At 62.1% G+C, this 57,501-nt stretch carries 49 protein-coding genes and 1 tRNA gene (2 of these 50 running past the window's edge); 31 read left to right on the top strand and 19 right to left on the bottom strand.

The window, feature by feature from the left end; all coding sequences use genetic code 11:
* Positions 1-598, top strand: the 3' end of a protein-coding gene (gene lpdA, locus HB375_RS01280; RefSeq protein ID WP_167671141.1) for a dihydrolipoyl dehydrogenase. The gene continues 803 nt to the left of window position 1, outside the view; only the last 598 of its 1,401 coding nucleotides appear in the window; its start codon lies beyond the left edge, outside the window; the stop codon is at positions 596-598.
* Positions 599-688: 90 nt separating this feature from the next.
* On the opposite strand, the gene HB375_RS01275 is transcribed toward lpdA, so the two are convergent.
* Positions 689-1,663: a tyrosine recombinase XerC gene (locus HB375_RS01275; RefSeq protein WP_167671140.1), complete on the bottom strand. Its 975-nt coding sequence runs from the start codon at positions 1,661-1,663 to the stop codon at positions 689-691.
* A gap of 82 nt (positions 1,664-1,745) precedes the next feature.
* On the opposite strand from HB375_RS01275, the gene HB375_RS01270 reads away from it, so the two are divergent.
* The 8 genes from HB375_RS01270 to HB375_RS01235 all read left to right on the top strand — a co-directional run bounded on the left by HB375_RS01270 (position 1,746) and on the right by HB375_RS01235 (position 10,390).
* Positions 1,746-2,366 carry a class I SAM-dependent methyltransferase gene (locus HB375_RS01270; protein ID WP_167671139.1) on the top strand — a complete coding sequence of 207 codons (621 nt, stop codon included), beginning with the start codon at positions 1,746-1,748 and terminating at the stop codon, positions 2,364-2,366.
* A 45-nt stretch (positions 2,367-2,411) separates the two neighbouring features.
* The gene (locus HB375_RS01265) at positions 2,412-4,574 is read left to right on the top strand and encodes a primosomal protein N' (protein ID WP_167671138.1); all 2,163 of its coding nucleotides are present in this window, start codon (positions 2,412-2,414) and stop codon (positions 4,572-4,574) included.
* 26 nt (positions 4,575-4,600) lie between these two features.
* A complete protein-coding gene (locus tag HB375_RS01260) occupies positions 4,601-5,176 on the top strand; it encodes a histidine phosphatase family protein (RefSeq protein ID WP_167671137.1) in 576 nt (191 codons plus the stop codon).
* 220 nt (positions 5,177-5,396) lie between these two features.
* Positions 5,397-5,969: a F0F1 ATP synthase subunit delta gene (locus HB375_RS01255; protein WP_167671136.1), complete on the top strand. Its 573-nt coding sequence runs from the start codon at positions 5,397-5,399 to the stop codon at positions 5,967-5,969.
* The gene (gene atpA, locus HB375_RS01250) at positions 5,969-7,498 is read left to right on the top strand and encodes a F0F1 ATP synthase subunit alpha (protein WP_167671135.1); all 1,530 of its coding nucleotides are present in this window, start codon (positions 5,969-5,971) and stop codon (positions 7,496-7,498) included. Before HB375_RS01255 ends, atpA begins: the two co-directional genes overlap by 1 nt.
* Before the next feature lie 37 nt (positions 7,499-7,535).
* Complete coding sequence (locus tag HB375_RS01245) at positions 7,536-8,408, top strand: F0F1 ATP synthase subunit gamma (RefSeq protein ID WP_167671134.1); 873 nt, start codon at positions 7,536-7,538, stop codon at positions 8,406-8,408.
* Positions 8,409-8,430: 22 nt separating this feature from the next.
* Positions 8,431-9,882 (top strand): F0F1 ATP synthase subunit beta, encoded by a 1,452-nt coding sequence (gene atpD, locus HB375_RS01240; RefSeq protein WP_167671133.1) that lies wholly within the window; start codon positions 8,431-8,433, stop codon positions 9,880-9,882.
* 106 nt (positions 9,883-9,988) lie between these two features.
* Positions 9,989-10,390 (top strand): F0F1 ATP synthase subunit epsilon, encoded by a 402-nt coding sequence (locus tag HB375_RS01235; protein ID WP_167671132.1) that lies wholly within the window; start codon positions 9,989-9,991, stop codon positions 10,388-10,390.
* Between the two features lie 169 nt (positions 10,391-10,559).
* On the opposite strand, the gene HB375_RS01230 is transcribed toward HB375_RS01235, so the two are convergent.
* Both HB375_RS01230 and putA read right to left on the bottom strand, forming a co-directional pair.
* Positions 10,560-10,964 (bottom strand): ACT domain-containing protein, encoded by a 405-nt coding sequence (locus tag HB375_RS01230; protein ID WP_167671131.1) that lies wholly within the window; start codon positions 10,962-10,964, stop codon positions 10,560-10,562.
* Between the two features lies 1 nt (position 10,965).
* The gene (gene putA / locus HB375_RS01225; RefSeq protein ID WP_167671130.1) at positions 10,966-14,064 is read right to left on the bottom strand and encodes a bifunctional proline dehydrogenase/L-glutamate gamma-semialdehyde dehydrogenase PutA; all 3,099 of its coding nucleotides are present in this window, start codon (positions 14,062-14,064) and stop codon (positions 10,966-10,968) included.
* Positions 14,065-14,174: 110 nt separating this feature from the next.
* Here putA and HB375_RS01220 point away from each other — a divergent pair, with 110 nt between their 5' ends.
* The gene (locus HB375_RS01220; RefSeq protein WP_167671129.1) at positions 14,175-14,636 is read left to right on the top strand and encodes an Lrp/AsnC ligand binding domain-containing protein; all 462 of its coding nucleotides are present in this window, start codon (positions 14,175-14,177) and stop codon (positions 14,634-14,636) included.
* A 45-nt stretch (positions 14,637-14,681) separates the two neighbouring features.
* On the opposite strand, the gene HB375_RS01215 is transcribed toward HB375_RS01220, so the two are convergent.
* Positions 14,682-15,677, bottom strand: coding sequence for a TerC family protein (locus HB375_RS01215; RefSeq protein WP_167671128.1), 996 nt, complete (start codon positions 15,675-15,677; stop codon positions 14,682-14,684).
* A gap of 289 nt (positions 15,678-15,966) precedes the next feature.
* On the opposite strand from HB375_RS01215, the gene HB375_RS01210 reads away from it, so the two are divergent.
* The 3 genes from HB375_RS01210 to HB375_RS01200 all read left to right on the top strand — a co-directional run bounded on the left by HB375_RS01210 (position 15,967) and on the right by HB375_RS01200 (position 21,945).
* Positions 15,967-17,007: an ABC transporter substrate-binding protein gene (locus HB375_RS01210; protein ID WP_167671127.1), complete on the top strand. Its 1,041-nt coding sequence runs from the start codon at positions 15,967-15,969 to the stop codon at positions 17,005-17,007.
* A gap of 133 nt (positions 17,008-17,140) precedes the next feature.
* Positions 17,141-17,944, top strand: coding sequence for a 4'-phosphopantetheinyl transferase superfamily protein (locus tag HB375_RS18005; protein ID WP_167671126.1), 804 nt, complete (start codon positions 17,141-17,143; stop codon positions 17,942-17,944).
* Entirely contained in the window at positions 17,920-21,945 is a 4,026-nt protein-coding gene (locus tag HB375_RS01200) for a Pls/PosA family non-ribosomal peptide synthetase (protein WP_167671125.1), read from the top strand. Before HB375_RS18005 ends, HB375_RS01200 begins: the two co-directional genes overlap by 25 nt.
* A 67-nt stretch (positions 21,946-22,012) precedes the next feature.
* Here the strand turns inward: HB375_RS01200 and HB375_RS01195 are convergent, their stop codons facing one another.
* The 3 genes from HB375_RS01195 to HB375_RS01185 all read right to left on the bottom strand — a co-directional run bounded on the left by HB375_RS01195 (position 22,013) and on the right by HB375_RS01185 (position 25,449).
* Positions 22,013-23,167 (bottom strand): CobW family GTP-binding protein, encoded by a 1,155-nt coding sequence (locus HB375_RS01195; protein WP_205800006.1) that lies wholly within the window; start codon positions 23,165-23,167, stop codon positions 22,013-22,015.
* Between the two features lie 3 nt (positions 23,168-23,170).
* Positions 23,171-24,079 (bottom strand): EamA family transporter, encoded by a 909-nt coding sequence (locus HB375_RS01190; protein WP_167671124.1) that lies wholly within the window; start codon positions 24,077-24,079, stop codon positions 23,171-23,173.
* 101 nt (positions 24,080-24,180) lie between these two features.
* Positions 24,181-25,449: a D-alanyl-D-alanine carboxypeptidase family protein gene (locus HB375_RS01185; protein WP_167671123.1), complete on the bottom strand. Its 1,269-nt coding sequence runs from the start codon at positions 25,447-25,449 to the stop codon at positions 24,181-24,183.
* 189 nt (positions 25,450-25,638) lie between these two features.
* On the opposite strand from HB375_RS01185, the gene HB375_RS01180 reads away from it, so the two are divergent.
* Entirely contained in the window at positions 25,639-26,541 is a 903-nt protein-coding gene (locus HB375_RS01180) for a DMT family transporter (protein ID WP_167671122.1), read from the top strand.
* Positions 26,542-26,601: 60 nt separating this feature from the next.
* Positions 26,602-27,741: a 2OG-Fe(II) oxygenase gene (locus tag HB375_RS01175; RefSeq protein ID WP_167671121.1), complete on the top strand. Its 1,140-nt coding sequence runs from the start codon at positions 26,602-26,604 to the stop codon at positions 27,739-27,741.
* Between the two features lie 15 nt (positions 27,742-27,756).
* On the opposite strand, the gene HB375_RS01170 is transcribed toward HB375_RS01175, so the two are convergent.
* Positions 27,757-28,335 (bottom strand): LOG family protein, encoded by a 579-nt coding sequence (locus HB375_RS01170; protein WP_167671120.1) that lies wholly within the window; start codon positions 28,333-28,335, stop codon positions 27,757-27,759.
* Between the two features lie 152 nt (positions 28,336-28,487).
* Here HB375_RS01170 and HB375_RS01165 point away from each other — a divergent pair, with 152 nt between their 5' ends.
* Complete coding sequence (locus HB375_RS01165; RefSeq protein ID WP_167671119.1) at positions 28,488-29,654, top strand: acetyl-CoA acetyltransferase; 1,167 nt, start codon at positions 28,488-28,490, stop codon at positions 29,652-29,654.
* A gap of 6 nt (positions 29,655-29,660) precedes the next feature.
* Here the strand turns inward: HB375_RS01165 and HB375_RS01160 are convergent, their stop codons facing one another.
* Positions 29,661-29,954 (bottom strand): BolA family protein, encoded by a 294-nt coding sequence (locus tag HB375_RS01160; RefSeq protein ID WP_167671118.1) that lies wholly within the window; start codon positions 29,952-29,954, stop codon positions 29,661-29,663.
* A gap of 89 nt (positions 29,955-30,043) precedes the next feature.
* Between HB375_RS01160 and HB375_RS01155 the strand changes: the two genes are divergently transcribed.
* From HB375_RS01155 to HB375_RS01140, 4 genes are all read left to right on the top strand, one after another.
* Complete coding sequence (locus tag HB375_RS01155) at positions 30,044-30,667, top strand: J domain-containing protein (protein ID WP_167671117.1); 624 nt, start codon at positions 30,044-30,046, stop codon at positions 30,665-30,667.
* A gap of 127 nt (positions 30,668-30,794) precedes the next feature.
* Entirely contained in the window at positions 30,795-31,784 is a 990-nt protein-coding gene (gene cobS / locus HB375_RS01150) for a cobaltochelatase subunit CobS (protein ID WP_167671116.1), read from the top strand.
* Between the two features lie 110 nt (positions 31,785-31,894).
* Positions 31,895-33,784, top strand: a complete 1,890-nt coding sequence (gene cobT / locus HB375_RS01145) for a cobaltochelatase subunit CobT (protein WP_167671115.1) — start codon at positions 31,895-31,897, stop codon at positions 33,782-33,784.
* 69 nt (positions 33,785-33,853) lie between these two features.
* Positions 33,854-34,888 carry an esterase-like activity of phytase family protein gene (locus HB375_RS01140; protein ID WP_167671114.1) on the top strand — a complete coding sequence of 345 codons (1,035 nt, stop codon included), beginning with the start codon at positions 33,854-33,856 and terminating at the stop codon, positions 34,886-34,888.
* Positions 34,889-34,896: 8 nt separating this feature from the next.
* On the opposite strand, the gene HB375_RS01135 is transcribed toward HB375_RS01140, so the two are convergent.
* Positions 34,897-35,535, bottom strand: a complete 639-nt coding sequence (locus HB375_RS01135) for a queuosine precursor transporter (RefSeq protein WP_205800004.1) — start codon at positions 35,533-35,535, stop codon at positions 34,897-34,899.
* Positions 35,536-35,608: 73 nt separating this feature from the next.
* Positions 35,609-35,899 carry a 50S ribosomal protein L28 gene (gene rpmB / locus HB375_RS01130; protein WP_167671112.1) on the bottom strand — a complete coding sequence of 97 codons (291 nt, stop codon included), beginning with the start codon at positions 35,897-35,899 and terminating at the stop codon, positions 35,609-35,611.
* A gap of 232 nt (positions 35,900-36,131) precedes the next feature.
* Here rpmB and HB375_RS01125 point away from each other — a divergent pair, with 232 nt between their 5' ends.
* The 6 genes from HB375_RS01125 (at position 36,132) to HB375_RS01100 (ending at position 43,063) form a co-directional block, all read left to right on the top strand.
* Positions 36,132-36,977 carry a DUF3108 domain-containing protein gene (locus tag HB375_RS01125; RefSeq protein WP_167671111.1) on the top strand — a complete coding sequence of 282 codons (846 nt, stop codon included), beginning with the start codon at positions 36,132-36,134 and terminating at the stop codon, positions 36,975-36,977.
* 172 nt (positions 36,978-37,149) lie between these two features.
* A complete protein-coding gene (locus HB375_RS01120; protein ID WP_167671110.1) occupies positions 37,150-40,215 on the top strand; it encodes a helicase-related protein in 3,066 nt (1,021 codons plus the stop codon).
* Positions 40,216-40,229: 14 nt separating this feature from the next.
* Entirely contained in the window at positions 40,230-40,532 is a 303-nt protein-coding gene (locus HB375_RS01115; RefSeq protein ID WP_167671109.1) for an RNA-binding S4 domain-containing protein, read from the top strand.
* 117 nt (positions 40,533-40,649) lie between these two features.
* Positions 40,650-40,988 (top strand): ferredoxin FdxA, encoded by a 339-nt coding sequence (gene fdxA, locus HB375_RS01110; protein ID WP_167671108.1) that lies wholly within the window; start codon positions 40,650-40,652, stop codon positions 40,986-40,988.
* Positions 40,989-41,433: 445 nt separating this feature from the next.
* On the top strand, positions 41,434-42,021 hold the full coding sequence (locus tag HB375_RS01105) for a CarD family transcriptional regulator (protein ID WP_167671107.1): 588 nt from the start codon (positions 41,434-41,436) through the stop codon (positions 42,019-42,021).
* A gap of 169 nt (positions 42,022-42,190) precedes the next feature.
* Entirely contained in the window at positions 42,191-43,063 is an 873-nt protein-coding gene (locus HB375_RS01100; protein WP_167671106.1) for an RNA polymerase factor sigma-32, read from the top strand.
* Positions 43,064-43,065: 2 nt separating this feature from the next.
* Here the strand turns inward: HB375_RS01100 and HB375_RS01095 are convergent, their stop codons facing one another.
* Entirely contained in the window at positions 43,066-44,475 is a 1,410-nt protein-coding gene (locus HB375_RS01095) for a M48 family metalloprotease (protein WP_343232332.1), read from the bottom strand.
* 29 nt (positions 44,476-44,504) lie between these two features.
* Positions 44,505-45,299, bottom strand: a complete 795-nt coding sequence (locus HB375_RS01090) for a thermonuclease family protein (RefSeq protein ID WP_167671104.1) — start codon at positions 45,297-45,299, stop codon at positions 44,505-44,507.
* Positions 45,300-45,422: 123 nt separating this feature from the next.
* Here HB375_RS01090 and HB375_RS01085 point away from each other — a divergent pair.
* Positions 45,423-45,499: transfer RNA gene (locus HB375_RS01085), tRNA-Arg, on the top strand.
* 91 nt (positions 45,500-45,590) lie between these two features.
* On the opposite strand, the gene HB375_RS01080 is transcribed toward HB375_RS01085, so the two are convergent.
* The 4 genes from HB375_RS01080 to HB375_RS01065 all read right to left on the bottom strand — a co-directional run bounded on the left by HB375_RS01080 (position 45,591) and on the right by HB375_RS01065 (position 48,232).
* A complete protein-coding gene (locus HB375_RS01080) occupies positions 45,591-46,634 on the bottom strand; it encodes a site-specific integrase (protein ID WP_167671103.1) in 1,044 nt (347 codons plus the stop codon).
* 5 nt (positions 46,635-46,639) lie between these two features.
* Positions 46,640-46,894: a helix-turn-helix transcriptional regulator gene (locus HB375_RS01075; protein ID WP_167671102.1), complete on the bottom strand. Its 255-nt coding sequence runs from the start codon at positions 46,892-46,894 to the stop codon at positions 46,640-46,642.
* Between the two features lie 438 nt (positions 46,895-47,332).
* Complete coding sequence (locus HB375_RS01070) at positions 47,333-47,707, bottom strand: YbhB/YbcL family Raf kinase inhibitor-like protein (protein ID WP_246728285.1); 375 nt, start codon at positions 47,705-47,707, stop codon at positions 47,333-47,335.
* Between the two features lie 36 nt (positions 47,708-47,743).
* Positions 47,744-48,232: a hypothetical protein gene (locus HB375_RS01065; RefSeq protein WP_167671101.1), complete on the bottom strand. Its 489-nt coding sequence runs from the start codon at positions 48,230-48,232 to the stop codon at positions 47,744-47,746.
* 181 nt (positions 48,233-48,413) lie between these two features.
* Between HB375_RS01065 and HB375_RS01060 the strand changes: the two genes are divergently transcribed.
* Complete coding sequence (locus tag HB375_RS01060) at positions 48,414-48,764, top strand: helix-turn-helix domain-containing protein (protein WP_167671100.1); 351 nt, start codon at positions 48,414-48,416, stop codon at positions 48,762-48,764.
* A 1,036-nt stretch (positions 48,765-49,800) separates the two neighbouring features.
* Here the strand turns inward: HB375_RS01060 and HB375_RS01055 are convergent.
* Positions 49,801-50,349: a recombinase family protein gene (locus tag HB375_RS01055; protein WP_167671099.1), complete on the bottom strand. Its 549-nt coding sequence runs from the start codon at positions 50,347-50,349 to the stop codon at positions 49,801-49,803.
* 272 nt (positions 50,350-50,621) lie between these two features.
* Here HB375_RS01055 and HB375_RS01050 point away from each other — a divergent pair, with 272 nt between their 5' ends.
* Together HB375_RS01050 and HB375_RS01045 are read left to right on the top strand one after the other, a co-directional pair.
* Complete coding sequence (locus HB375_RS01050; protein WP_167671098.1) at positions 50,622-51,764, top strand: hypothetical protein; 1,143 nt, start codon at positions 50,622-50,624, stop codon at positions 51,762-51,764.
* On the top strand, positions 51,746-52,351 hold the full coding sequence (locus tag HB375_RS01045; RefSeq protein ID WP_167671097.1) for a hypothetical protein: 606 nt from the start codon (positions 51,746-51,748) through the stop codon (positions 52,349-52,351). The genes HB375_RS01050 and HB375_RS01045 overlap by 19 nt, the downstream gene beginning before the upstream one ends.
* Before the next feature lie 499 nt (positions 52,352-52,850).
* Here HB375_RS01045 and HB375_RS01040 read toward each other — a convergent pair whose 3' ends face one another.
* On the bottom strand, positions 52,851-55,808 hold the full coding sequence (locus HB375_RS01040) for an autotransporter domain-containing protein (RefSeq protein ID WP_167671096.1): 2,958 nt from the start codon (positions 55,806-55,808) through the stop codon (positions 52,851-52,853).
* Positions 55,809-56,335: 527 nt separating this feature from the next.
* Between HB375_RS01040 and HB375_RS01035 the strand changes: the two genes are divergently transcribed.
* Positions 56,336-57,501, top strand: partial view of a fumarylacetoacetate hydrolase family protein gene (locus HB375_RS01035; protein ID WP_167671095.1) — the 5' portion only. It continues 34 nt past the right edge of the window; only the first 1,166 of its 1,200 coding nucleotides appear in the window; it begins with the start codon at positions 56,336-56,338; its stop codon lies beyond the right edge, outside the window.

Raw genomic sequence — 57,501 nt, 5'->3', positions numbered from 1 at the left:
CGTCGCCATCGGCCGCGTGCCCTACACGCAGGGCCTCGGCCTCGACGAGATCGGCGTTCAGAAGGATGCGAAGGGCCGCATTCTCACCGACGCGCATTTCTCGACCAACGTCACCGGCATCTACGCCATCGGCGATGTGATCGCCGGACCGATGCTCGCGCACAAGGCTGAGGATGAGGGTGTCGCGGTGGCGGAAATTCTCGCCGGCAAGGCGGGCCACGTGAACTATGACGTGATTCCGGGCGTCGTTTACACCGCGCCGGAAGTTGCCTCCGTCGGCAAGACGGAAGAGGAGCTGAAAGCTGCGGGCATCGCCTACAATGTCGGCAAGTTCCCCTTCATGGCCAATGGTCGCGCCAAGTCCATCGGCCTGACCGAGGGCTTTGTGAAGATTCTGGCCGATGCGGCGACCGACAAGGTGCTGGGTGTTCACATTGTCGGCGCGAATGCGGGCGAGCTGATCCACGAAGCGGTGATCGCGATGGAATTCGGCGGCTCGTCGGAAGACATCGCCCGCTCCTGCCACGCACACCCGACGCTGGCTGAGGCGGTGAAGGAAGCCGCGATGGCGGTGGAGAAGCGCTCGATCCATATGTGACCTGCGCCGCTTCGCAACATGTCTGAAATGGCCGGGTTTGCCCGGCCATTTTTCTTTTGTGCGCTGTCTCTCACGAGAGGGGAGGGGCAATCACCGCCGCGCTCTCGGATGGGCTGCATCGAACGCATCCATCAATCGCGTCGCATCGACCTTCGTGTAGAGCTGTGTTGTCGAGAGCGAGGCGTGGCCCAACAGTTCCTGGATGCCGCGCAGGTCGCCGCCGCGCGCCAGAAGATGCGTCGCGAAGGAGTGGCGGAGCGCATGGGGCGTGGCGCTGTCCGGCAGGCCGAGCGCGCCGCGCAGTTCCTCTACCGCGAGCTGGATGATGCGCGGCGAAAGCGGCCCGCCGCGCGCGCCGACGAAGAGCGGGCCTTCCGGCGGGATCGTGTAGGGGCAGAGATGCAGATACTCCTCCACCGCGCGCTGAATCGCCGGAATCACTGGCACGCTGCGCTGCTTCCCGCCCTTGCCCATCACCGTAATCGAATCGGTGCCATGGATCGGCGCGTCGCGACGCTGGAGGCCGAGAGCCTCTGAGATGCGCAGGCCCGCACCGTAGAGCAGCGATAGAACGGCAGCATCGCGCGCCAGAATCCAGGGTTTACGGTTCTCGCCCGCGCGCACCTCCGTATCCGTGACCGCGACGGCGGATGAGGCGGAGAGGGGGCGCGGCAGGTTCTTGTCCACCTTCGGCGTGCGAATCGCCGCAAACGCCGAGGCCGTACCAAAGCCCTCCCGCTCCAGATGCCGCGCGAAGGAACGAAGCGCCGCAAGCTGGCGCATGAGGGAGCGGCTTCCCACCGCCTCCATGCGCCGCGCCGCGAGGAAGGAGCGGATGTCGAGGGGCTTGAGGCTTAAGACCGCTTTCACGGTGGGCGCTTCGCCGAGATGGCCGGTGAGAAAGGTCAGGAACTGCCGCAAGTCCCGCGCGTAAGCCTCGACGGTTTTTGCGGACAGCCGCCGCTCCTTGGCGAGCGAGGTCAGCCACTGCATCGTCTCCCGACGGGTATCCTCCGCGCCGGGCAGGGCGAGATCGAGGGGCGAGGCGGGCTTTGGTGAACTCATGGCGTGGAGTATCGGAGCCCTGCTGTTTCAAAAGCGTGAACTCCACGGAATACTCGGGGGCCATGAAACGAAGGGATGATCGATGACCGATTCGGCCCAAAGCCTTCCGAGCAATGCGGGTTATGCGGAAAACGCTGACTCTTTGGTCGTGCGCTACGAGAGCGTGACGTTCGATAGTGTTTATGGGCCGCTCACCGCCTTCGTGTCGCAGGGCGGGCAGGCCATCGATATCGGCGCGGGGACGGGGCGCGATGCGGCGGCGCTCGCCGCGCGGGGCTTTTCCGTCATCGCCGTCGAGCCGACCGCTGAAATGCGGGCGCATGGCCAGCGCCTCCATCCTGACCCGGCCATCATTTGGTGCGACGATCTGTTGCCGGATCTGTCGCGTGCGCGCGCTCTCGGCATCGAGGCGGATTTCGTCCTGATGACGGCTGTTTGGATGCATCTCACCGAAGAAGAGCGGCAGCGCGCGCTGCCGAACGTGCTGTCTCTTCTCAAGTCGGGTGGCCGCCTGCTCATGAGCATCCGCAAGGGCCCGGTGCCGGCAGGCGCGCGGATGTTCGAGGTGCCGATTGCGCCGTTCGTCGAGGCGGCGAAGACTGCGGGCCTTGAGCTTCTCCAGATGATCCAGTCCGAAGACATGCACAAACGTCCCGGCGTGAGCTGGACGAAGCTCGCTTTTGAAAAGACAAAGCAGGCATAACTCGTCTATCAATCGCCCCCGACCAATCCTCACGCGCGCTTTTTGATGACCTCAAAGATCGCCGATGTCCTCATCCCGCTCGCCCTGGACACGGCCTACAGCTATGCGGTGCCCCAAGACCTCGCCCTGAAGGAGGGCGACGTGGTCCAGGTGCCGCTCGCCAACCGGGAAGTGGTGGGAGTCGTCTGGGGCCAGCGAGACGGGCAGGGCGGCAACCTCAAGAAAATCACCGACCGCATCGAGGTCCCCGGCCTATCGCCCAAGATGCGGAAGTTCCTGGAATGGATCGCGTGGTACACCCTCGCGCCCAAGGGCTCGGTCCTCGCCATGGGCCTCAAGCTGCCGGACGGCGAGCGGGCGGAGGTGGTTCGTGTCGGGGTGCGTCTGGCCGGCCCCCTGCCGAAGCGCATGACGCCCGCGCGCCAGCAGGTCGTCGAGATCGCGCAGGATGGGTTGGTGCGGCTCAAGCGTGAACTGGCGCAGGAGGCAGGCGTCAGCACGGGCGTCATCGATGGGCTGATCGACGAGGGCACCTTCGAGACCGTCGCGCTCCTGCCCGAGCCCGCCGCCGAACCGCCGGATCCCGATTTCGGCCAAGCCGACCTCTCCGATGACCAGCGCGCCGCGGCGGCGGCCCTTGTCGAATCAATGGCCGAACAGCCGGCTCCCGTCACCCTGCTTGAAGGCGTGACCGGCTCCGGCAAGACCGAGGTTTATTTCGAGGCGGTGGCCGAAGCGGTGCGGCAGGGGCGTCAGGCCCTGATCCTCATGCCCGAAATTGCGCTGACGGCGCAGTTCCTCGACCGATTCGCCGCCCGGTTCGGCGTGAAGCCCGCGACCTGGCATTCCGGCGTCTCGGGCCGCAAGCGCGAACGGCTCTATGCGGGCATCGCCTCGGGCGAGGTGAAGGTGGTGGCGGGCGCGCGCTCAGCGCTCTTCCTGCCTTATGCCGATCTCGGCCTGATCGTGATCGATGAGGAGCACGAGACCGCCTACAAGCAGGATGACGGGGTGCATTACCACGCCCGCGACATGGCGGTGGTGCGGGGGCGAATCGAAAATGCGCCGGTGATTCTGGCCTCCGCTACGCCCTCTATCGAGAGCCGGGTCAATGTGGAGCGCGGGCGCTACCGTCATGTGGAGTTGCCGGAGCGCTTCGGCGGGCGGCAGATGCCGCAGATCCGCTCCGTCGACATGCGCCGCGAAAAGGTCGAGCGCGGGCGCTGGCTCTCACCGAGTCTGGTCGGGGCCATGAGGGACACGCTGGAGCGGGGCGAGCAGGCGCTGCTTTTCTTGAACCGGCGCGGCTATGCCCCGCTGACCCTCTGCGGCTCTTGCGGCCACCGTTATGAATGCCCCAATTGCTCGGCCTGGCTGGTGGAACACCGCTTCCGCCGCTCGCTGGTCTGCCACCATTGCGGCCATGTAGAGCGCACGCCCCATGCCTGCATTTCCTGCGGTAGCGTCGATTCGCTCGTCTCCTGCGGCCCAGGGGTGGAGCGAATCGCGGAAGAGGCGGCGGAGCTGTTTCCGGACAAGCGCCGCATCGTGCTTTCCAGCGACTTTCCCGGCGGCACCGAGCGCCTGCGGGCGGAACTCGCCGCCATCGCGGCGGGTGAGTTCGATATCGTCATCGGCACGCAGCTGGTGGCCAAGGGTCACAATTTCCCGCTTCTGACGCTGGTCGGGGTGCTTGACGCCGATATCGGCCTGACCTCGGGCGACCCCCGCGCCGCCGAGCGGACTTTCCAGCTTCTGCAGCAGGTCACGGGCCGCGCCGGGCGTGGCGAAAAGCCCGGCCGGGCGCTGGTGCAGACCTGGCAGCCGGATCATCCTGTGATCGCTGCGCTGGTCTCAGGGAATGCCGAGCGATTCTATCGGGAAGAGACCCGCGTGCGGGAATTGGCGGGCCTGCCGCCTTTCGGACGGCTCGCGGCCCTCATCGTCTCCGCGACCGAGCGCGAGGCGGCGGAGGGGCACGCCCGCGCCATGGCGAAATGCGCCGAGCCGCCCCCCGGCGTCACCGTGCTCGGCCCCGCCGAGGCCCCGCTGGCGCTGATCCGGGGACGCTATCGCTACCGGCTTCTGGTGAAAACCGAGCGCGAGGTCGATCTCCAGGGGTACTTGCGCGGCTGGATTGGCCGCTGCCCGAAGATTCGGGGCAACATCAGGGTTTCCATCGACGTGGACCCGCAAAGCTTTTTGTAATTCAACCGCGAGGACAAGGAATCGGCATGGCCAAGATCGTTCACTGCATCCGGCACGGGCAATCGACCTTCAATGCCCACTATGCGGCCCGGGAGCCGGACGGCGTCTGGAGCGATCCGCTTCATTTCGACGCGACTTTGTCGGAGTTGGGCCACCAGCAGGTGGCGGAAGCGGCGGCGACGGTGCGGGATCATACCTACGATCTGATCGTGACCACGCCGCTCACCCGCGCCATCCAGACGACCCTAGGCCTGTTCAAAGACCATCCCGCCGCGTCCCGAATCCAGGTCGAGAGCCTGCACCGGGAACGGCTGGAGAACAGCTGCGACGTCGGCCGCGCCCCGGCGCTCCTGCGGCGGGATTTCCCGCATCTCGCCTTCGACCACCTGGAAGAGGTGTGGTGGCACAAGGACGGGGAGCCGGATCCCCGCGGTTTCGTAGTCGAGCCGACGGAAACCATGGCCGGCCGGGTCGCGCTGTTCCGGGAATGGCTCGCCGCCCGGCCCGAGCGTCTCATCGCCGTCGTCGGCCACGGTACCTTCTTCCACGGCCTGACCGGGGAACGCCTTCAGAATTGCGGGATCGCAGTGCTGGAGCTGTAAGCCTTTGGGGCGTTTTGGCGCGTCTCCCAAATCTTGGCGAAAACTTGGCGGGGCTCGCCTTGCACATGCGAAATTCCCATGCTAGTCCACCCCCGCCTGACGGGCGGAGAAGGTTCCCGCCTGATGGCTCATTTCCACCGACCTGACGGGGTTCCCGCAAGCCTTGTATCCCGAGGCTTCAGCCGGTTCGAACCTCGTGAGACTTGAGAGAGACGTTGACGTGGCGCAAAGCGGTTCGCAAGAAGGACCCCTCCTGTCGGGTGTAGCCCTCCGTTACGCTTCGGCGCTGTTCGAACTCGCTCAGGAAGCGAAGTCGGTCGACGCCGTCGCCGGCGACCTCGACCGCTTCGGCAAGCTCATCGATGGCAGCGCCGACCTGCAGCGCCTGATCCGCAACCCCGTCTTCACGGCGGAAGAGCAGGCGGCAGCCGTGGGCGCCCTTCTCGACAAGGCCGGCATTTCCGGTCTTGCTGGCAATTTCATTCGCCTGGTCGCTTCCAAGCGCCGTCTCTTCGCGCTGCCGGACATGATCCGCGCCTATGGCGACCTCGTCGCCGACGCGAAGGGCATCGTGAAGGCCCAGGTGGTTCTGGCGGAGGCTCCTTCCGACCAGGTCATGACCGAAATCAAGGCGACTTTGCGCGAGGTCGCCAAGGCTGACGTCGCACTCGACGTCAAGATCGACCCGAGCCTCATCGGCGGTCTCATCGTGAAGATGGGCTCCCGCATGGTGGACGCTTCGGTGCGCACCAAACTCAATTCCATTCGTCTAGCGATGAAAGAGGTCCGCTGATGGACATTCGAGCCGCTGAGATCTCCGCGATCCTCAAAGAGCAGATCAAGAACTTCGGCACCGAGGCTGAAGTCACCGAAGTCGGTCAGGTCCTGTCCGTCGGTGACGGTATTGCCCGTTGCTATGGCCTCGACAATGTCCAGGCCGGTGAGATGGTCGAGTTCGAGAGCGGCGTGCGCGGCATGGCCCTCAACCTCGAAACCGACAACGTCGGCGTCGTGATCTTCGGTTCCGACCGTGAGATCGCCGAAGGCCAGACCGTGAAGCGCACGGGCGCCATCGTGGACGTGCCGGTCGGCAAGGGCCTGCTCGGCCGCGTCGTCGACGCGCTTGGCAATCCGATCGACGGCAAGGGTCCGATCCAGGCTACCGAGCGTCGCCGCGTCGACGTGAAGGCCCCGGGCATCATTCCGCGCAAGTCGGTGCATGAGCCGATGGCGACGGGCCTCAAGTCCATCGACGCCCTCATCCCGGTCGGCCGCGGCCAGCGCGAGCTGATCATCGGTGACCGCCAGACCGGCAAGACCGCGATTGCGCTCGACACCATCCTGAACCAGAAGCCGCTGAACCAGGGCAACGACGAGAGCCAGAAGCTCTACTGCGTCTACGTCGCCATCGGTCAGAAGCGCTCGACGGTCGCCCAGTTCGTGAAGGTTCTCGAAGAGAACGGCGCGCTGGAATACTCGATCATCGTCGCGGCGACCGCGTCCGATGCGGCCCCGATGCAGTTCCTGGCGCCGTTCGCCGGCTGCGCCATGGGCGAGTTCTTCCGTGACAACGGCATGCACGCCGTGATCACCTATGACGACCTGTCCAAGCAGGCCGTCGCGTACCGCCAGATGTCGCTGCTGCTCCGCCGTCCGCCGGGCCGCGAGGCTTATCCGGGCGACGTGTTCTATCTCCATTCGCGTCTGCTCGAGCGCGCCGCGAAGCTCAATGACAGCCAAGGCGCGGGCTCGCTCACCGCTCTGCCGGTCATCGAGACGCAGGCCAACGACGTGTCGGCCTACATCCCGACCAACGTGATCTCGATCACCGACGGCCAGATCTTCCTTGAGACGGACCTGTTCTACCAGGGCATTCGCCCGGCGGTGAACGTCGGTCTCTCGGTGTCGCGCGTGGGCTCCTCGGCCCAGACGAAGGCGATGAAGAAGGTCGCGGGCAAGATCAAGGGTGAGCTGGCGCAGTACCGCGAAATGGCGGCCTTCGCGCAGTTCGGCTCGGACCTCGACGCCACGACGCAGCGCCTGCTCAACCGCGGCTCACGCCTGACCGAACTCCTGAAGCAGCCGCAGTTCTCGCCGCTGAAGATGGAAGAGCAGGTTGCGGTGATCTACGCCGGCGTGAACGGCTATCTCGATGCGCTGCCGCTGAACCGCGTGCGCGCTTTCGAGGACGGCCTGCTCAGCCTGCTGCGGTCGAAGCACGCCGATCTCCTCGAGGCGATCCGTTCCTCGAAGGATCTGTCGAGCGACTCGGAAGCGAAGCTCAAGGACGCCGTCCAGTCCTTCGCCAAGTCTTTCTCGTAAGATCCAGCCGGAATTCCGGAGAGGGTAGGGCCGCTCGATGCCGAGCTTAAAAGACCTTCGCAACCGCATCGCCTCGGTCAAGGCGACGCAGAAGATCACAAAGGCCATGCAGATGGTGGCCGCCGCGAAACTGCGCCGCGCGCAGACCGCGGCGGAAGCCGCGCGTCCTTATGCGGAACGCATGTCCGCCGTGCTCGGCAATCTCGCATCCGGCATCACCGTCGGGCCGGATACGCCGCGTCTTCTCGCCGGCACGGGCTCCGACAAGGTTCAGCTGCTGGTCGTCTGCACCGCCGAGCGTGGCCTTTGCGGTGCTTTCAACTCCTCGATCGCGCGTCTTGCGCGCGATCACGCCAACCGGCTCCTGGCCGAGGGTAAGACGGTCAAGATCATCTGCGTCGGCAAGAAGGGCTACGACATCCTGCGCCGCCAGTTCGCCGAGCAGATCATCGAGTTCGTCGATCTTCGCGCGGCGCGCCAGATCGGCTTCGAACATGGCGACATGATTGCCCAGAAGGTGCTCGCGCTGTTCGAGCAGGGCGCATTCGACGTGGCGACGCTGTTCTACTCGCGCTTCCAGTCGGTGATCTCGCAGATCCCGACGGCGCAGCAGATCGTGCCTGCGCAGATCGAATCGGCCGGCGCGGCCTCGCAGGCGGTCTATGAATACGAGCCCGACGAGGGCGAGATTCTTACGACGCTTCTCCCGCGCAACCTGACCGTTCAGGTTTTCCGCGCGCTTCTGGAGAACGCCGCATCCGAACAGGGCGCGCGCATGAGCGCCATGGACAGTGCGACCCGCAATGCGGGTGAAATGATCAAGAAGCAGACGATGACCTACAACCGGTCGCGTCAGGCGATGATCACCAAGGAATTGATCGAAATCATCTCGGGCGCGGAAGCGCTCTGACGATATCCGAGAGGAACCCAACATGGCCAAGACAGCCAACACCGCCGGCAAGACCGGTCGCATCACGCAGGTCATCGGCGCCGTCGTCGACGTGCAGTTCGAGGGACACCTCCCGGAGATCCTGAACGCACTCGAGACGACCAACCAGGGCAACCGCCTGGTGCTCGAAGTGGCGCAGCAGCTCGGTGAGAACACCGTGCGCTGCATCGCGATGGACACCTCGGAAGGTCTGGTTCGCGGTCAGTCCGTGTCCGACACCGGGTCGCCGATCTCGGTGCCCGTTGGTGCCGCCACGCTCGGCCGCATCATGAACGTCATCGGCGAGCCGGTCGACGAAGCCGGCCCCATCGTCGGCGAGACCACCCGCGCCATTCACCAGCCGGCTCCGTCCTACGCCGAGCAGGCCACCGAGGCGCAGATCCTCGTCACTGGCATCAAGGTCGTGGACCTTCTCGCGCCTTACGCCAAGGGCGGTAAGATCGGCCTCTTCGGCGGCGCGGGCGTCGGCAAGACCGTGCTCATCATGGAGCTCATCAACAACGTCGCGAAGGCGCACGGCGGTTACTCCGTGTTCGCCGGCGTCGGCGAGCGTACCCGCGAGGGCAACGACCTCTATCACGAAATGATCGAGTCGAAGGTGAACGTGGATCCGCGCGAGGCAGGCTCTGCCGCCGGTTCCAAGTGCGCTCTCGTCTACGGTCAGATGAACGAGCCTCCGGGCGCCCGCGCCCGCGTCGCGCTCACCGGTCTGACGGTCGCCGAAAACTTCCGCGACCAGGGCCAGGACGTGCTGTTCTTCGTCGACAACATCTTCCGCTTCACGCAGGCAGGTTCGGAAGTGTCGGCGCTTCTCGGCCGTATTCCTTCGGCGGTGGGCTATCAGCCGACGCTCGCGACCGACATGGGCGCGCTGCAGGAGCGCATCACCACCACCACCAAGGGCTCGATCACCTCGGTGCAGGCCATTTACGTGCCGGCCGACGACCTGACCGACCCGGCTCCGGCCACCTCCTTCGCCCACCTCGACGCCACGACCGTGTTGTCGCGTTCGATCGCGGAAAAGGGCATCTACCCGGCGGTGGACCCGCTCGACTCGACCTCGCGCATGCTCTCGGCCGCCGTCCTCGGCGAGGAGCACTACAACACCGCCCGTCAGGTCCAGCAGGTGCTGCAGCGCTACAAGGCGCTCCAGGACATCATCGCGATCCTGGGCATGGACGAGCTCTCGGAAGAGGACAAGCTCACCGTCGCTCGCGCCCGCAAGATCGAGCGCTTCCTTTCGCAGCCGTTCCACGTGGCGGAAGTCTTCACCGGTTCGCCCGGCAAGCTCGTCGCGCTTGAAGACACCATCAAGGGCTTCAAGGGTCTGGTCGAAGGCAAGTACGACCACCTTCCCGAAGCGGCCTTCTACATGGTCGGCACCATCGAGGAAGCGGTCGAGAAGGCCCAGCGCCTCGCGGCTGAAGCGGCGTAATTCAAAAGTGCTTTTCCGGGCCGCGGGTCGCCGCGGTCCGGCATCGTGCGCCTCCCCAAACGTCCCGCGTCGTCGTTCCCGGCGGATAGGGTGACGAGGAGCTCAAATGGCTACCTTCAATTTCGAACTCGTCTCGCCCGAGCGCGTACTGTTCTCAGGGCAAGTCGATGCGGTGGTTCTGCCCGCAGCCGATGGTGATGTGACGGTTCTTTCAGGGCACGCGCCGCTGATGGCGACCCTGAAGACCGGGTTTTTGGTCATCACGGACAAGCCCGGCAACGGCAAGCGCGTCCTGGTTCGCGGCGGTTTCGCCGATATCGGCCAGAACAGCCTGACCGTACTGGCCCAGCGCGCCCTTCCGGCCGAGGAACTGACCCAGGAAATCCTGGACAAGGAAATCCTCCAGGCTGAAATGGCCTACGACGCCACCAACGACCTCGCCGCGAAACACGCGGCCGAATCAGCGATCGCGCAATTGCGCGAAGCCAAGGCGGCGCTGAACTACTGAGTTTGAAAAAACCCGGCTTCGAGCCGGGTTTTTTGTTTTGGGCCTGAATCTCGAACGGATCTCCCGCACCCCGTTGTCATGGCCGGGCCTGTCTCGGCCATCTCGATGAGAAAAGTGCTCCACGGATCGGGATCACCGGGGCAAGCCCGTGATGACAAGGGCGGATCGGTTAAGGGCGCGCCTGCGCCGACAACGCCCGCAGAATCACCATCGCCTCCTCAGCCCGATCATCCGCAATGAACAGGTGATCGTGAAAGAAGGCGGAGACAGGGTTCACGCCAATCCCCGCCTTCGCCAGTGCGGCCGTCACGGCCGCCAGAAAGCCGACGGCTTCCAGAGACGAGTGAATCGACAGCGTGATGCAGCGGCAGGGATAGATCACCTTGAGGCCGTGCGCCTCGGCGAGGGCCTGCGGAACGATCAGTGTCACGCCCTCATCCTCGCGAAAGAGCATGAGGGCGGATGCGACAAGCTCCAGCGACGGAGCATCGAGAGTGGCGAAAACATAAGTGCCGGGCGTGAGGACAGGCGTCATCGAGGCGATGAGCCTTTGAAGATCCGTCTCGCCCGTCACCTTATTCTCCCATCGCGATCAGGTTGGCGTTTCCGCCCGCCGCCGCCGTGTTGATCGTCACGGTCTGCTCGGTGGCGAACCGCAGCAGATAGTGCGGTCCGCCAGCCTTCGGTCCCGTGCCCGACAGGCCATGTCCGCCGAAGGGCTGCACACCGACCACGGCGCCGATCATGTTGCGGTTCACATAAACATTGCCGACCGCCAGACGATCCACGATGTGGTTCACAGTGGCGTCGATGCGCGAGTGCACGCCAAGCGTCAAGCCATAGCCCGTCGCATCGATGGCCTCCAGCACGTCATCGAGCTGGCCGGACTTGTAGCGCACCACGTGCAGAATGGGGCCGAACACCTCTTCCTTGAGCGCCTTCGGGCTCTCGAGCTCGAAGATGTGCGGCGCGACATAGGTGCCGGTCGCGGGCGCATCGCCCGCATAGTGCACCTTCGCACCGGACTTCATGGTGCGCACATGTGCGTCGAGCCTGTCCTTCGCTTCCCCGTCGATCACCGGGCCCACGTGAGTCGAAATCTCGCGCGGGTCGCCGAGCTTCAATTCGCGCGCATTTCCGGAAATCATCTCGATCATGCGGTCGGCCACATCGTCCTGCACGCAGAGCAGGCGAAGCGCCGAGCAGCGCTGACCGGCCGAACGGAACGCGGAGGTCACGACATCGTCGGCTACCTGCTCGGGCAAGGCGGTCGCATCCACGATCATCGCATTGATGCCGCCGGTTTCCGCGATCAGCGGAACGATGGGGCCGTTCTTTGCCGCAAGCGTGCGGTTGATGATGCGTGCGACCTCCGTCGAGCCGGTGAAGACGACGCCCGCCACGTGCTTGTTCTCGACAAGTTGCGCGCCGATGCGTCCGTCGCCGGGCACGAAGTGCAGCGCGGATGTGGGCACGCCAGCCTCGTGCAGAAGGCGCACGGCGAGCGCTGCAATCAGCGGCGTCTGCTCGGCAGGTTTTGCCACGACGGCATTGCCGGCCATCAGCGCGGCCGACACTTGACCGAGGAAGATCGCGAGCGGGAAATTCCAGGGCGAGATCGCGACGAACACACCGCGTCCGCGCATGCGCAGCGCATTGCTCTCGCCGGTGGGGCCCGGCATCGGCTCATCCGCACCGAAGAGCTTTTGTCCTTGCGCGGCGTAGTAGCGGCAGAAATCGACCGCCTCGCGCACTTCGGACATCGCATCGTCGAGCGTCTTGCCTGCTTCGATCTGCAAAAGATGCAGGAACGCGCCGCGCTCTGCTTCGAGCAGATCCGCCGCGCGCTCCAAAGCGGCTGCGCGCGTCTTGGCGTCCGTGTCACTCCACGGGGCAAAGCCCGCGCGGGCGGCGGCGATGGCACGGTCGGCGACATCGGCGGACGCTTCTAAAACCTCACCGGCAACTGTCGCTCCGTCGATGGGGCTGATGACGGGGCGGGCCTCTCCCGGTGCGGACTTTCCGTCGATCAACGGTTCGGCCTTGTAGGATTGGCGCGCGCCTTGCGTTATTTCGCCGAGAAGCGCTTCGAGCGCGTCGCGGTTGCCGAACTCCACGCCGTCGGAATTCGCGCGTTCCTTGCCGAAAAGATCGCGGGGCAGGGGCAACTTGGGGTGTCGTGCGTGATCGGGCGACATGATGATATCGGCGGGCCTTTTCAAAAGTGTTTCGACCGGAACGTCAGGATCGGCGGCGACGGAGACGAAGGAGGAGTTCGCGCCGTTCTCCAACAGCCGCCGCACGAGATAGGCCAACAGATCGCGATGGCCGCCGACCGGCGCATAGGCGCGGCAGGCGAGCGTCGGTTCATCTTCGAGCAGGCGCGCATAGAGCGCTTCGCCCATGCCGTGCAGGCGCTGGAATTCGTAACCCTCCGTGCCGCCCGCGCGCTCGATGATCGAGGCGACGGTGAGCGCGTTGTGGGTGGCGAACTGCGGATAGATGCGCGGGCGAAGCGCCAGAAGTTTTTCGGCGCAAGCGACGTAATTCAGGTCCGTCATCGCCTTGCGGGTGAAGACCGGATAATCGTCAAGCCCGCGCTCCTGCGCACGCTTCACTTCCGTGTCCCAGTAAGCGCCCTTCACGAGGCGCACCATCATGCGCTGATCATGGCGCTCGGCCATGGCGGCAATCGCATCGATTACCGCGCCGGCGCGTTTCTGATAGCCCTGAATGGCGAGGCCGAAACCGCTCCAACCCGCCAGAGACGGGTCGGCAAGCACGGCGTCGATCACCTCCAGCGACAGTTCGAGGCGATCTGCCTCTTCTGCGTCGATGGTGAAGTTGAGGTCGTAGCCTTTAGCTTTTTGCGCCAGTTCGATCACGGCCGGAACCAGTTCGCGCATCACGCGCTCGCGGCTCGTCGCCTCGTAACGCGGGTGAAGGGCGGAAAGCTTCACCGAGATACCGGGGCGGTTCGGCAGAGGCTCGTTGCCCGCCGATTGGCCGATGGCGTCGATGGCCGACGCGTAAGAATCGAAATAGCGGCGCGCATCGTCCGCCGTGCGGGCTCCTTCGCCCAACATGTCGAAGGAATAACGATAGAGCCGGCCCTTGCTGGAGCTTGCGCGCTTCAATGCTTCTTCAATGGTCTGGCCGAGCACGAAGTGGTCGCCCATCACGCGCATGGCCTGACGCGTCGCCGTGCGCACGACCGGCAGGCCGAGGCGCTTGGTGAGTTGGCGCAAAATGCCTTCCGGCGTTTCGCCCGGCTGAATGATACGCGCGGTGATGCCGAGCGCCCAGGCGGAGGCCGACACGAGGAAGGCGTCGGATTTCGGCTCGTGTCCTGCAAAGTCGGCCTGGCCGAGCTTGTCCTCGATCAGCCGGTCGGCGGTGGCGGCATCCGGCACGCGCAGCAAGGCTTCGGCCAGAACCATGAGGGCGAGGCCCTCCTTGGTGGAGAGTGCGTATTCCCGCAGCATCTCCTCGACACCGCCAAGGCCGCCACCCTTCTCGCGGATCGCCTCGATCAGTCGCCGCGCCCGCTTATCGACCTGCCGCTCCCGTTCCGGTGAAAGCCGAGATTGTTCGAGAAGGCGCGCGGCGATGATGGCGTCGTCTTCCGCATAGGGCGGGTTGAAGGGCAGGGGAGCGGTTGCAGTTTGGGCCATGAATTCCTCCGGTGTTTTGGGGAATATAAGAGGCGCATTACCGTGTTTCGATGGCAATCTTTCCCGTTGCACCTTATAAACGAGGGTCAAAGAGCCAATGAGCCGGGATAATGACGGAAATTGACCGGATTGATCGTAAGATCCTAAAGTTCCTCCAGAACGATGGCCGCATCGCCACCGTGGACCTGGCCGAAAAAGTCGGCCTGTCGCCGACCTCGACCGGCGAGCGCGTCAAGCGTCTGCAGCGGGAGGGGTATATCGCGGGCTTCGGCGCCCGGCTCGATCCGCACCGGCTCGGGCTGGAGCTTTTGGTCTTTGTGGAGGTCTCCCTCGACAAGACCACGCCCGACGTCTTCGAAAAATTCGCGGAAGCTGTGCGGCGCGCGCCGGAGGTGTTGGAGTGCCACATGGTGGCAGGCGGGTTTGACTACCTCGTCAAAACCCGCGTCGCCGACATGGCCGCCTATCGCCGTTTCCTAGGCGAAATCCTCCTCGCCTTGCCGGGCGTGAAGGAAACCCGCACCTACGCGGTGATGGAGGAGGTGAAGAGCGACGGCTTGCTGCCGGTTTAACCCATCAGAGCGTCATGGCCGGATGTGATCCGGCCATCCACGTCTTTATCCGGTCACCCGCTTCGTTTCAGGCTCCTCGCCCTTCGTCTTCCACAGGCTCCACAGCACGCCTGCTGCGAGGATGCCGAAGGTGACGCTAAGCGAGATGACGGCGGGGATCTTCGCCAGGCCAAAGGCATCGGCGACGAAGATTTTGGCGCCAATGAAGATCAGCACCACCGCGAGCGCGTATTTGAGATAGTCGAAGCGGTGCACCATCGCCGCGAGCGCGAAGTAGAGCGCGCGCAGGCCCAAAATCGCGAAAATGTTTGACGTGTAGACGATGAACGGATCGGTCGTGATGGCGAAGATCGCCGGCACGGAGTCGACCGCAAAGATCACGTCCGCGATCTCGATGAGCACGAGCGCCAGAAGCAGGGGCGTCATGAACCAGGCAGGCTTGCCGCTCGTCGCATGCGGCAGCTTGGTGAAGAAGCTGTGGCCGTGCATCTGGTCCGTCATGTTGAAGTGGCGGCGCATGAAACGCAGCACCGGGTTCTGCGCGATGTCGTGCGTCTTATCCGCGAAGACGAGCATCTTGACGCCCGTCGCGATCAGGAAGAGCGCGAAAACATAAAGAATCCAGGAGAATTGGGCGATGGCCGCCGCGCCGAAACCGATCATCAACGCGCGCAGCACGATGACGCCAAAAATGCCCCAGAACAGCACCCGATGTTGATAGGCGCGCGGCACGGCGAAGAAGCCGAAGATCATCGCGATGACGAACACGTTGTCCATCGCGAGCGCTTTTTCCAGCGCGAAGCCGGTGAGGTAGTTGATGCCGGCATCGGCACCCAAGCTCCACCAGAGCCAGCCGCCGAAGAGCAGACCGAGCGCGATGTAGAACGCGCTCATGACAAGGCTCTCGCGCACGCCGATTTCATGGTCCTTGCGATTGAGGACGCCGAGATCGAGGGCGAGAAGGGAGATGACGATAAAGATAAAAGCAAGCCACATCCAAAGAGGCTTGCCGAGCCAGCTGAGCAGCAGGACTTCGAGCATTGACCGAACCCGTTGACGTTGAACCTTGTCGGTTCCGACATCGCGAGGCTTTTGAAGCACTCGCCAGAGGGGCCCGGTCACCGACGGCGCTGACATGGGAACCTGGACTGCCGGCGTCAAGGGCGCGACGGCACCTTTTGCGGCCAAGGCCCGTTAAAGCTGAAAGGAGGGACTTGACGCAATCCGCCCTTCTGCTTGCATGAACAAGGTTTCGGGACGATGGCGCGAAATTGCCGAGAGGCCTGCAGGGTCCCCGAGTGCCAGCGGCCGGAGACGAAGAGGTGACGAGATGATCGGCGATCGTGCGATGCGAGCCCGAGGGTGGATCAGGGGCGTGGTTGCGGGCACGGTTTTTCTTGCCGGCTTGGGGGCTGCGCAGGCGCAAACACCGGTGCGCTTCAGTCTGGACTGGCGCTGGGAGGGACCGGCAGCTCCCTTCGCAGTTGCGCTCGACAAGGGCTATTTCGCGGCCGAGGGCCTCGATGTGACCATCGAACCGGCGGCCGGATCGCGCGAGCCGATCACGCGAGTTGCGTCGGGTGCTTACGATGCCGGCTTCGGCGACGTGAACACCCTCGTCCGCTTCCGCGATGAGAATCCGGGAACTGACATCAAAGCCGTTATGATGATGTACGACCGGCCGCCCTTCGCGATCATCGGCCGGAAAAGCCGCGGCATCACGAAGGATCTGGCGAGCTTGCAGGGCAAGAGGTTTGGCGCACCAGCCGCTGATGCCGCCTATGCGCAGTGGCCGATCCTCAAGGCCGTCAACAAGATCGACGATGCCAGCATGAAGTTCGAGAACGTGGGCTTTCCCGTGCGTGAGCCGATGCTGGCGCAGGGCGAGGTCGATGCGGTCTTCGGCTTCGCTATGTCGTCTTACGTCAATCTCAAGTCACGCGGCGTTCCGGGGGAGGACATCGTGGTTCTCCTCATGAGCGATTACGGCGTCGATCTCTATGGCAACGCGGTCATCGTCTCGGACAAGTTCGCCAAGGAAAATCCGGAGGCCGTGAAGGGCCTGCTGCGCGCCATCATGAAAGGCGTTCGCGACACCGTGAAGGATCCGGCGGGCGCGGTCGATTCCGTCCTCAAGCGCAATGACGTCGCCAAGAAGGATGTGGAGCTGGAGCGCCTCAAGATGGTGCTCAGCGAGAACATGCTCACCCCTTGGGTCAAGGCAAACGGCTTCGGCGGCATTGATAAGGATCGGTTCGCCCGGTCCCTCGACCAGATCGGCCTGACTGTTGCCTACAAGCACAAGCCGAAGATCGAGGATGTTTTCAACGATGAGTTCATCCCCGCGCCCGACCAGCGGAGAGTGAACTGAGCCCGGCGCCTCGGCCAGGCTTCATGAAGATAGGGAAAAGTTGACACTGACCGCTGTCGCGGCGTTCATAGCTGCTTCATGTCGGCTACCTTAGGTTCAGCTGAACAGGTCTCATGGGAGCGGAGTTCTGCGCGTGATCTCGCTCTACACAATCGATCGTCGTCGATCGGCCGACAGCTTGATCTCTGCCTGCCTCGATGCCTTTGACCGCACCGCCAGCGAGGCGGAGCGGGAGCGTGCTGCGCGTCTGCGTCTCCAGCCGGAGCGTCTTTCCTACTGCCTCGGCCGTGGCGGGCTGCGCCTTGCTCTCGCGCAGGAGACGGGCTTGAGCCCGGATGACCTCCGCTTTGAAACGGCACCTTCGGGAAAGCCCTTTCTTTCCGACGGCCCCTTTTTCAACCTGAGCCATTCGGGCGACCGGATTCTCATCGCCATTTCGCAGCGGTTCGATCTCGGCCTGGATATCGAGCACCTTACTGATGCGCCTGACGCTCTTTCGGCGGCCTTGGCGGAGGAAGACCAAAAGCTCCTGCCAAGCCTTTCCGACAGCCGAGGCCATGCGGAAACGATCCTCTGGTCCATCAAGGAGGCGGCGCTCAAGCTGACGGGGGAGGTGATGGTCGATCCGCGTCATCTGTCCGTGGAGCGGCGGCGCGGCGGCGGATTTCGCATTGTTCCGGCGCGTGCGGCAAAAGCGCCGCTTCCGGAAATTTTCGTTCATCTGATCGTGATGGATGATGGCTATGTCGCGGCTTTGGCGACATATGAGCCAACCGTGACCGCAAAGGCCGCTCTCGCCTGGAAGAGCTGGCCCGGGTTGTCATCGTGTGCTTCCCCCGCCGGGCAGGGTTTAAATCCTGCGCGGCAAACCGTATTACGCGATTCGTCGCCCTTCGCCGAAATGTGGCCGTTATGTCCAATCCCCTCCGCGGCCTGAACCGCTCAGAGTTCCTTCGCGACGAAACGCTGTCGGAGATTTTCGAGGCGACGGTGCGGAGCAATCCGCACAAGCTCGCCATCGTCGATGCGGACATTCGCCTGACCTATCTCGAGGTCGACCGCCGCGCGGCCGCAATGGCCGAGGGCCTCGTCGCGCAGGGCGTAGGACCGGGGGACGTTGTGGGCCTCTGGCTGCCGCGCGGCTCGGATCTTTTGATCGCGCAGATTGCGATCGCGAAGTCCGGCGCTGCTTGGCTCCCGTTCGATTCCGAGGCCCCCATCGACCGCATCGCCATTTGCCTGAGCGATGCGAAGGCCAAAGGCATTCTTGTCGCCGACGGATGGGATAACAGCGCCACGGGCGCGGGCGTGCCTGTCCATACACCCGTTTCCCTGTCGCAGATCAGTGCGGGCGGGTTCAGCGATGCGCGCAGCCGCGGCCTCACCCCGGACCACCCGGCCTATGTAATCTACACCTCCGGCTCCACGGGCACGCCGAAGGGCATCCTCATCACGCACCGCAACATCTGCCACTATCTGCGGTCCTCGAACGATCTCTACGGCGTTCACGCCGACGACATCGTGCTGCAGGGCTGCTCCGCCGCCTTCGACCTGTCGATGGAAGAGATCTGGGTGCCGTATCTCGCCGGTGCGAGCCTCTGGGTTGCCCGGCAGGAATTGCTCGCGGACACCGAGGCGCTGGCGCGCGGAATGCGCGAAGCGGGTGTGACCGTCATCGACACGGTGCCGACGCTGCTCGCCATGATCGGCGACGAGGTGCCCTCGCTTCGCCTGGTCATCCTTGGCGGTGAGGCCTGCCCGCCGGCGCTCGCCGAGCGCTTCGTCGGCAATGGCCGGCGCGTCTTCAACAGCTACGGCCCCACGGAAGCGACCGTGGTCGCCTGCGCGGCCGAACTTGCGACCGATGATGCGATCACCATCGGCAAGCCGATTGCGAACTACACCTGCTATGTCGTCGACGAGTCGATAAACCTCGTTTCGCCCGGCCAGCAGGGTGAGCTTCTGATCGGCGGCCCCGGCATCGCCGCCGGTTATCTCGGGCGTCCCGAGCTGACGGCGGAAAAATTCATCGCCAATCCCTTCGCCTCGGATGGGTCCGATCCGGTGCTCTATCGCTCCGGCGATGCGGTCAGCGTTGATGTGCTGGGCCGCATCGTGTTCCAGGGCCGCATCGACGATCAGGTGAAGATCCGCGGCTTCCGGGTCGAGCCGGGCGAGATCGAAGCGGTGCTTGTGAGCCTTGCCGGCATCGAGCAGGTGGCGGTCGTGCTGCGCAAGGACGATGGGTTGGATCGCCTCGTCGCGTTCCTTCTGCCGCGCGAAGGCGTCGAGCCCGATCTCATCCAGCTTCGCCTTCTGCTGCGCGAGCGGCTTCCGCCTTACATGGTGCCGGGACACTTTGAGATCGTCGCCGAATTTCCGCGTCTCGCCGCCTCCGGCAAGATCGACCGCAAGGCGCTGAAACTTCTGCCGCTGACGACACCAGGCCTCGCCCTCGAACAGGATGAGCCGGAAACGGCGACCGAAGCTGCGTTGCTGGCGGCGGCCAAGCGCATTTTCCCCGATCAGGTCGTGCCATTCACCGCCGATTTCTTCCTCGACCTCGGCGGCCATTCTTTGCTGGCGGCGCGGTTCGTCTCGGTGGTGCGCGAAAACCCGCGCTTTGCGAGCATCACGCTTCAGGACATCTATTCCGGCCGGTCGTTGCGCGCCATCGCCGCCCGGCTCGACGAGCGCATGCGGCCTGATGCCGGCGCGACGAATGAGCTCGGTTTCACGCCGCCGCCGCTCCTGCGCCGTGCGCTGTGTGGCCTCGCGCAAGCCGCCGCCATGCCGCTCATCCTGACGCTGATGTCGGCGCCGTGGCTCTGCATCTTCATCGGCTATACGCTGATCACCGGTGATGATGCCTCCATCGCGCGGGATATGACGGTCATCTTCGGCGCCTACCTCGCGGTCAATGTCGCGACGACCTTCATCGCGATTGCCGCGAAATGGCTGATCATCGGACGCATCAAACCAGGCCGCTATCCGCTTTGGGGCGTCTATTACTATCGCCTGTGGCTGGTGCAGCGTTTCTTGAGCCTCGTCCACATGAAGTGGTTCCAGGGCTCGCCCGCCATCCGCATCTATCTGCGCGCTCTCGGCGCGAAGATTGGTAAGGATGCGCTGATTTCCGAGATCGATGCGAGCGCTGTCGATCTCGTCGAGATCGGCGATCATGCGAGCATCGGCGGTAAGGTGACGATTTCCAATGCCCGCGTCGTCGACAACGAGTTGATCATCGGCCCGGTGACCATTGGACGCGATGTGTCCATCGGCTCGTCCTGCGTCATGGAGAACGATGTCGTCATCGGTGAGGGAGCCGAGCTTGCGGATCTGACGGCCGTCTCGGCGGGTGAAACCATCGGCGCGTGGGAAGCGTGGCGCGGTTCGCCTGCCGTCAAGGTCGCCGATCTCGACCCGACGCATCTGCCCGCGGCACCTGAAGCGAGCGCCGCGCGGCGCGGCTGGATGACCGCATTCTACATCACCATGCTGGTCTTCGCGCCGCCGATTGCGCTGATCCCGATCGTGCCTGCTTTCCACCTGATGGAGCAGATCGATCTTGTCATCCACATCGCGCTCAAACCCTACATTCACCTCAACTATCTCTACTACATGCCGATCATCGCGCTGCCTGCGGCCGCCACGATGATTTTTGCAACCGTGCTGCTGATCGCGGCGATCCGCTGGATCGTGCTGCCGCGCCTGCGGCCGGGGGTCTATTCGGTCCATAGCGGTCTTTACGCGCGCAAGTGGCTTGTCGGCCTTTCGACCGAGGTGATGCTCGAAGTGCTCTCATCGCTCTTCGCGACGGTCTATATGCGCGCCTGGTATCGCCTGATGGGTGCGAAGATCGGCAAGGGCTCGGAGATTTCGACCAATCTCGCGGGCCGTTTCGACCTCATCGATCTCGGCGATCAGAATTTCATCGCAGACGACGTGGTGCTCGGCGACGAGGAAATGCGCCGCGGCTGGATGACGCTCGGCACCGTCACGACGGGCTCACGCGTGTTCATCGGCAACGATGCCGTCGTGCCTCCGGGCTACGACATCGCAAGCGGCGCGCTCATCGGCGTGAAGTCGAAACCGCCGGAGGGCGGACAGGTTGGAGCGGACGAGACCTGGTTCGGCTCGCCGCCGATCCAGCTTCCCGTGCGCCAGCGCTTCAACACCGCTGTGACGGATACCTACGAGCCGCCCAAGCGGTTGAAATGGGGGCGTGCGCTTTTCGAGGGCTTCAACATCACGCTCCCGACCGCGCTCTTCATCACCTTTGCCACCATGGCGATGGAGGTTCTGACCGCTCCGGTCACGGAAGGGCGCTGGGGAACGGCGCTTGCGTTGTGCGTCGTCGCCAGCGTGGTGATTGCGGTCGTCCAGTTGCTCGTCTCGGCAGCTTACAAGTGGCTTCTCATGGGCGTGTACAAACCGACCATGCACCCCATGTGGTCGTGGTGGGCGCTGCGCACGGAAGCGGTGGCGGTCATGTATTGGGGCATGGCGGGCAAGGCCATTCTCGATCATTTCCGCGGCACGCCGTTCCTGCCCTGGGCGCTGCGCTTGTTCGGCACCAAGACCGGCAAGGGCATCTACATGGATACCACCGACATCACCGAGTTCGATTGCGTGACCATCGGCGACTATGCGGCGATTAACGCCAATGCCTGCTTGCAGACTCACCTCTATGAAGACCGCCTGATGAAGGTGGGGCGCATCCACGTCGGAACGGGTGTGTCGGTGGGCTCGGGCTCGACGGTTCTTTACGATACCGAGCTCGGCCATTTCTCGACGCTCGGCCCGCTGACGCTGGTGATGAAGGGCGAATCCATTCCCGCGCACAGTGATTGGTATGGCTCGCCGGCTCAGGAGCGCAGGCGAGTTGCTACGGTCTCTACAGCTCCAGCAGAGCCGAAGGCTTTGGTGCCCGCTTAAAATGGCACGCTTCGGCTTAACAGCGAAAAATGGCGGGGTCGAAGCTCCGCCATTTTTCGTTTGAGTTTTATCGCCGCAACGAAAGCGGATTGTCTGACAAAGCCGCCGCGTCCGGCTGGTCGATGGCGGGTTTGCCCAAGAAGGCGTTCCAGAGATTTTCAACGACGCTGCGGTCGAGATCGTCGACGATGAAGACGAGGCGGCTGCGCCGGTCTTCGCTCGGCCATTTCGGCAGCACGGCGGGCACATGAATGACATGCTGCACACCGTGGATCACCACCGGATGCTCCGGGTCTTCGGCCAGTGCGACGAGCCCTTTCACGCGTAGCAGCTTCGCGCCTTGCGACGAGCGCAAGAGATCGAGGAACATGTCGAGCGTGCCTTGGCGGATGGGCCGGTCGCTTGTCAGGCAGAAGGCGCGGATGCGCTCGTCGTGCCGGTTCACGTCGTGATGGTGATGATGGCCGTGGTCGTTGTGGCCGTGGTGATGATGGCCGTGCTGATGCGCATGGCTCTCGCGCTCGGCCTTTTCCACTGCCTCGGCCTTCAGCCACTCGCGCACGTCGGCGATCTTGCCTTCGAGATCGAAGAGGCCGCCCGCCACAACGGCATCAGCTGCGGCGTCGGCGGGCAGGATCGACGCGCCGGGATTGAGGTCGTGTAGACGCTTTCGCAAATTCGCGAGGTTAGTCTGGTCCCGCACGAGATCGGTTTTCGTCAACACGATCCGCTCGGCGACCGCCGCCTGCTTCACCGCTTCGCGATGCGCGTCGAGGGTTGCCGCGCCGTTGACCGCATCGATCACCGTCACGACGCCTTCGACCGCGTAGCGCATCGAGAGATAGGGATGATAGAGCACTGCGTGGAGGATCGGCGCGGGATCGGCGAGACCCGTCGTCTCGATGATCACACGACGGAACGGCGTGATGCGCCCGTTGTCGCGCTTGCGCAGCAGGTCTTCGAGCGTGGCGATGAGGTCGCCGCGCACCGTACAGCAGAGACAGCCTGCCGAGAGCAGCACCATGTCCTCGTCGACCTTCTCGACGAGCAGGTGATCGAGGCCGATCTCGCCGAACTCGTTGATGATGACGACCGTGTCCTTGAGCGCTGGGTCCTGCAGCAGCCGGTTGAGCAGCGTCGTTTTCCCCGCGCCCAGAAACCCGGTGAGGATCGTCAGCGGAATGGGTGAAGGCGGAAGCATGGTGGGGCGGGTCTCAGACATGATTCAATCCGCGATTGCGACCATCGGCGCGTCCTTGTGACGGCGCTGTTCCAACAAGACATTGGTGACGATGGCCGCCAACACCAGAAGGCCGCCTGCGATTTGCAGCGCATTGACGGTTTCGCCAAGAATCAGCACCGACGACAGGGCAGCGACCACAGGCTCCGTGCAATAGATGATCCCGGCGGCGACGGCAGTAATGCGACCAAGCGCCAGAAACTGCATGACGAAGCCCACGATGTAGCCGCCGATGGTCATGGCGACGGCAAAGGGCGCGACCGCCAGGGTCGAGGGAGGCGCAAGCTGCCCCGTCACGAGGCCGATCAGAGTGGCGGTGGGCAGAACCAGGAGATGGATCCAGAAAACCTTGGCAACGACGCCTGTCTTGCGGCAACGCGCTCCGGCAAAGAATTGCACCGCGGTGGCGACGCTTGCTGCGAAGGCGAGGGCGAGCCCCCGCCAGTCGAGGCCACTGAAAGCGGGCCCTACCACCATCACGACGCCGAGCGTGGCTAGGGCGGCGACCCCGATCAGGGTCGGCGTGAGCCGGGTACCCTCGACGAAGGGGCTCGCGAGCACGATGAGGATCGGGAAGGTGTAGAAAACAACCGCCGCGACCGTGACCGGAATGAAGGCCACCGCCGAAAGGTAGCAGATGCCGAGGAGCGCGGTGGAGATTCCGAGGATAAGCATGGTGCTCAGCTCCTCGCGCGCCATGGCAAGCGTGCGCCGGGTGACCGCCGCCGCAATCGCGACGAGCGCAAGCATCAGTAGCACCCTGTAGACCACGATGGCCGTTCCGCTTGCCCCGGCAAAGGACGCCATGCGGGCATACACGATGTTGAGGCCGTAAAGAGATGCGGAGGCCAGCGCGAAAAGCATTCCGTTGGCGGGGGAGGTGGTCTGGTTCATGTCGGCGTTCGCGTAAGGACCAGCACCGTTCGCGCGGATTGGATGCGATTGCAAGGGCCGTCCGCGTTAACGGCCCCCAGGGTCAGAACCGAGCAGCCCGCTCAGTTCTTGGCGGATTTCGCCGTCTTGCCCGCCTTAGGCGCCCCCTTGCTGACAGGCGTCAGGGTCAGGCTGGTGCGGCCGCCCTCATGCTTCGAGGCCTTTGCGGGGCCGGTGTGAGCGATCTTCTTCTTGTGGGTTTTGGCCTTGCGCGCGCGGTCGGCGGCATCTTCCTCCGCCGCCTGACGGGCAAGGTCCGCCACTGACGGCGGGTTCAGGCCGACCCAGACACGCTCCGGCTCTACATCTGCGCGCGAGGCGAGCGCCGTGCGCAGGGGCTGGGTGCCGTCGCCCGTATAGGCCATCACGCCCGAGGCGAAGAGATTTGGTGATCCCGGATCGTCGCCGGTTGCCACGGTCGAGCCGTCCTCCTCCTTCGGCATCGGGCCACGCCGGTCGCAGATGACGGAGCGCATATCCGGCGGCGTGCGAGTGGCCGACATGGGCAGGGCCGTCAGCATCGGATTGGTGAAGTTCAGGGTGGTGCTGAAGCCCCGGTCGAAAAGCTCGGCGGCCTTCATGGTACGCTCGTTCGCGGAAGGGGCACCGAGCACGACGGTGATGAGGTGGCGGCCGTTACGGCTGGCACTGGCGACCACGTTGAACCCCGCGGAGCAGATGAAGCCGGTCTTCATGCCGTCCGCGCCCGGATAACGGCCAATCAGCCCGTTGGTGTTGCGCATGATGCGGCGGCCGAACTGGATCGCGCCGATATGAAACAGGTCCTGGTCCTCGGGAAACTCGGTGAGGAGCGCACGCGCCAGGATCGCCATGTCGCGGGCGGTGGTCTGGTTGCGCTCGTCGGGCAGCCCGTGCGGATTGGCGAAGTAACTGTCGATCATGCCGAGACGGCGGGCCTCGGCATTCATCATCTGGGAAAAGCCCTCGATGGAGCCGCCGATGTTGTCGGCGATGGTGGCGGCAACATCATTGGCCGACTTCACCATCAGAATCTTCAGTGCATTGTCCAAGCGGATCTGGGTGCCCGGCTTGAAGCCCATCTTGGACGGGGGCAGGGCGGCGGCGTCCTCCGAGACGGTGAGCAGCGAATCCATCTTCAGCTGACCTGCGCGGACCTTCTGGAGCGCCACGTAGGTCGTCATGAGCTTGGTGATAGAGGCGGGGAACCACGGATCCGTCGCCCGCTCCGCATGCAGGACGCGACCGGTTTCGACGTCGACCACGAGGGCCGGGCTGCCGGCGAGCGCCGAACCGCTCATCAGGGCGGCCAGGGCGAAAGCGGTCGCGCGGAGGGTGCGGCTTGCGTTCATGCGGATCGCATCCATAGACGGAATGAAAGAAACATCGAGGCGGGCCCCACTCAAGCCAGCCGGGTCATTTTAAGCCTCGATCCAGGGGTTTGACTAGGTCGAGGCGGATTTGTCGCCGGTAGCGGTACCCCTTCTAAGACATTCCGTGGCAAGAGAGTGGCAGGAGCGAAGCAGTTTGAAGGTCGAAGCATGGATCTCTCCCTTTTCTGGGTGCCGGTGACCCTTGTCGCTGCGGCGGCGCAAACGGGCCGGAACGCCACGCAGCGCCGGTTGACCGAGAAGATCGGCACCGTCGGCGCGACGCAGGTGCGGTTTCTCTATGGCTTTCCTTTCGCCCTGATTGCGCTCGCCGTCCTGCGGCTCGTGACGGCCGAGACTGTGCCGGTGCCGAACGGTCCTTTCCTGCTTTATGTGCTGGGCGGCGCAACGGCGCAGATTTTGGCGACCGCCCTCATGCTCTCGGCCATGCGGGAGCGCGCCTTTTCTGTGGTCACTGCCTATACGAAAACCGAGCCGGTACAGGTCGCGCTCTTCGGCCTCATCATCCTCGGCGATCATTTGACCCCTCTCGTCGCGCTGGCGATTCTCATCGCCACGCTCGGCGTGATCGGGATGTCGATGAAGCCGGGAGCGAGCCTGACCTCGTCCGGCCTGCGGCCGGTTGTGGCGGGGGTCGTCTCGGGCGCGTTCTTCGCTTTGGCGGCCATCGGCTTTCGCGGCGCGATTCTCTCGCTTGGCGAGGGCTCGTCCCTCATGCGGGCTACGACGACCCTGGTGTGGGGGCTCGGGGCGCAGACAGTGATCCTCCTCGTCTGGCTCGGCCTTTTCGACCGCAAGGCCCTGTTTGCCAGCTTTTCCGCCTGGAAGCCCTCGCTCGGCGCCGGCTTTTTGGGAGCGCTCGCTTCCCAGTTCTGGTTTTTAGGGTTTGCCCTGACGACGGCTGCGAATGTCCGCACCCTGGCGCTCGTCGAGGTTCTGATGGCACAGGCCGTATCGCACCGGTTCCTGTCCCAGGCCACGACGCGGCGGGAGATTATGGGCATGGTCCTGATCGTCGGCGGGGTCGCGCTTCTGCTCCTCGGGCAAAGCTGACTTGCAGGATGCGATTCTGGTCGCTAGGAAAAACATAATAACCTAACGTCAATGGGGGAAATGGTGACCGAGGGTACAGAGCCAAAGTACAAGGTGCGCCAGGTGGGCGATTCCGCGCCGTGGTTCACGCAAGCCTGCGCCGGGAATCCGACCTATCAGTTCGACACGGTGGCTGGCCGGTACATCGTCCTCTGTTTCTATGGCACGGCCTCCGACGATCCCGGCCGCAGCGTGCAAACAGCGGTGCAGACGACGCATCGCAGCCTCTTCGATGACGACAAGATCGCGTTCTTCGGGGTCAGCATCGATCCGGGCGACAGCGTGGAGGGGCGGGTTCAGGACAGCTTTCCCGGTATTCGGCAGGTGCAGGATTACGATGGCAAGGTCAGCCGCCTCTATGGAGCCATGCCTGAGAATGTCGAGATGCGGCCGGGAGAGCCTGTGGCCCTTCGCCGTTTCTGGATGGTGCTGAACCCGACCTTGCGCGTCCGCGCGATCTTTCCGTTCAAGGACGACACCCATGAAGAGATCATGGCCTATCTGCGGAACCTTCCGCCGGTCGACCGCTTCGCTGGGTTCGAAATTCCGGCGCCCGTTCTTGTCATTCCCGATGTGTTCGAGCCTGGGTTCTGCCAGCACCTCATCAATCTCTATGAGCAGCATGGCGGCCAGGAATCCGGCTACATGCGCGAGATCGACGGCAAGACCGTTCCGGTTCACAATCCAGACCACAAGCGCCGGAAAGATTTCACGATCACGGATGATACCCTGATCCGCCAGGCTCAGGCGCGGGTGATCCGCCGCATCAATCCTGAGATCGAGAAGGTTCACTTCTTCACGCCGACCCGCATGGAGCGCTACATCGTCTCCTGCTACGCGGCGGAGGATGGCGGCCATTTCCGTGCGCACCGCGACAACACCACCAAAGGCACCGCACATCGGCGGTTTGCGGTGTCGATCAATCTCAATGCTGAGTTCGAGGGCGGCGAGGTCAGCTTTCCGGAATACGGATCGCGCGGCTACAAGGCGCCGCCCGGCGGCGCGGTGGTGTTCTCGTGCCCGCTGTTGCACGCGGTGTCGAAAGTCACAGCGGGTCGCCGCTACGCGTTCCTGCCCTTCCTCTACGATGATGAGGCCGCGCGCATCCGCGAGGCCAACAACGCGCATCTGGGCGCGGGGGTCGAGGCCTACAAGGCCTGAAGGATCATTGAAGGATCATTCTTGGCCGGTCTTGATCCATTTGATCACGACGGGCGGTTCGTAATCCTGAACCGCCCGGATCATGGCCTCTGGCTCTTTCTCGACGATCAGCATGGCGCGGTGGGGCGCCTTGACGAACCCCTCTGATGTCACGTCGTCGAGGAAGCCGATCAGCTTGTCGTAAAAGCCACCTGCGTTGAACAACGCGCAGGGCTTCCTGTGATAGCCGAGCTGCGCCCAGGTCCAGACCTCGAAAATCTCCTCAAAAGTGCCGATCCCGCCGGGCAGCGCGATAAAGCCGTCAGACAGTTCGGCAATCAGCGCCTTGCGCTCATGCATTGAGCCGACGATCCGCAAATCGCTCAAGCCTCGATGGCCGATCTCCTTGTCGAGGAGCGCCTGCGGCATGACGCCGATCACGTGGCCGCCGGCCGCGAGCGCGGCATCGGCCACAGCGCCCATCAGTCCGACGGATGCGCCGCCATAAACAAGATCGATTCCCGCTTTCGCCATCGCGGTCCCGAGGTCTCGTGCGGCGTCGAGATAGATCGGGTCATTGCCAGGATTCGATCCGCAGAAGACGGCGAGGCGCATCAGATATTCCTTTCATTTGCCTCCCATGGATCACGAGCACGAGAGACAGACAAGGTGTCCGATGAGCTTTGCACATCGCGCTTCCGGGGCGGCTTGCCGCGTTCCGGGTTTGGGACCATCTTTCATGTCACATCATGGATGGGAGAACGCCGATGACGGCCTGTATCGTGGGCTGGGCCCACACGCCCTTCGGGAAGCTCGACGGCGAGACCGTCGAGAGCCTGATCGTCCGCGTCACGAAGGAGGCACTCGATCACGCGGGGCTGGGGCCTGAGGACATCGACGAAGTAGTGCTTGGCCATTTCAACGGCGGCTTCTCGCCCCAGGAATTCACGGCCTCGCTGGTGTTTCAGACGAGCGATAAATTCCGCTTCAAGCCCGCGACGCGGGTCGAGAATGCCTGCGCGACCGGGTCGGCGGCGGTGCATCAGGCCATCAAGACCATCGAGGCGCGCCGCGCCAAGACGGTGCTGGTGGTCGGCGTCGAGCAGATGACGACGACGCCGGGCCCGGAGATCGGCAACATCTTGCTCAAGGCCTCCTACCTGCCGGAGGATGGCGACACGAAGGGCGGTTTCGCCGGCGTGTTCGGCCAGATCGCGGGTCTCTATTTCCAGCGCTACGGCGATCAGTCGGACGCGCTGGCGCTGATTGCGGCCAAGAATCACAAGAACGGTGTCGACAATCCTTTCGCGCAGATGCGCAAGGATCTCGGCTACGAGTTCTGCCGCGCGGAAAGCGAGAAGAATCCCTTCGTCGCGGGGCCCTTGAAGCGCACCGACTGTTCGCTCGTCTCGGATGGCGCGGCAGCGCTGGTCATTGCGGACACGGAAACGGCCTTGCGTATGAAGCGCGCGGTCGCCTTCCGCGCGACTGCCCATGCGCAGGATTTCCTGCCGATGTCGAAACGCGACATCGTGAAATTCGAAGGCTGCGCCGAAGCGTGGCGACGGGCGCTCGATCAGGCGGGCATTCAGCTCACCAACCTCTCCTTCGTCGAGACCCATGATTGCTTCACCATCGCCGAACTCATCGAATACGAGGCGATGGGGCTCACCCCGGCAGGGCAGGGCGCTATCGCGGTCAAGGAAGGCTGGACTAGCCGCGACGGCAGGCTGCCGGTCAATCCCTCCGGCGGCTTGAAGGCCAAGGGTCATCCCATCGGCGCGACGGGCGTCTCCATGCACGCGCTCTCCGCCATGCAGCTCTGCGAGGAGGCCGGCGGTATCCAGGTCAAGAACCCGGTGCTCGGCGGCATCTTCAACATGGGTGGCGCGGCGGTGGCGAACTACGTCAGTGTGCTCGAGCGAATCAAGTAGGCCCTTTTAGCCTCGGCGGCTTCCGCGCGGATCGGGCTCGCCCGTCGCGCGGGCCTCAATGGCGAGCGCGTGAAGGCCCTTCGCGAAGGCGCCCTTCAGCGTCTCATTCACGAGGCGGTGACGTTCGACGCGGCTCTTGCCTGCGAAGGCGTCCGACACGATATGAATCCGGAAATGGGTTTCGCCGCCCTCACGCCAGCCGACATGGCCGTGATGCTGCTCCGATTCGTCCGTAACGACGAGTTCGACCGGATGCAGGCGCTCCTGAAGTTCATCTCTGATCCACGCGGCGAGGGTCATGCTGATTCGTAAGCCTTTTTGAACATATCTGCGGCGAAAAGCGCTGAGCCCTTGGCTCCGGCCTTCAAGCCACTCATAATCGCATCGTTATGGATCTCAATTCGCCTCTTTTCGACCGCATCCGCATCAAGCCGTCCGCCGAGGAGCCGCGCGAGACGAAGGGACCGGTCTGCGAGCACCCCTCCTGCCGGGCGGAGGGGCTTTATCGCGCGCCGAAGGGGCGGGATGCCGAGGGGCAGTATTGGCGCTTCTGCCTCACCCATGTGCGGGAATACAACGCCTCGTACAATTATTTCGCCGGCATGTCGGATAATGCGGTCGCCGCGTATCAGAAGGACGCCATCATCGGCCACCGCCCGACCTGGGCCATGGGCGTGAATTCCGCGGCCAAGGCCGAAGGCGGGGCCAACGGCGAGCGGGATTGGGCTTATGTCGACCCGCTCGGCGTTTTGAACGGCGAGGATTTCCGGCAGGCCCGCCAGCGCCGGGCGCCCGCCGAGCCCAAAAAGCCGCGCTATACCGGCCAGCTCCGGCGCGCCCTCGATATTCTGGGGCTCGACGAGACGGCCGATGGGCCGGCGATCAAGGCCCAATACAAGACGCTGGTGAAGCGCTTTCACCCGGACGCCAATGGCGGCGACCGCTCCTTCGAGGAGCGGCTGCGAGACATCATCAAGGCGCATGATGCCCTCAAAGCAGCCGGTTTGTGCTGAGACAGGGCATTCCGATGCAACCCTGCCAAGCACATAGGAAATTGCGCCCTGCCGCCTTGAGCGGTAAGAAGCCGACAATCCATCACCCGCAAACGAAGCGTTTTTACAATCCGATCGAGAGGCCCCTATGACGGCACAAACCGACACCACGACCCAAATGCCCGACATGAAAGTGTCGGTGCGACAGGTCTTCGGCATCGATTCGGATCTTGAAGTTCCTGCCTTCTCGCAAGCCGAGGAGCATGTGCCGGATCTCGACCCCGATTATCTGTTTGACCGGGAGACGACGCTCGCCATTCTCGCAGGCTTCGCCCGCAACCGCCGCGTCATGATCACCGGCTATCACGGCACGGGTAAGTCGACCCATATCGAGCAGGTCGCTGCGCGCCTCAACTGGCCGTGCGTGCGCGTGAACCTCGACAGCCACGTCTCGCGTATCGACCTCGTCGGCAAGGACGCCATCGTGCTCCAGGAAGGCAAGCAGGTCACCGCGTTCCAGGACGGCATTCTCCCCTGGGCGCTGCAGCACAATGTGGCGCTCGTGTTTGATGAGTACGATGCGGGCCGTCCGGACGTGATGTTCGTGATCCAGCGCGTGCTGGAGCAGTCGGGCAAGCTCACGCTTCTCGACCAGAAGCGGGTTATTCGCCCTCACCCCGCATTCCGCCTGTTCGCGACCGCCAACACGGTCGGTCTCGGTGACACCTCGGGCCTTTATCACGGTACGCAGCAGATCAACCAGGGCCAGATGGACCGCTGGTCCATCGTGACGACGCTCAACTATCTGCCGCACGACAAGGAAGTGGACATCGTCCTCTCCAAGGCGAAGCATTATCAGGACAGCACGGAAGGGCGCGATATCGTCAACAAGATGGTGCGCGTGGCGGATCTTACCCGCAGCGCCTTCATGAACGGCGATCTCTCGACCGTCATGAGCCCGCGCACGGTGATCACCTGGGCTGAGAACGCCGAGATCTTCGGCGACACGGGCTTTTCATTCCGCGTCACCTTCCTCAACAAGTGCGACGAGTTGGAGCGGGCGCTGGTCGCTGAGTTCTATCAGCGCTCCTTCGGCAAGGAGTTGCCGGAGAGCGCCGTGAATATCGCGCTGTCGTAATTCTCGTCATCCCGGACGCATCGTCGATGTGATCCGGGATCGGTACTGGTGTAAGCGATCCCGGCTCTGCGCTTCGCCTCGGCCGGGATGACGGATGAAAAAAGGTCGCCATGTCCATCTCGAACCGCAAGCCAGGTGAGAAGAAGGAAGCGCCGGCGGAGCCGCTGAAGCGCTCCATCGCCGGCTGCATGAAGGCGATTGCGCGCAAGCAGGACCTGGAAGTCACCTTCGCCTCCGACCGCCCGGCGCTCATGGGCGACAAGGCCCGTTTGCCGGAACCACCGCGGCGGCTGACGCCGCAGGATGTGGCGATCCTGCGCGGCAATGCGGATTCCATGGCTTTGCGTTTGGCCTGCCATGACACGGCGCTTCATCGCCGCCTCGCACCGGAAGGTCAGGCCGCGCGCGCGGTTTTCGATGCAGTCGAGCAGGCGCGCGTCGAATCCATCGGCTCGCGCCGCATGAGCGGCGTCGCCACCAACATCTCCGCGATGCTGGAAGACCGCTATCATCGTGGCGGCCGCTACGAACAGGTTACCGACCGCGCTGACGCGCCGCTCGAGGATGCGGTGGCGTTGATGGTGCGCGAGCGTCTGACTGGCCAGAAGCCGCCGGCGGCGGCGACCAAAATCGTCGATCTCTGGCGCGATTTCATTGAAGACCGCGCGGGACACGATCTCGACAGCCTTTTGAAGAACATCGAAAGCCAGCGCGATTTCGCTCGTGGTATCCGCGACATTCTCTCTTCTCTCGACATGGCGGACGAAGCCGCCTTCAGCGAGGAGGAAGAGGAGAACGAGGAAGAAAACGAATCCCAGCAGGATCAGCAGCAGGCTGAAGGCGAAACAGGCCAGGAAGCGGAAGGCGACCAGGCTCAGGTCGAGGCCGGCGAGGATTCGACCGACGAGATGGAAGAGGGCATGTCCGAGGAGGCCGATGGCCCCTCCGGCGAAATGCCCGACGAGGCTGACGAGGCTAATGCGGACGAAGCCGGCGAAGCTTGGCGTCCGCCGTCGCGCTCCAACGAAGCGCGTGGGCCCGACTACAAGGCCTTCACGCACAAGTTCGACGAGGTCGTCCACGCGGAAGATCTCTGCGATGCGGATGAGTTGGGCCGCCTGCGCGCCTATCTCGACAAGCAGCTCGCGCATTTGCAGGGCGTCGTCGGCCGCTTAGCGAACCGCTTGCAGCGTCGTCTGCTGGCGCAGCAGAACCGCGCATGGGAGTTCGACCTGGAAGAGGGCACCCTCGACCCGGCGCGCCTGCCGCGCGTCGTCATGGACCCGTTCCAGCCGCTCACGTTCAAGCACGAACAGGACACCAATTTCCGCGACACGGTGGTGACGCTGCTTCTCGACAATTCGGGCTCCATGCGCGGCCGTCCGATTACGGTTGCCGCCACCTGCGCCGACATTCTCGCGCGCACGCTGGAGCGCTGCGGCGTGAAGGTCGAAATTCTCGGCTTCACCACGCGGGCCTGGAAAGGCGGACAATCGCGCGAGCTGTGGCTCCAGAGCGGCAAGCCCGCCAATCCCGGCCGCCTCAACGATCTGCGCCACATCGTCTACAAGTCGGCGGACGCTCCGTGGCGGCGTGCGCGCAAAAACCTCGGGCTGATGATGCGCGAGGGGCTGCTGAAGGAAAACATCGACGGCGAGGCGTTGGATTGGGCGCACAAGCGCCTTCTCGGGCGTCCTGAGCAGCGGCGCATCCTCATGGTGATTTCCGATGGCGCGCCGGTCGATGATTCGACGCTCTCGGTCAATCCGGGCAACTATCTCGAACGGCATCTGCGCTTCATCATCGACGAGATCGAAACCCGCTCACCGGTCGAACTCATCGCCATCGGCATCGGTCACGACGTGACGCGCTACTATCGCCGCGCGGTCACCATCGTCGATGCGGAAGAGCTCGGCGGCGTGATGACGGAAAAGCTCGCGGAGCTTTTCGAGGAGAACCCGCCGCTGCCCTCGCGCGCCCCGCGCCGTCGCGTTGCTTGATCGCGCTTGCGGGCGCCCTATCACCGCAGCAACCTGTTTTGATGTGAGACAGGTCGGCGGGATCGGTGCATGAGACCCAATCGGCGTTTGTTTCTGATCGGCGGCGGGGCGACCGCCGCCGCGGCGGTCTTTGCCGAACGCACATTCGCGCGCCCTCGCGCGGCTGCTGCGACTACGTCGATCGAAGTGACGGCAAAGCCAATTGACCATCTGTCCTCGACCGATCCGGGCCGCAGTCGGTTCGGCAATCTTCTCTTTCGCGGCGGACTCGACCTGCGCTCGCCCGATAGCCGCTTCGGCGGCTTCTCCGCCCTGTGGCGCTCACCCGATGGCGCGCGGATCGTTTCCGTCGCCGACAACGCCCAATGGCTGACCGCACGCGTGAAGACGTCCGATGGCCGCCTCTCGGGGCTCACGGAAGCGAAGCTCGCGCCCCTGCTGCATGAAGATGGGCGACCACTCGGCAGAACGGGCTATTACGATACGGAGAGCCTCGCCATCGACAATGGCGTTGCCTATGTGGGCATCGAGCGCAAGCACGCGATCATGCGCTTTGGCTGGGGTACCTCCGGCATGGCGGCGAGGGGCAGCCTCGTGACGCTGCCTGAGACGATCCGGGGAGAGATCAAGAATCTTCCAAATAACCGGAGTCTGGAGGCCATCGGCGTCGCCCCGTCGCGCTCGCCGCTCGCCGGCGCAGTGGTGACGATAGCCGAGCGCTCAGGCGGGCTCGAGGAACCGACGCGCGGCTTCATCGTCACCGGTCCGCGCACGGGAGCCTTCTCCGTCCGGCGCTCGTACGGATACGACATCAGCGATCTTGCTTTTCTGCCGAGCGGCGAGATGCTTTTGCTGGAGCGGCAGTTCTCGATCTTCGAAGGTTTTCGAATTCGCATCCGGCGCGTTGCGGCGGATGCCATCAAGCCGGATGCGATAGTGGACGGTGCCGTCATCTTCGAGAGCGATTCATCCCATCAGATCGACAACATGGAAGGGCTCGCGGTCCATCAGGAGGCGGGCGAGACGGTGCTGACGCTGATCTCGGATGACAATTTCAGCCGGTTTCAGCGCACGCTGCTGCTGGAATTCGCGCTCGTTGCTTGAAGGTGGCCTTAGGCCGCCCGACGCTGGACCAGGACCGGGTTGATGACCCGCAGCATCGCGCCATAGGGCAGGATCGAGAAGGCGGAGAGGGTCAGCTTCACGCCGTAATCGGCAATCGCCAGCGTGACCCACGGCAGCGCCAGGCATTCCTCCACGATTCCGACGCGGCCGAGCAGGCCATCGATGGTGTGCTCGGTGCCCGGAATGAGGCCGCAATAGAAGGCGAAGGAGAAAAAGATCATGGTGTCGACGGCCGCCGAGATCGTCGAGGAGGCAAACGGCGGCAGCCACCACGCCTTTTCGCGCAGGCGCGAGAAGATGGCGATGTCGAGCAACTGAGCGGTCAGGAAGGCGCTGCCCGAGGCAATGGCGATGCGCGGCGTTGCCAGAATGACGGACAGGACGACGGCCAGGATGAAGCCGACATAGACGACCCGGCGGGCCCCTTGAGGGCCGAAGCGCCGGTTGGCGAGTTCCGTCACCAGGAACGCGAATGGATAGGTGAAAGCGCCCCAGGTGAAATAATCCTGCAGGCCCCAGGCATGAAACGGATACTGGACCAGGATATTCGACGACAGCACCACCACCGTCATGGCGGCAAGTGCGATGGCGAAATCACGACGGTCCAGAGCGGTCATGGGGTGCATTCCCTAAGGTCAAACGCGAAACGGGCGGCTGTTAAGGCCGCCCGCTGCGTAACGTCTTGCAGGGAGAGAGGAATTAGCTCGCGGCGGCGAGCTTCTTCTCGATCTCGCGCTTGATCGTGCGGGCGTTCGACGACAGCTCGGTGTCGCTCGCCTTGGCGAGGAAGGCATCGAGGCCGCCGCGGTGCTCGACCGAGCGGAGCGCATTGGCGGAGACACGCAGGCGCACGGAGCGCTGGAGCGTGTCGGATTGCAGCGTGACGTTGCAGAGGTTCGGCAGGAACTTCCGCTTCGTCTTGCGGTTCGAGTGGCTCACGAGGTGGCCACTCAGCACGGCCTTGCCGGTCAGTTCGCAACGGCGCGACATGGGTTCAATCCTATAATCTACAAGGCGTCGGCTCGAACTCGTGGGTTTGCTTTAAACGCAGATCCCACGCCGCCGGACACCAGAAGTCCTTGGAAGGTGCGAGGCTATAGGCCGAAACCGGACCCCGCGTCAAGAATAGCTCGCGGCTTGAGCCTGACTTTTTGCAGCCCAGCGGTCACGATTTATTCGGATTCGCATGTGATGTAATGAGATAGACTTCCGGAATCCTCTCATGCGCCTCATCGCCTCAGCCCTCATGACTCTGGCCCTTGTCGGCGTCGGCTTGCCCGCCCATGCGCAGACGCTCAAGGCCGATTACGACATCAGCCTCGCGGGCTTGCCACTGGGCAAGGCCGACCTGTCCTCGACCTTCGACGGGCCGAAATACAAGATGCAGGCGGGGGTGAAGCTCTCAGGCCTTGCCAAGATGCTGACCGGCGGCAAGGGCGCGGCAACCGCCTCCGGCGCGATCCTCGGGCCGCAGCCGCAGCCGGCGACCTTCGCCGTGACCTCCCGCTCCTCCAGCGACCAGCGCACCGTGCGGATGGGCCTGGACAACGGCAACGTGGCCGCCGTCGAGATCGTGCCTCCCATCGACGAGAAGCCTGACCGCGTGCCGGTGAAGGAGGATCACAAGAAAGGCGTCGTCGATCCCGTCAGCGCCCTTCTGATGCCCGCGCTCGCCACCGGCAGCCTCACCGATGCGGCCAATTGCAACCGCACCATCCCTGTTTTTGACGGTGCGGCCCGCTTCGACGTGGTTTTGAGCTACGCCGAGACCAAGAAGGCCGACCTGCCGGGCTACAAGGGGCCGGTCATCGTCTGCAACGCCCGCTATGTCGCCATTTCCGGCCACCGGGCGCTGCGGCCCTCCACGAAATTCATGGAGGAGAACAAGGACATGTCGGTCTGGCTCGCGCCGGTCGAGGGGGCGAAGGTGCTCGTTCCGGTGCGGATCGCGGTGCGCACCATGATCGGCATGAGCCTGGTCGTCGCCTCGAACTGGGCGATTGACGGCGCGGCCAAAGGCGGGCCTCTCGCCCCTGGCGATGTCGTGAAGGCCGGTGCGGCGCAATAAGCGAGGCACCCCGTCACGCGGCTGTAGCGCAGCGCCACTAAACCCCCATATAAGGGGCTAGCCGATAGTCGGTTGCCTGATGCGCCGCCTGTCATGTGAGAAACGCCGCTTGCGCCCGAACCGGGCCAAAGGGCCTCTCGAAGTTTTCACCGGGATATCCGCTACCTCCGATATGGCCCGTCGTTCTCTTCTCCCGCAAATGCGCGCGCGCGGCGTGACGGCCGTGCTCGGCCCCACCAATACCGGCAAGACGCATCTCGCCATCGAGCGCATGCTCGGCCACGAGAGCGGCATGATCGGCCTGCCGCTGCGGCTGCTCGCCCGCGAGGTCTATCAACGGGTCGTCGAGAAGGCGGGCGTCCACAACGTCGCGCTCGTGACCGGCGAGGAAAAGATCAAGCCGGATCGGCCGCGTTATTGGATCTCCACCGTCGAGGCGATGCCGCGCGATCTCGACCTAGCCTTTGTGGCTGTGGACGAGATCCAGCTCGCGAGCGACCTCGACCGAGGGCATGTCTTCACCGATCGCCTGCTGAACCAGCGTGGCCGGGAGGAGACGTTGCTCATCGGCTCCAGCACCATGCGCCCGCTGATCGAGACGCTGATCCCGCATGTGCACGTGATTACGCGGCCGCGCCTGTCGAAGCTCACCTTCGCGGGCGAAAAGAAGGTCTCGCGCCTGCCCCGGCGCACGGCCATCGTCGCCTTCTCGGCGGAGGAGGTCTATGCCATCGCGGAGCTGATCCGCCGTCAGAGCGGCGGCGCGGCGGTGGTCTTAGGCGCGCTCTCGCCCCGCACGCGCAACGCGCAGGTGGAGCTCTACCAGTCGGGCGATGTGGATTATCTCGTCGCCACCGATGCGGTCGGCATGGGGCTCAATCTCGATGTCGATCACGTGGCCTTCGCCTCGGACAAGAAGTTCGACGGTTTCCGCTTCCGCAAGCTTTACCCTGCGGAACTCGCGCAGATCGCCGGCCGCGCGGGCCGCCATATGCGCGACGGAACCTTCGGCACGACGGGGCGCTGCCCCTCCTTCGATGCCGAGACGGTCGAGGCGCTGGAGAACCACACTTTCGATCCGTTGCGGATTCTGCAGTGGCGCAACCCCGATCTCGACTTCTCGAGCCTGAGCCGCCTGCGCGATTCGCTGGCCGAGCAGCCGCGCGAGCACGGTCTGGTGCGTGCACCCATGGGCGAGGACGTCGCCGCGCTCGAATTGCTGGCGCGGGAGGACGACATTCAGGCGCTGAGCCGGTCGCAAGTCGCCGTCGAGCGCCTCTGGCAAGTTTGCCAGGTGCCGGATTACCGCAAGGTTTCCCCGCAAACCCATGCGGATCTGGTAGGCCAGCTCTATCGATTCCTCATGACGGACCGGGCAATTCCGGCCGATTGGTTCTCCCGGCATCTCCTGGCTATGGACCGGACCGACGGGGATATCGACACCCTCTCCAATCGGATAGCACAGGTCCGTACCTGGTCCTTTGTTGCTAACCGTCCTGACTGGTTGAAGGATCCTGAGCATTGGCAGGGTGTTGCGCGTCAGGTAGAGGACAAGTTATCGGACGCGCTCCATGAACGTCTCGCCCAGCGCTTTATTGACAGGCGCACGAGCGTTCTCATGCGGCGCTTGAGAGAGAACACGATGCTCGAAGCGGAAATTACGACCTCCGGCGATGTCACTGTCGAGGGTCAGCACATCGGCCACCTGCACGGATTCCAGTTCGTGCCCGATCCCCAGGCCGATGCCACGGAAGCCAAGACCCTGCGCAACGCCGCCAGCAAGGCGCTGGCCGGAGAAATCGAGGCGCGGGCGGATCGGTTTGCCGAAACCCCGGACGCGATGCTCGTGCTCTCCAACGACGGCACCATCCGCTGGATGGGCGATCCCGTCGGGAAGCTCGAGCCGGGCGACAAGCTTTTCGAGCCGCGCCTGCGCATCCTCTCGGACGAGCAATTGACTGGCCCGGCCCAGGAGAAGGTGGAAACCCGCCTCCGCGCCTGGCTCAAGGCCTATGTCGTGCGCCTGCTGGGGCCCGTCATGCAGCTCGAGACCAATGCCGAGCTGACCGGCCTTGCCCGCGGCATCGCCTTCCAGATCGGCGAGTCCCTCGGCGTGCTGGAGCGCGCCAAGGTGCTCAACGACGTGCGCAGCCTCGACCAGGAGGCCCGTGCCGCCCTGCGCAAGGCGGGCGTGCGTTTCGGCGCCTATCACCTCTATCTGCCGGCTCTTCTGAAGCCCGCGCCCCGTACGCTGGCGGCGCAGCTCTGGGCGCTTCAGAACAGCGGCCTCGATCAGAAGGGCATCGATGAGATCGCCCATCTCGCCCAATCGGGCCGGACCTCGATCCCGGTCGACACCAATATCGCGGCGGGCCTCTACCGTGCAGCGGGCTTCCGCGTCTGCGGCGGCCGAGCCGTGCGCGTCGATATTCTGGAGCGTCTGGCGGACCTTATCCGCCCGGCCATCGCCTATCGCCCCGGCGTCACTCCCGGCGAGCCGCCGGCTGGTGCCGCCGATGGCGAAGGCTTCGTCGCTACCGTCGCCATGACGTCGCTCGTCGGCTGCGCGGGCGAGGACTTCGCGACCATTCTGAAATCGCTCGGCTATGTCATGGACCGCCGCAGCGGTCCGGCCATCACCGTGCCGCTCGTTGCCGCGCCGCAAGCGGTCGAAGCTCCGGCCCCCGTTGTGGACGGCGAGGCTGCACAGGATGCCGAGTCTGTCGAAGAGACTGCGGAAGCCCCCGTCGAAGCTGCTCCCGCCGAGACCGAAGCGCCTGCGGCCGAGCCCGCGCCTGCTGCCGAGGCTTCTCCTGAGCAGGCCGCCGAGGCTGCACCTGAATCGCTGGTGATCGAGGTGTGGCGTCAGCATCGCCGCCATCACGAAGGCGGCCAGCCTCGTCAGAGCCGTGGTGGACGTCCCGAGCGGGGCGATCGTCGTCCGCGTCACGGTGACGGCCAGGCCGAACGCCAGCCGCGCCAAGAGGGTCGCGAGGAGGGTCGCCAGGGGGACCGCCCTGGGCGCCGTCCCGACCGTCGGGAAGGGCAGGGCGAGGGCGGCAGGCCGGACAACCGTCCGCCGCGCCGTCCGGACGACCGTCGCGGCCCGCGTCCCGACAAGCGCATCGAGGCGCGCCGTGATGGCGGGCACGAGCGCCGGGAGAAACAGCCGGACCCGAATTCGCCCTTCGCCAAGCTCATGGCCCTCAAGGCGCAGCTTGAGGACGGCAAGAAGTGACGCCGTGATCCGCGATGCGTGAGGACCGTCAGCGACTGGACAAGTGGCTGTGGTTCGCGCGCTTCGCGAAAAGTCGGACGCTCGCGGCAAAGCTCGTTGCGAGCGGCGATGTCAGGGTCAATGGCCAGCGGACCGACAGTGCGGCGAAAGCCATCGCGGTGGGCGATGTGGTGACCATCGCCCTGGCGCGGGCGACCGTTCTGGTGCGGGTGGCAGACCTTGGCGTGCGCCGCGGCCCTGCGCCGGAAGCAAGGCAGCTCTACGTCGAGATTGGGCCTGACGACGGGACGCTTGTCAGCGACAACGGCAACAGTTAGAGCGACGCCAACGAAGCGCCTATATATCTCGGATCTCGTTCTCGATTTCGTATTGCCGCATGATCCGAGCGAACAACCGGTTGCCACTTGTTCTGATCATGCTCCAAGGGACCCTTCATGACCTACGTCGTCACGGATAATTGCATCAAGTGCAAATACATGGACTGCGTGGAGGTGTGTCCGGTCGACTGCTTCTATGAGGGCGAGAACATGCTCGTCATCCACCCGGACGAGTGCATCGATTGCGGCGTCTGCGAGCCGGAATGCCCGGCCGAGGCCATCAAGCCCGATGCCGAGCCCGGCCTGGAGCAATGGCTCAAACTGAACGCCGACATGGCCAAGAGCTGGCCCAACATCACCCAGAAGAAGGACGCTCCCGCCGACGCCAAGGAGTTCGACGGCGTGCCGGACAAGTTCGAGAAGTACTTCACGCCCAATCCCGGCGAGGGCGACTAAGCCTCCGGGATGGGAAACGAAGCCGCAGATCGGAAAAAACTTAAAGACTGAAATGGGATAGCGCGAGCGGAAGAATCGCCCGCGGCTCGTCCTCTTCCCCAGCGGAACAAGCGCCCTAACCGCGAGTTCTTAACATTGTTCCGGAATTATTTTTGATTTTTCGGCCGGACTGTGATAGGGTCCGCTAATGCCGTCGCTTGCGCCGAATACGCGCGCCGATACCGCAGGTAGGCGGTCGATAAAAGGAAGTAATCAACGACCCATGACGCGATTGCTTGACCTTTGAGGTCTTGAGTCTCGCGCCTCTCTATCTGCTGGCTTAATCAGGGATAACTGCGGAGCCGTCAAGTTCCGCAACCAGTTTTTTTGTTCCTCGGGACCCTGCCCGATGGAGTTACAGCGCCCTCGCCGAAAGACGAGGACCATGCAAGGAGGCCTCTCTCGCATGACGACCGCCAAGAAGTCCGCCCAGCGCCTTGGTTTCAAGACCGGCGAAGCGATTGTGTATCCCGCTCACGGCGTTGGCCGCGTCACGGCCGTTGAAGAGCAGGAAATCGCGGGTTTCAAGCTGGAGCTGTTCGTGGTCTCGTTCGACAAGGACAAGATGGTCCTGCGTGTCCCGACCGCGAAGGCTACCAGCGTCGGCATGCGCAAGCTCGCCGAGCCGGCTCTCGTGCAGAAGGCGTTGGACGTTCTGACCGGTCGCGCGCGCGTCAAGCGCACCATGTGGTCGCGCCGGGCGCAGGAGTACGAAGCCAAGATCAACTCCGGCGACCTGATTGCCGTGACCGAGGTCGTGCGCGACCTGTATCGGTCCGAGGCCCAGCCCGAGCAGTCCTACAGCGAGCGCCAGCTCTATGAATCGGCCCTCGACCGCGTCGTGCGGGAGATCGCCGCGGTCAACAAGATCACCGACACGGAAGCTTTGAAGCTGATCGAGCAGAGCCTCGCCAAGTCGCCGCGCCGCGCCGCGAAAGGTGCCGAGGCGGAAGCCGATGCCGATACGGATGATCTGCAGGAAGAGGCTGCCTGATCGCAGGTACCCCTTCGACGAGTTCAAGAAAGCCCGGTTCGCACCGGGCTTTTTTATTGGCCATCGCCTTGTATCGAGGGGGCCGGAACTCCGATTTTTCGAACTTAGCTTTTTTGCTCTGAACTTTTTCCCTTTCTGCCCGTTGTGACTCTGCCAAAGGGAGGACACGATGGGAGAGATCTCAGGGGTTCGTCGCCGTTTCGTACGTGCTGCCATGAACGCTCCTTTTCTGGAGCGGGAAGAGGAGCACCTATTGGCCGTGCGCTGGAAAGAGAATGGCGACGAGGCGGCCCTTCATCAGCTCACCGCGGCCCATATGCGTCTCGTGATCGCGCTCGCGGCCCGCTTCCGGCACTATGGCCTGCCCATGGCCGATCTGGTCCAGGAAGGGCATGTCGGCCTTCTTGAGGCCGCCGCCCGCTTCGAGCCCGAACGGGAAGTCCGCTTCTCCACCTACGCTACCTGGTGGATCAGGGCCTCCGTTCAGGACTATATCCTGCGCAACTGGTCGATTGTCCGCGGCGGAACCAGCTCCGCCCAAAAGGCTCTCTTCTTCAACCTGCGCCGCCTACGCGCCCGTCTGACCCGCGGTGGCGAGGAACGCATCGCCGAAGAGGTGCATGCGAAGATCGCCGAGGCGATCGGCGTCTCGCGCGCCGATGTGGCCCTGATGGATGCCCGCTTGTCCGCCCCCGATGCCTCCCTCAACGCTCCCGTTCTCGATGCCGATGCCGGCAATTCGGCGGAAAGGGTCGAGTTTCTGGTCGATACCTCTCCGCTGCCGGATGAGAGCGTCAGCGAGGTCATCGACAGCGAGCGCCGCGTCCGCTGGCTAAGGCAGGCGCTGGAAGTCCTCAACGAGCGCGAATTGCGCATCCTGCGCGCCCGGCGTCTCGACGAAGAGCAGGTGACCCTGGAATTTCTCGGCGACCGCCTGGGCATCTCGAAGGAGCGCGTGCGGCAGATCGAAAACCGTGCTCTGGAAAAGCTGAAACGCGCGCTGATCGAAAAACACCCCTACGCGACTGGCGCGTTCGTCTGAGGCTACTCGATGACAACCTTGTAGCGCTCACCGGCCTTGAGCGGGCCAACTTTCTCGAGGCCGTTGAGGAGCGCGAACTTGTCGAGCGCCCGGTCGACCGGCATCCGCTCGGCGAGCTTAGCCGCCGTGTCTCCTGCTTGCGCGGTCACCACTTGGAGCGTCAGGGGCCGGATACGACGCGCTTCCTCGGAATAGACCTGACGCACGGTGTTCAGCGTGCGCTGGAACATGCCGTCCAACTCCCCTGAGCCCGTGCGCACGGCCATGATCAGCCGGTAGGTCGTGTTGCCGATGCGGATCGCCGACAGGCGGAACGACCATTCCTTGCCGGTGGACGAGGCAGTGGCGATGGGAAGGCTGTTGACGGCGCCGCTCGCAAGGCTGCCCGGTTCGATGGTGTCGTTCCAGGTCGAGCGCAGCACATCCTCCAGGCTCTGCCCGTTGGGCGTGTCCGCCGCATCGAACAGAAGCCGCCGCGAGCCGTCCGGCGACGAGCCGAGAACGGCCTGGGAGGTGTTTTCGAGCGTAAAGCCCTCCGGCGCCTCGAAAGCGACGCCGAGCCGGGCGTGAACGAAGCGGCGCCCCTTGACCACCCCGTCCGCGGGGTCGTCGCCATAGGCGAGGCCCTCGAGCGCCGCCAGATATTCGAGCCGGCCTGTCTCGCCGATGCCGGGCGCGCCGGTGCGCCGGGCGGTCTGGAGGGCAAGCGAGATACGCTCGTTAGTGCTGGGGTGAGAGGCCATCATGTCCGCACCCGCACCATCTGCCTTCGAGCCGCCGCCGGAGCGGCCGAGCGCAGTCAGGAAGCGCGGTGCGCCATAAGGATCGAAGCCTGCACGGGCGAGAACCCGGACGCCCATCTGGTCGGCTTCGAGTTCCTGCGCGCGAGAGAAGCTTGCGAGGCTGGAGCGCGACTGGTCCTGCACGACCGCGGCCTCGGCGGCGTTGTTCAGCACGTTTTCCGTCACCTTGGTGATCAGCACCGAGCGCGCCTGCAGCTCGCTGCGCTGGGAGGCGTGGCGGAGGGTGACGTGGGCGATCTCGTGCGACAGCACCGCCGCGATCTCGGACGTATCGCTCGCCAGAGCCAGGAGGCCACGCGTGACGTAGAGGCGCCCGTTCGGCAGGGCGAATGCATTGACCACGGGGGAATTGAGGATGGCGACCTGATAGGCCTCGTCCGGCCGGTCGGTCGCCGCGACGAGACGGTTCGTCACATCGGTGAGGAGACGCTGGAGCTGCGGAGCCCGGACCTCGCCGCCGAAAGCCGCGACGAGACGCTCGTGATCCTTATCCTTCTCGGGGCCGATCACGCGGGGCGCGTTGGCGGGCAGCGAACCGGTGCCGCTGCCAAGCATGGCGCAGCCCGCCAGTGTCAGCGCGAGCATCGCGCCGCCGGCCAATCGCAACACTGGTGAAAGCCTTGTTCCCGTCATGCTTGTTAGCGCGGCGGGCGCTCGCCCGCGAGGCGTTCGATCATCTCCGGCACCGTGATGGTCAGTGAGGTTCCCTGCCAAGGCTCCAAAATGCCTCTGGCCCGGATGGTCTTCCCTCTCAGCGCGGCGGCGTCGAGGCCGCGCTCCGCCATCAATTTCCAGGTCTTCTTCGGAATGACGATCGTGAAATCCTCTGCCCAATGCCCCCCGAAATTCAAGTAAGTTCGTTGCGCCCTCTCACCGACACTGCGCACCCGCCCTTCGACGAGCGCGAAGTTCCCGATGCGCTCACGCAGACGGTCGGTCTGGTCGCTCTGGATCGGTTTATAACGGTCATCGCGCCAGAGACCAAGGCTCAGCTCCCGCGCCTTGGCCTCAAAATGCAGCAATTGGGACTGACAGAAGGTCTCGTCCGCCCCCGGATCGACGAGGACCAGCCCACTCCCGACGAGTTTTTCGGCCAAATCACTGGGATTCGATTCATGCGGCAGGCTTATTTGTGCCAAAAGCCTGTTCCAGCGGTCGAGGCCCGGCCGGCTGCGCACCTGAACGTCCTCGCCCATGCGCCCCCGCAGCCAGACCAGCACCTCCTCGCGCCGTTCCGGCGCATCCGGCAGCCTGATCGCCGAGAGCTTTGCAATGCGGCCCGATGCCAGCACAAGATCGCCCTGCGGCGTGAGCGCCTGCAGCCGATCCGGCTCCGTCTGTCCGCCGCAGGCCGTCTGCGACAACGCCGGCAAGGGTGCCATGGCGGGCGCAAGCGCCAAAGCCGCCGCAAGGCCGAGGCCGAAAATCCGCATATCCAATCTCATTGTAACAATGGATCGTAGCGACTCACGCCCGGACCGTCACGCCAACCTTGTGCGCGAGGACGCGTTGAGCGGTTTACCTCACAACAGATTGTGCTACTCATCCCCTCCAGCGGTCCCGTAGCTCAGCAGGACAGAGCAGCGGTTTCCTAAACCGAAGGTCGGAGGTTCGAGTCCTCCCGGGATCGCCAGGGTTTTCTCTAGTGTGCTGATTTTTCTGATCTTTTTTGCCTGACTGTCCCAAATTTGCAGCGGCTGGCGGCCATTTGGGACAGTCGATGTTCAGGATTTGCCCTCAAGCAGCTTCATAGCACTGTCGGCCAAAGTCGATTTATTGGCGTCGCGAGTGTACGGGGCGAGCATTCCTAGTGATTGATGGCCAGTGACAGCCTGAATCTGGTGAGTCGATGCGCCAGCCTCTGCCAAGCGCGTCGCTACGGCCTTACGCATTCCATGTGCAGAGCAGTGCGGAAGTCCTGCTTGATCGCACCAATCCCTGAATTTGTTGCCAAATCCGGCAGCCGTGAAAGGCTTGCCGAAGGTGGTCACCAAAAAAGTAGAGTGCCCAATGACGGGCGTTGAAGCGATGGCGTGGGCAAGGTCCGGGTGAACCGGCAAGTCGATTGCGACCGGCTTCCTATGTTCGTTTTTGGCTTGCGTGAATCTGATACGCCCATCCTTAATGTTCTGAGGACCAAGCCTGACGGCGTCCTCACGACGTCCAGCAGTGTATTTCAGAAGGATCAAGGCGAGTCGTGCGGTAGTTCCAATTGGATGCGTTTCCTCGAATTTCTTAACCTCTTCGACCGTCCACGTATGGAAGCCGCGTGAACTGTAACTCATCTTCTTCACGCTAGTGACTGGATTGTGGTCGCAAAGTTCGTACTCCATGCCCCACGAAAAGAGTCCGCTGAGGGCTTTGAGCATTGTGTTCGCGGCAGCGGGAGTGCTTGCTCTTTTATCTCGCCAAGAACGTATATGACGTGGTTGCAGGAGAGCGGTCGGCTTATCACCATGCTTGGCGGCAACGGCATCCAAATGGCGACGCTGCCATTCCTTCGTTTTTTCGTCGAGACGCTTGAACTTGGGGCTGCCGTAATAGGCCACGCAAAGCGCTCGAAAAGACCCCTTTGGAGGAGTCATTAGTTTCTCATTCGTGGGCTTCAAGTCACCGGCCAAGGCGGCGCGATATGCTGTCTGGAATTCTTCTGAGAGAGGGTTACCACGCAGCCTGATTTTTCGCTGGCCAGCGCGTCGGAAGTAATAACGGACATTCCCGTTACCATCGACGTCTGTCGTCACGTAATCGAGTTTGACTGTAGCCATCGGTACTACGCGTCCCACGGATTTACAGTGTTCTGATTCACGCTGAGATTATCAAAAGCTGCGTCGAGTTCTCGAATATCCCAAATAACGCACCCGTCGATTTTCATAGGACGAGGCATTCTGCCATCTTTCACCATCTCATCGAACTTGGTTGCGCTCACACCAATGTAATGAGCAGCTTCAATTCTCCTTAAACCACGAGATAATTGGAATTTAAGTGCTGTAGGTATTTTATTGACATCTTGACTATAATGAATCATAATGTTTCGTCTCCTTAAAATATTTAAGTGTTGGTTTTTGATATAAAGCTTTCCCTGCGTAAGGCGCAGCAGCAACAGACCCATAAATTGGCGCAAGTTTTCAAGGGCCGAATCATGGAGTCGGCGCCTCAAAGATAAATTGTGCTGAGAATAGACCCTTTCGAAGGGTAGGTATATAATACCATATTATGCGGCAAAGTCAATCGCTAATAATAAAATTATAGTAATATTCGACAGTTCCTAAGATTTTAATAAAAATATCAACTGTCGATGGCGCATGTTAATATTAAGTAATTTGCTGTAGAGGGGTGCCGATGAAACAAAGTTTTTTAAGCAAGAGCCTCTGTCGAGCGTATTTTATATAAATTCGAACAAGCCAATTTTCAGCGCCATGAATTGGGGCAGTCCATTGGATGTTGGGCTGCCCTTTAGGCATCGCTATTTCGGCGGGAACGGAACCACGACCTTCGCAGAATCCACCGGCTCCCCCGAAGCATCCAAAGCTTCAATGGTCCATTGATACTGGTGTATAGCGGGCGGGCATGGCCCTGTGTATCTGAATGCTCCCTTTGCTAGCTGCGCCTGCTCCTTATAGGCGACCTCACCGCCACCATGAGGATATTGAGGCGCGTCGAGATCGACCATTGCGAGCCGGAGCTTCACCGCCCTCTTAGGAACGTCCTTGAGTTTGATGAGGGGTGACTCGCGATCAAAGCATTCTGTAGTGCCGGTCCAATCGACACTGATGCTCATCGCACTGGCACCTGTAGACAGGCCGAGAGTCAGCATTCCCGCTATCAAAATCGTTCTCATGTTTTCCTCATAGGTTGGTGGGAATTGAGAGGCGCTTTACGCCTCAACAGCCGCCTCTTGCAGCATCAGCCGGCGCTCTTCGACACGATGGCCGTTGATCATGCGAATAGTGATCCATCCGAGCAGGCCAAACAGCACTATGGCAAGGAAACGCTTGCCTCGCTGAATGTCGCCTTCCGTTGCATAGAGTGCACCAAGAGCAGCCAGGAGCAGAAAGAATGAAGCCGAGAGTTTCAGCACGATCATGATCAGTCCGATGATGAGACCATTATGCCGGATCGAGCTAACAATCGTGACGATCACGCTGATGAAGAAGCCCACAATTGGAATGCCGATGATGGCGAAGACCAATGGAAAATCTTTGACCGTTTGCAGAAGCGAGTCTGAATGGCCTTTAGGCACGAATTGGGCTGCGCCTCCCCCAATGATGAGTGTCGCAACCGGGAAGATGAATATGCCTGCCGTCCAAAAAAGGTCGGTCGCGTCATAGAAAACCACCGCCCGCGATCCCGAGCCGACGATCATGAGGATGAAGACGGAAATTCCGGCCGCCCAAAGAAAGAGCGAAAAATGTTGTCCGGCTGTGAGAGTTGAGAAGTCCATATTTTCCCTCAATGAACACGAAAATTGATTTCGGGTTTTGCGGAATAAATACCAGCATCAACCCCGATGGAAAAGAGGCGATTTGAACTCAAAAGTCGGTTCCATGACCGATTTTTTGAAGAGAACGATAGGATCGCGAGTGAGGACCGCGCGTAAGGCGACAGGTCAAACTCAGGAACAACTCGCCTCAGCGGTGGGCTGCACGATTGAGTCAGTGAGTAATATTGAAAGAGGGGTGAGCCTTCCCACGCTTCGGACCCTCAGCCGGATAGCGGCCAATCTTGGCGTTTCGCTTAAAGACCTATTCCCGGATGAATCTGAGGATCACTCCGAAGCCATCGAGCGCCGAATTCAGCTAAATGCTCTGGTTCAGCAATTGAGTGAGGAGGACACAGAAGCCGTGATAGCGATGGTCACGGCTCTGGTTCGTAAAAGAACGAGTGAAAATTCTTAGAACTGGTTTTTGCTTAGGGTGTCTAGGTCTGCAATTAAGTTGCCAACGTCGAGGCTGGCAAGCTGAAGGTCGTCATGCTCAAGTTGTGATTGGTATACACATAGCGCCTCTCTATAGATATAAAGCGCGTCCGCGTTTACAAATCTGTCATCTTTTACGTAATTATCGATAAGCTTAAGGCCGGAATTAAAATTGTTCACTTGGGAATCTTGGCCTTTAGCATTAAAATGCTCAACAGCTTTTGATAAGTGCGATATCAATTTTTGCCTAAGATTTGCTATCTGAGTAATGTTTTTTAAATTCATTGTTTGTCCTTGTAATTTTCAGCATGGTTATTCATTGCTGGCTACGCCAGCAGTTGCTTCGCAACTGATCTCTAAGTTATTGATTTCATTTCTTCCGGTAATGATTTGAAGGCATATTGACCCTCTCGGATCAATATGCCTGTCTTCCGTATAAAGACCATCGACATAGCTTATAAGAGTCGCCTGAATTTCAGGCAGGGGCGGTTGGCCGATCTCCCTTTACGCTCCGTCTCCAACGGGATTACTTTCGCCAAACAGCTATAAGCCGACCGTTCTAGCGATTGAGGCTCGCTATGCGCGTCCCCTACGTGGTGTTTTCCACCTTTTCTCATATTAAAGGGCTGTATCCCGAACCGTAAAAAACGGCAGTCTTTCGGTATGGCGTCGTGACCAAACAGCCTATGTCGTCACGTTTTAAGTTATTAAAAAATTTTTCAGGTATATGTATCGCGTATAATATGTAAATTTTAAATAGTTTAGTCTTATTTCGATGATGTATTTTTCAAAACTATTTCGCGCATTGCAACCCTAATTGCCCTCGACATCGTTATGCCGCGCTCGTTAGAATATTGCTTTAATGTTTTAAAATCACCATGGGTTAATCTCAAAGTTAACGTTCTGCTTAATTTCATTTCTATGATTCGTGTCTCTAATTTGTATTACTTATATATAGACAAACTACACCATCAGAATCCGGCGTTTTTGCAAAAAGTTGAAAAAATTTTCGATTTTTAGGGTGATTTGCCTAGGAGCCGATAGACGCTTGCTCGCCCTATTTTAAGTCTTCGCGCGATCTCTGATGGTCCGACCCCATCAGCGGCAAGGGTCTTGATCGCCTCAACATCGATAGAGGCCTTGCGCCCCTTATAGACGCCTTCTGCCTTGGCTTTTGCAATTCCTTCCAGTTGCCGCTCTCTTCGAAGATTTGTCTCGAACTCACTGAAGACCGCCAGCATGTCGAGAAAGCACTTTCCAGCGGCGCTATGGGTCTCGATGGGCTGGTCTATTGCCCTGAGGTCCGCGCCCTTGTCCTTGATCTCCTTCACAATCGACTGAAGGTCCAAGACGGAGCGAGCGAGGCGATCTACTCGCGTCACCAAAAGCGTGTCACCGGCTCTTAGGAAGGCGAGGAGGGTTTCAAGCTCCTTGCGGCCTTCTCTTGACGTGCCGCTGACCTTCTCTTCGCGAATGATCGAACAACCAGCTTCCTTGAGCTTCTGGACCTGAATCGAAAGGTCTTGGTCAACGGTGCTGACTCTGGCGTATCCATAAAGTGCCACTGGCTTCTGTCTCAGATGGTTCTTAAACCATGAGACAATACTGTCTCAGAATGAGAAAATCAACTTATAAAAGACAGTTTTCGTCGACTTCTTGGCTGTATCGGATGGGTCTACCCAAACTCTAAGCTATCCAGCTTCAGCGCCTAACTAACGATCTAGTAAATTGAGCCCGCTTTCATCGCTCCGCCTATTGCAGGGGCTTCCACCAAGAGCTTATATTCTCACCGCAAATGCAATCAGGGATATCGATCCTCATGGAAAATGAGCGCCATATGTCCGCCGAGAGTCTATTTAGCGCGGGGACAAGCGCCAGTGAGCTTTCAGATATTTCAACCGTAACGACTCCGAAGCTATCTACCAATCAACGGTTCGTCATTCTCAATCGATTGGTGAGCCGATCAAAAACTCGTGCACCCCAAGAACATCACGCGCCAACGCTCGGGCTTTTAGAACTCGCTCAAATACTCGACATGCGCCGAAAGAATGGTTGGGCAATTGAGTATCTAAACTCGCTGGATGACGATGACGAAAAAGTGCGAGCTTCAAATGGCCAGGGACACGATTTCATTTGGCTGAGAGACTTATCTCTACAAATCACGCCCGAAGCGACGTATGTAATCTTCCTGATTGAGTTTGTTGATCAGCGCCAGAAGAGCTTCTCCGTTGTCCATACAAAGAATTTAATGGGACGCGATATCGCTGGTGTTGCGGAAGAAAGGGGTGCGTCTTCTGCTCATGTGGTGGTCAGGGTTCCATCAGGCGACGCTTACGAGGATGGGAGCTATCGTTGCGCGATAGAATCCGTTCCCTCCGGGGTGAGCAGGAAGTTGCTCGAAATCTTTTTGTGCCGCCAGCTTAGACGCTACGCCAAGGCTACAGAGCTTACTTTTAGCGTGACAACTCACAAACGCGGTAAAAAACCGAAGGAAGTGTCTTATCGGTACAGCCCGCAAATCCAGTTGATGGCTGATGTCGGTCGAAAACTTGGCGCCCTTGCGACTCAGCAGCGTACCCTATCGCAAATGGTTTTCACAAAACGGTCTGAAAAAAAGACAATCGCAGGAGCCACCGACGTCATTCACCAAGATATCCTCACAGATATTGAGGTTCGCGTTTCGGCAAAACAAGCGCCAGCAGATTCTGAAGAGAAAAGAAGCTGGATTTCGAGCATCATTCAAACCTTTGAAATGCAAGGGTATGATACGAAGTTATATTATCGACACATTGGGGGAGGTCTTATTGCTGGCGAGATTCACCAGGACCTTGACGGCGCCGCTGATCTCCTGATTTGCCCCAAAGAGATTATATTTCTGAGTCAGACTCCACGTCGGTGGCATTCTACAGTATGCGGTGAAACCGTTGCACAGATGAAGGCTCTCGTAGATAGGGATGCCCTATGGGAATGCGCCACATAGGTCTGAGAGATGTCCGGCAAGGAGGGGCGCAATCGCGGCTCCGCCTGCTTGCGCCCTTGCGATATCTTCGGGTGCACAATGAGGAGAAAGCCCGCTACGATTTCATCATACCCCTGATACTCGCTCTAGGTGGTTGGGCTCTCTACACTTTGATCGAGCCAAAGCCACCTTTATTTGGCGAGAAGGGACTTCTTAAATTTGCGCGCGATCTCCTAATAATGGCAGTTCCATTTATGGTCGGGGCGTTGGCCACGGTTGCTATGGCGAGTCAAGGACCGAGTCTGGATTCCCGACCGCCCGGTCCGGAGCTTTATCTTGATGGCCAAGCTCTCACTCTCCGACAGTTTGTCTGCTATTTGCTCGGATACCTCTGTTTCCTTGGCTTGGTGATCCTCGGTGCCACCGTTGGCGCAGAATTGATGCATGACACGATCCTCGCTTGGGTGAAGGGTCTGCCACATTTGAAGAAAACTATTCACGCAATTGGGACTTTGTTGCTGGCCGGTCTTCTTGCTTCTTTTACTGTGACCATCTTCTGGTCACTTTATTTCATGACTGATGTGATTAATCGCAGAGCTAGAAGTTAAGGACGTCGCCGCCGAGGTATTCAGAGTCGACTATCTGTAAAGATTCTCAACAGCTTCTCTTTTTGAGTCACTGAGCGAGTGACTTGATATGGGACAAATCCATCTGAAAATCCTTGTAAAACATAGGGAAATTCTGCTGTCTCAATATCTCTTAACCATTTGAAAATAAAAGATTATTTTATCCCTCCCGGGATCGCCAGCCTTTTTGGGGCTCAGAACGGGGCTTTGCGGTCCGTGGTTACCGTACGGTTAAATGGACCAAAGGCTTGTCGAGCAAGCGCTCAAAGTCCTAACGGCGCTATGTCTACGTGCGCCATGTGCTTGCCTTCCGGGCGGACCCCATGCCTGCCCGTCTGTTCTCCGCCCGTTGATAGCGATCTGTGAAGTCTTATCGAAGCGCACCACTCGGCTCTGGCCCAAGTGACGTTTCACAAGCCGGGGATGAATCCGGTTTGGCAACGAGGCTCGCGCATCGGCCCGAACCCGTCGGTGCCTCTCGTCAGAATTTCCAGGTGAAGTTGCCCTTAAGAGCATGGTCCTGGGCCCGTGACCCGACCTGCCCCTGATAGGACACACCGAGGCCGATGTCCTTGGTCGCCTGCCAGTCGAGACCTGCTTCGGCCACGAAGGCGTTGCGATCCACGGGCACGCCCGTCACGACAAAGCTTGAGGCGCCGCCGTTGAAGGCCATCAGCGCCGCGGGGCTCGTGTCGCCATAGGCCAGTCGCCAGCCCACCAAGCCGCGCAGCGTCAGCGGAACCTCATCGCTCAACTTCGCTTCAGCTCGAAGCCCCAGCGTCGTCGTGCCAAGGTCATAGTCGCGACCAAAGGCGGTCAAAGCCGCAGCTCTTCCGTTCTCCGCGAAGCCGTCTGTGTGAAGCCGCAGGAATGACGCCCCGAGGAAAGGCTCAATTTGCACACGAGCGATGTCAAAGCGATAGCCAATCTCGCCGAAAGCTTGCAGGGTCGAGCCCCCATAGGACGCGTTGGTCTGGTCGGTAAAACCGGGGAAACGAACGGTGCGGTTCGTATCGATGTCGAGCGCGCTATAGGACGCGCCGACACGCAGGTTGATCGTACCCCAGTGGGCCGCGCCGTAGATTGCGCCGAAGATGCTTTCATTCGAGCCGGATGACAGGCGACCGTTTATGTCGAAGGTCGTGCGGGTGAAACCGCCCGCCATGCCGATCCGGTATGCCGAGCTGATCAGCGCATCGGCCCCGATGATGAAGCCGCCCGTGGACGTGTCCATGGCAGCCGCGTTGCCGTTGGAGCGCGCTTTGCCCCATGAGCCGAAACCCTCGCCCCACAGGGCGAAACGGCGCGGATCGAGGGCCGGATAAGGGATAGTCATAGGCTGAACCTGTGCACCGGGCCCGGGCCGGTCCGCCGCATAGGCGCCGTTCACGCTAGCTCCCCGGTCGTAGTCGAACGGCTGACGCAGGTGGCCAAGGATGCTGGCCTGCACGATGCGCGCATCGGCAAAGGCCGGGCTCGCCACGCTGGCATGCACCTCGCCGGAGAGCGCATCGAACGCCTGGCGAGCACCTGCAGCACTCTGACCCAGCACCGTGTCGAAGACTCGGTTGCCTTCACCCAAGGCCTCGACTGCATCGGCGGTGCGGAATTGATTGGGGGTGATCGCCGCCGAGTTGAAGGCGATCGGTTGTTGGATTGGATCGGTGCCGCGCGAAAGCGTCAAGGTGACGTCATGATTGCCGTAGTCCAGCGTCGGCGTCAGGAAGGTCAAATTGGAGGTGACGGCCGCAAACCGACCCGACACCCCCTTGGAAGCCGAGAGAACCGTGTATGTCGTTCTCGGCAAATAGATGCCCTGCTCGGCAAGAACCTGAACCGTCCCGCCTTGGAGCGTCGCCTTGCCGGACGCGTCGATCCGGTCGGCCTGACCGGCTGCGTTTACCTCAACCTGGTAGATCGCGCCCGAGTGGATGAGCACGTTTCCTGCGACGCTCAGCCTACCAATCGAGTTGCCCGGGGCTGCGAAGCCTCCGGTCAGGACAACGAGGCCGCCGATCGTGCCATTGCCGCCCAAAGTTGTGCCATTCTGAACGGTGACGGTCGAGCTCGCCAGCGAGCCATTCACCGCAAGGCGCCCGGCCTGGACCAGGGTCGGTCCGGTCAACGAGCTGTTTCCGGTGAGGTTTAGGTTGCCGGAACCAGTCTTGGTGAGCGGACCGCTGCCGGTGAGCGGAGCGGACATGGTCTCGGTATTACCGTTGGTATCGACGGTGAAGCCGTTCGGACTGACAGCAATGGGGCGATCGAGCGTGCCCGCATAATTGAACCGGAGAACACCACCATCGAACGTGACAGGGCCGCTGCCGAGCGAATCGGGAGTGCCAATGACCAGGGTCCCGCCATTCACCCGGGTCCCACCTGTGTAGGTATTGATCCCGGTGAGCGTCAGAGCGCCGGCACCGTCTTTCGTGAGCGATCCGGACCCACTGATGTTGCCTGAGAAGGTGCCGTCTACGGGCTGGTTGAACACCAAGACCGCATTGTTGAGAACCGATCCTTTGAGGCTGGCCGTATTGGCGACGAGAGTACCGTCCGAGATCGTCGTACCACCGGTATAGGTATTGGCGCCGGAAAGCGTCAGAGTTCCCGCACCGAGCTTGGTCAGGCCGCCTGGGCCACCAAGCGCTGCTGAAACGCCGATATTGTGGCCGTTGCTGTCAATGAAGGCGCCGCCGGTGCCGATCACCACGTCCCCAGGAGCAAATCCATAGCGATAATCGGCCTGATTGGCGAGAAAGTTGGCCCGGTCTACGCTGGCGCGCAGGATACCGCCGTTGAGATTGAGCGTGGCATCGCCAGTCCGCCCATCGCCAAGCCCCTTCGCCATGAGGCCGGTCGTCAGCACGCCTCGATTCCCGGCCGTACCACTGAGGGTCAGTGTCCCCTGTGCCCCTGGAACCACTCCCATCCAGGTGACGGGGGCGCTGACAGATCCGCCATTGTCGATGTTCACGGTGCCATTGCCATACCAGCCAACGACGAGTGTTTGGCTGTTGGTCCATTGCGAGCCGGAGCCGCTCACGGTCACGGTGCCCGTCCCGCCGGCGTTGTCGCCGACCTGGCCGGTCGTGTTGCTGACGCTCCCCCCATTCAGGATATTCAGGAAACCAAAACCGGAACTGCCCACGCCAATCGAGATGGCGCCGGTGTTGCTCCATACCGAATTCGCGTCCTGCACCGTCACCGTACCCGTGACGTTGTCGGAACCGACACGGGCCGTGGTGCCGTTGACCTGGCCGCCAGACTCAATGATCAAGGTGCCGCCGAGTGTATTACCAACCATGAGGTTGTTTAAGATGTTCCAGGGCGAGGACTGGGTACCCGGTACCGTAACGGGTGCTCCTTCGACCACGGTGTTGAATGATTGAGCTTGAGCAGCCCCCATCAGGAGAACCAGCGCCGCCGTCGAGGCTGACACCAGCAAAGCTCCACGATTGCGCTGCGGCACTCGCAGGCCCCGGTGGGTCAATTCACGGAGGCAATTGGAAAACTGGCGCATGATATCCCTTGGCGTTGCCAAGGCGAAAATCAGTAACCCGCTTCCTTGGTTGCGGCAGAATAAGAGGAAAAGCCTAGTATCCTAACGTTTTGATCGCGTGCAGCAGACTTTATTGGCCGATGTGACTTTAGGGCAACTTGAGATTCCAGTTGCGTCAAAGAGAGACAATGTTGCCGAAATACCTGCGAAAACTATAAGTCGAAACACTTTCAACGGCTGGTCACATGTCCCATCGCCCACTGATCGGGAGCCTCCGCTGGAAGATGCACTCAGACGACCCGTGCTTGTGGGCAACCCAGGCCCTGAGGTTGTTCTGGGTGTCCGCCTGTAAGGACCGGCGTGGCGATGGCGCTAGCCAAAAAGTCCCACTCGCCCTTTCGCGCGATCTGGGCTTCCCTAGGGCTCCCCAATTGCGCCCTTGCGCTCGTTTTAAGCTGGATATCGTCATGCTGCCGCTTGCGTCTGCCGAACGTCTTGGCTCGATCCTTCCTGTCGATGGCTATGCGGGGGCGCTCGCGGGGCGGGTGTGGCGGCCGGGGATGGGGCCCTCGGTCGTGGCGGTCCGGGAGGAAGGCGTGCTCGACCTCTCGGCTCGCTTTCCCACCATGAGCGCGCTGGCAGCCTCGCCGGATCCGGCGGAGGCGGTCAAAACGTTACCGGGCGAGAGGATCGGCTCGCTCGATGAGATTCTCGCCAATACGCCATCTGAGACGCGCCACAAGTCGCGGCCCTGGCTGCTGGCGCCCATCGATTTTCAGGTGATCAAGGCGGCGGGGGTTACCTTTGCTGTGTCGATGCTGGAGCGTGTCATCGAGGAGCGGGCGCGGGGGGATGCCTCCGCCGCCGCGGCGATCCGCGCCGAGGTCAACCGCCTCGTGGGCGATGATCTCAGCCGCCTCAAGCCCGGCTCGCCGGAGGCGATGGCGCTGAAATCCGTGCTGATGGCGCAGGGGGCCTGGAGCCAGTACCTTGAGGTGGGCATCGGGCCGGATGCGGAGATCTTCACCAAGGCGCCGACGCTCTCAGGCGTGGGCGCGCTGATGGACGCGGGCATTCATCCCAAATCCACCTGGAACAATCCCGAGCCGGAGGTTGTCGTGGTGGTGACAGGCGAGGGGCGCATCGTGGGCGCGAGCCTCGGTAACGATGTGAATTTAAGGGATTTCGAGGGCCGGTCGGCGCTGCTTCTGTCAAAAGCCAAGGATAACAACGCTTCCTGCGCGCTTGGCCCCTTCATCCGATTCTTCGATGAGAGCTTTTCCCTCGACGACGTGCGCCGCACCACGGTGACACTGACTGTCGAAGGCGAGGACGGCTTCCGGCTGGAGGGCTCCTCGTCGATTGCCAGGATCAGCCGCGACCCGGAGGATCTGGTGGCGCAGACCATCGGTGCCAACCACCAATATCCCGACGGTTTTGTATTGTTTCTCGGCACCATGTTCGCCCCGACGCAGGATCGGGACGAGGCGGGAATGGGTTTTACGCACAAGAGCGGCGACATCGTCACCATCGCGGCCCCGAAACTCGGGACGCTGATCAACCGGATCCGGCCGAGTTCGGAATGCGAGCCCTGGACATTTGGCCTTTCCGCGTTGATGACGAACCTCGCCCA

It is taken from the genome of Microvirga terricola (genome assembly GCF_011777495.1).
Lineage (GTDB): Bacteria > Pseudomonadota > Alphaproteobacteria > Rhizobiales > Beijerinckiaceae > Microvirga > Microvirga terricola.
The sequence above is the reverse complement of the archived record's forward strand: the minus strand, read 5'-3'. Positions and strand labels throughout refer to the sequence as shown.

Bases quoted from the DNA above. Each gene is read 5' to 3' on its own strand.
- HB375_RS01275 (WP_167671140.1), bottom strand. From the start codon at position 1,663: ATGAGTTCACCAAAGCCCGCCTCGCCCCTCGATCTCGCCCTGCCCGGC.
- HB375_RS01270 (WP_167671139.1), top strand. From the start codon at position 1,746: ATGACCGATTCGGCCCAAAGCCTTCCGAGCAATGCGGGTTATGCGGAA.
- HB375_RS01265 (WP_167671138.1), top strand. From the start codon at position 2,412: ATGACCTCAAAGATCGCCGATGTCCTCATCCCGCTCGCCCTGGACACG.
- HB375_RS01260 (WP_167671137.1), top strand. From the start codon at position 4,601: ATGGCCAAGATCGTTCACTGCATCCGGCACGGGCAATCGACCTTCAAT.
- atpA (WP_167671135.1), top strand. From the start codon at position 5,969: ATGGACATTCGAGCCGCTGAGATCTCCGCGATCCTCAAAGAGCAGATC.
- HB375_RS01245 (WP_167671134.1), top strand. From the start codon at position 7,536: ATGCCGAGCTTAAAAGACCTTCGCAACCGCATCGCCTCGGTCAAGGCG.
- atpD (WP_167671133.1), top strand. From the start codon at position 8,431: ATGGCCAAGACAGCCAACACCGCCGGCAAGACCGGTCGCATCACGCAG.
- HB375_RS01235 (WP_167671132.1), top strand. From the start codon at position 9,989: ATGGCTACCTTCAATTTCGAACTCGTCTCGCCCGAGCGCGTACTGTTC.
- putA (WP_167671130.1), bottom strand. From the start codon at position 14,064: ATGGCCCAAACTGCAACCGCTCCCCTGCCCTTCAACCCGCCCTATGCG.
- HB375_RS01220 (WP_167671129.1), top strand. From the start codon at position 14,175: ATGACGGAAATTGACCGGATTGATCGTAAGATCCTAAAGTTCCTCCAG.
- HB375_RS01215 (WP_167671128.1), bottom strand. From the start codon at position 15,677: ATGCTCGAAGTCCTGCTGCTCAGCTGGCTCGGCAAGCCTCTTTGGATG.
- HB375_RS01210 (WP_167671127.1), top strand. From the start codon at position 15,967: ATGATCGGCGATCGTGCGATGCGAGCCCGAGGGTGGATCAGGGGCGTG.
- HB375_RS01200 (WP_167671125.1), top strand. From the start codon at position 17,920: ATGTCCAATCCCCTCCGCGGCCTGAACCGCTCAGAGTTCCTTCGCGAC.
- HB375_RS01195 (WP_205800006.1), bottom strand. From the start codon at position 23,167: ATGTCTGAGACCCGCCCCACCATGCTTCCGCCTTCACCCATTCCGCTG.
- HB375_RS01190 (WP_167671124.1), bottom strand. From the start codon at position 24,079: ATGAACCAGACCACCTCCCCCGCCAACGGAATGCTTTTCGCGCTGGCC.
- HB375_RS01185 (WP_167671123.1), bottom strand. From the start codon at position 25,449: ATGAACGCAAGCCGCACCCTCCGCGCGACCGCTTTCGCCCTGGCCGCC.
- HB375_RS01180 (WP_167671122.1), top strand. From the start codon at position 25,639: ATGGATCTCTCCCTTTTCTGGGTGCCGGTGACCCTTGTCGCTGCGGCG.
- HB375_RS01175 (WP_167671121.1), top strand. From the start codon at position 26,602: ATGGTGACCGAGGGTACAGAGCCAAAGTACAAGGTGCGCCAGGTGGGC.
- HB375_RS01170 (WP_167671120.1), bottom strand. From the start codon at position 28,335: ATGCGCCTCGCCGTCTTCTGCGGATCGAATCCTGGCAATGACCCGATC.
- HB375_RS01165 (WP_167671119.1), top strand. From the start codon at position 28,488: ATGACGGCCTGTATCGTGGGCTGGGCCCACACGCCCTTCGGGAAGCTC.
- HB375_RS01160 (WP_167671118.1), bottom strand. From the start codon at position 29,954: ATGACCCTCGCCGCGTGGATCAGAGATGAACTTCAGGAGCGCCTGCAT.
- HB375_RS01155 (WP_167671117.1), top strand. From the start codon at position 30,044: ATGGATCTCAATTCGCCTCTTTTCGACCGCATCCGCATCAAGCCGTCC.
- cobS (WP_167671116.1), top strand. From the start codon at position 30,795: ATGACGGCACAAACCGACACCACGACCCAAATGCCCGACATGAAAGTG.
- cobT (WP_167671115.1), top strand. From the start codon at position 31,895: ATGTCCATCTCGAACCGCAAGCCAGGTGAGAAGAAGGAAGCGCCGGCG.
- HB375_RS01140 (WP_167671114.1), top strand. From the start codon at position 33,854: ATGAGACCCAATCGGCGTTTGTTTCTGATCGGCGGCGGGGCGACCGCC.
- HB375_RS01135 (WP_205800004.1), bottom strand. From the start codon at position 35,535: ATGCACCCCATGACCGCTCTGGACCGTCGTGATTTCGCCATCGCACTT.
- rpmB (WP_167671112.1), bottom strand. From the start codon at position 35,899: ATGTCGCGCCGTTGCGAACTGACCGGCAAGGCCGTGCTGAGTGGCCAC.
- HB375_RS01125 (WP_167671111.1), top strand. From the start codon at position 36,132: ATGCGCCTCATCGCCTCAGCCCTCATGACTCTGGCCCTTGTCGGCGTC.
- HB375_RS01120 (WP_167671110.1), top strand. From the start codon at position 37,150: ATGGCCCGTCGTTCTCTTCTCCCGCAAATGCGCGCGCGCGGCGTGACG.
- HB375_RS01115 (WP_167671109.1), top strand. From the start codon at position 40,230: ATGCGTGAGGACCGTCAGCGACTGGACAAGTGGCTGTGGTTCGCGCGC.
- fdxA (WP_167671108.1), top strand. From the start codon at position 40,650: ATGACCTACGTCGTCACGGATAATTGCATCAAGTGCAAATACATGGAC.
- HB375_RS01105 (WP_167671107.1), top strand. From the start codon at position 41,434: ATGACGACCGCCAAGAAGTCCGCCCAGCGCCTTGGTTTCAAGACCGGC.
- HB375_RS01100 (WP_167671106.1), top strand. From the start codon at position 42,191: ATGGGAGAGATCTCAGGGGTTCGTCGCCGTTTCGTACGTGCTGCCATG.
- HB375_RS01090 (WP_167671104.1), bottom strand. From the start codon at position 45,299: ATGCGGATTTTCGGCCTCGGCCTTGCGGCGGCTTTGGCGCTTGCGCCC.
- HB375_RS01080 (WP_167671103.1), bottom strand. From the start codon at position 46,634: ATGGCTACAGTCAAACTCGATTACGTGACGACAGACGTCGATGGTAAC.
- HB375_RS01075 (WP_167671102.1), bottom strand. From the start codon at position 46,894: ATGATTCATTATAGTCAAGATGTCAATAAAATACCTACAGCACTTAAA.
- HB375_RS01070 (WP_246728285.1), bottom strand. From the start codon at position 47,707: ATGAGAACGATTTTGATAGCGGGAATGCTGACTCTCGGCCTGTCTACA.
- HB375_RS01065 (WP_167671101.1), bottom strand. From the start codon at position 48,232: ATGATCGTCGGCTCGGGATCGCGGGCGGTGGTTTTCTATGACGCGACC.
- HB375_RS01060 (WP_167671100.1), top strand. From the start codon at position 48,414: ATGACCGATTTTTTGAAGAGAACGATAGGATCGCGAGTGAGGACCGCG.
- HB375_RS01050 (WP_167671098.1), top strand. From the start codon at position 50,622: ATGTCCGCCGAGAGTCTATTTAGCGCGGGGACAAGCGCCAGTGAGCTT.
- HB375_RS01045 (WP_167671097.1), top strand. From the start codon at position 51,746: ATGGGAATGCGCCACATAGGTCTGAGAGATGTCCGGCAAGGAGGGGCG.